Raw genomic sequence first — 57,671 nt, forward strand, 5'->3', positions numbered from 1 at the left:
CACAGCGGTCGTCGTCCCCGCCGATCACGGCCGCTACCGCGAGGTCTCCCGCGCGATCATGGACGTCTTCCGGAACGTGACGCCGCTGGTCGCGCCGATCTCCCTCGACGAGGCGTTCCTCGACGTGGGCGGCGGGCGGCGGCTGTTCGGCACCCCGGTCGACATCGCGCGGGCCATCCGCGGCCGGATCGCGACCGAACAGGGCCTGACCTGCTCGGTGGGGGTGGCGCCGTCGATGTTCGTCGCGAAGATCGCCTCAGCCCGGTGCAAGCCGGACGGCCTGCTGGTGGTGCCCCCCGACGAGGTCCTCGCCTTCCTGCACCCGCTGCCGACCGCGGCGCTGTGGGGGGTCGGGCCGCGGACGGAGCAGTCGCTGACCCGGTTGGGGATACGCACGATCGGTGACATCGCGCGCACGCCCGCCGACACGCTGCGGCGCGCCCTCGGAGCGGGCGCGGGCGGCCACCTGCACGCGCTCGCGCACGGGCGGGACGACCGCCGCGTCGAGCCCGACGGCGCCGACGTGTCCGTCGGCGCCGAGGAGACCTTTCCCGTGGACCTGGCCGACCCCGAGCGGCTCGCCCGGGAGCTGCTCCGCCTCAGCGGGCGCGTCGCGGCCCGCCTGCGGGCCCGGGGCCAGGCCGCCCGCAACATCTCGATCAAGGTCCGGCATGCCGACTTCAGCACCGTCACGCGGGCTCGTACCCTCGCCGAGCCGACCGACGTCACCTGGGTGATCTACCGCACCGCGGGCGAGCTGTTCGACGAGCTCAGGGCCACATCCCGCCCGCTGGTGCGCCTGCTCGGGGTGCGGGTGGCCCGGCTGTCCGCCGCCGGGCGGACGGGCCACCAACTGGCGTTCGACGAGCGGCCGTCAGGCTGGGCCGAGGTCGACCGGGCCACCGACGGCGCCCGCCGGCGGTTCGGGGAGGAGTCCGTCCGGCCCGCGTCGCTGCTGCCCGACCGCCCGCGGCGCCCGGCTCCTCCCCGTGAGTGGGGGCCCGGCCGAGTGTGAATCCGGTGTCCTGGAAGGCTCGAACGCCCCTGGAACGACCGCGGCCACGATCACCGAACGGCATGATCGTACGATGAGCATGGCATGAACCCCGCTGGCCCGGGCAGGAGCCCAGTACGCCGAATAGCTCTGGTCGGAGTGGGTTCGAACCGGCTTGGACACAGCATGACCTGTTGCCTACCGCCTCGGCCCCGCACATGCCTATTCTTGGGTGTCAGGTTCCGTCCGGCGGGCCTGAAGGTCGTGGGAGGAGCGTCGATGCCGCTCTCGGAGAACGAGCAGCGCCTACTGGAGCAGATCGAGCGCGCTCTCGTCGAGGACGATCCCAAGTTCGCGAGCACGGTCCGGTCGACGAACCCCAGGACCTACCTCCTGCGGCGCGTGCGGCGCAGCGGGGTCCTGTTCGCGCTCGGTCTCGTCGTCCTGGTCGTGGGCGTGGTCCTCAACCAGGTTCCCCTCACCGTGATCCTGGGGATCCTGGGGTTCCTGATGATGCTCTTCGCGGCACTGCGGGGGGCGGCCGACCTGCGTCGGATCAGCGGCCGGGGCAACGACGTCGGTCGTCGCCCGCACGGGTCGAAATCCAGGCCTGGTTCCGGCGGCCGGTCGCGCCCGGCGCGGCAGTCGTTCATGGAACGGGTGGAGGAGCGGTGGCGCCGCCGCTGGGAGGACCGTCCCTGATCGGGACCGCTCCCGGAGCCCGGCCAGGCTGAGCCCGGTGGTGAGCCGATCTCAGCCTGGTGGCTCAGACGAATTTTCGCCCGAGCCCGAGCCCAGGCTCGGGCTCGGGCTCGGGCTGACGCGATCTCAGGCGGGCGGCTGCGGCGGGTGTGTCCGCCCGCCGGCGGAGGCACCGACCCCGGCCTCTTGGCCGTCGTCGGCACCGTTGTCCGGCGGGTCGCCGGCCCGGTGCCGGATGCGCCCGAGAACATCGCGCACCGGGATCTCCCGCGCCCGCTGCATCATCGACGGCGGGGCCACCGTCGCCATCGCGCGGCGGCCCCGGGGCGCGACCGACCACAGCACCCGGCGGGCCAGAGCCAGGTCGGCCAGGACGTCCACGCCCGGATCGGGCGCGGCCATCCCGGCGGGGGCGTAACGGGCCCGCTCCTGGGCCATTGCCATCCGGATCAGGGCCTGCCGGGCGGCGTCGACCTCCGCCGACCCGGCTTCGGGGCCGGCCTCGAGGTAGGCGATGAGCCGCTGCGCGCCCGAGCGCGGTGAGTCGCTCGTCCGCAGGTGGATGCCGAGGTCGGCGGCCACGTCGACCAACTCGGCCCAGGCCGCGTGCACGCGCGCGACTGCCTCGGCGTCCTGGCGGTCGGGGCCGCCCGAGCCCATCCGGCGGCGCCGCAGCGCCACCCTGGACAGGGCCGGGATGCTGAGCAGGACCAGGATCCCGAGACCCAGCCCGACCCAGGGCAGCCAGGAGGGGGGGAAGGTGTCCTTGTGGGTGCCCGCGGCCTTGTCGTCGGCCTCGGCGGTCAGCTCCTCGGCCGCCCCGCCCTGGTCGTCGGGGACGGGCACCGCGCTCGGTGTCGGCTCGACGGCGACTTCCCCGTTCCCCTGGGGGACTTCGGCCGTGTCCGGGCCGGTGGTCGGCTCGGTCGTCGACGGGGCGTAGTCCGGGGCCGGGGTCGCGCCGTCCGAGCGGCGGGTCGGCTCGAACGGGAGCCAGCCCAGGGTCGGGAACCAGACCTCGGGCCAGGCGTGTGCCTGCTTGTTGGTGATCACCCAGGTGCCGTCGGCGGCGCGGGTGCCGTGCGTGAAACCGATGGCCACCCGGGCGGGCAGCCCCAGCATCCGCACCAGGACGGTCATTGCGGACGCGAACTGTTCGCAGTACCCGCGCCGGCTCTCGAAGAGGAACTCGCTGAGCGCGCCGTCCTGGACGGTGGGCGCGCCGTTGAGGTCGTAGGTGAACTCCGAGCCGCGCAGGAAGTTCTGGATGGCGAGGACCCGGGCGTAGCCGGTGCTCGCGCCGGTGGTGATCTGGGCGAGCAGTGTCCGCAGCCGTGGGTCGGCGTCCGGCGGCAGCTGAGTGACGACGTTCATCGACTCGGGCACCGGGCCGGTGGCGGCGGCGATCTGCTGCGCGGTGGGGTCGGGGACCGCCGCGCTGACGGTGTAGCGCAGCCCGGCGGTGGAGGTGCGGGTGGAGAAGACGGTGCCCGTCGGTTCGGCGAGGCGCCAGTCGCCGGCGAGCCCGTCGAAGTCGGTGGGAATGCCCGGCACGGGCAGGTAACGCTCGGCCATCTCACCGGAGACCGCCACCGATGCGGTGGTCGAGATCGTGCGGACGCCCCGCTCCGGTCCGGGCAGGCCCTCGCTCACCCGGGCTTCCTTCGTCGCGTTCAGGGCCCGCAGGGTGAAGCGCTGGCCGTCGAAGTTCTCCAGGGCGGTGAGCCGCAGATACTGCGGATTGTCCGTGGTGACGCGCAGGAGCGGGATCTCGCGGTCGTCGTGGAGCTGCTGGGAGAGCGAGACGATCGGCTGCACGACGCTCGCCGAGCTCGGGCCGTCGCCCGAGCGCCCGCCGCCGCCGTTGTCGATCACTCCGTGCCCGTCCAGGGAGGGCACCAGCAGTGGCACCGCCGCCGCGATCACCAGCGACCCGACGGCCACCCGGGCACCGAGTGATCCCAGGCCGTTGCGGATGACCCGGGGGGGCCGGTCACCGACCGGGCGGCCCCACCGGGTGACCATCCGGTTGCCGTCCAGCAGCATCAGCGCGACGAAGCCGACCGAGGCGAGGACGAAGGGAAGAGTGCCGACCCCGCCCGGCAGGACGGCGGCCGGCACGACGAACAGGCCGAGCAGCGGCAGGCCGGCCAGCGGGGGCCGGTCCACGACCACCACGATCAGGTCGACCGCCATGACGACCAGGTACACGGCGACGAAGACCAGGACCACCAGGCCGGGCCGTTCCGGCACCGGCACCGCGAGCTCGCCGATGTCGTGCTTGCCGGCCAGCGCCAGCTCGCGCAGCGCTGTCACGGTGGACGGCGTCGGGATCACGCCGAGCAGGGCGGTGTCCCGTGCGCTCACCCTGGTGAGGGTGGTGAGCAGGCCGATCAGGCTGAGGCAGATGCCGGTGGACGCCGGCAGCCGGAACAGGGCGCCGAGCAGCCGGCCCAGCACCGCGGTGCTCACGGCGACCGCCGTCGCGATCAGGACGGGGCCGAACCACCAGCCGAACCCGTCGAACAGCGGGGCCAGCGCGGCGCTGGCGAGTAGGCAGGCCATCCCGCCCAGCGCGGCGGAGAACGGCCGTGGGGTCACCATCCGCGACCATTCGGTGGGGGACCGCCTCCCGTGGTGGCGGGGGCCGCGGGCTCGTGGGGGGAGCCGGGCCGGTACAGCGGGCCGGTCGCGGTCGCGGTCGCGGGCGGGGGTGGCGTCGGGTCGGCGGGGGCCCGGTCCGCCCCGCCCCCGGCGGGCGCCGCGCCGCGGCGGGCGTCCCGACCACGCGAGCCGCTGCCGCCCGAGCCGCCGTTGGGGGAGCCGCCGTGGCCCGAACCGCCGTTGGCCGAACCACTGTTGGGTGAGCTGCCGTTGGGTGAGCTGCCGTTGGGGGAGTCGCCGTTGGGGGAGTCGCCGTGGAGCGAGCCGCCGTTCGGCGCCGCGCCGGCTCGGCGGGCGGAGGCGTCGTGGTCCGCGCGGGGGGCGGACCACGCGCGGGCGGCCGGACCGGTGCCCGACGCGGACCCGTACGACACCCGCGCCATGCCGCCGACGGCGTTCCCGACGGCGAACCGGCGCCCGGCCGACGCGCCCGGACGGAAGATCTGCGGCCAGGTGTCGGCGAGGCGGGCCCCGGCACCCGCGACCAGGACGGTCCATCCGTGCCTGGTCAGGGTGTGCCGGGTGACCTCCAGGTCGCCCCCGGCCGCCGGGGAGGCGCCCCAGCCGGCGAGATCCACCAGCACCGCGATGGCCGGGGCGTTGCGCGGCCGGGCACCCGCGATCATCGAGGCCGTCGCCTGGTCGGTGCGCCCGAGCACGACGACGACCATGCCGGAGTGCTCAGCCGAGCGCAGACTGGCCAGCGCCGGGCTGAGGGTGTCCGACGGGGTAGGCGCGATGATCGCCAGCTCGTCGAGCAGCGCGCCGACGGCGTTGCCGGGACCGGTCGCCGCGACACCGGTGTCGGCGATCAGCCGGACGCCGTAGCCGCTGCGGGCGAGGTTGACCGCGATCGAGCCGGCCGCGCCGACCGCCCAGGAGAAGGGGTCGTCCCGGTCCATCTCGGGCCAGGCCGTGTGCCGGGTGTCGAGCAGCACGGTGGCGGCGCCGGTCAGCGGCCGCTCGTCGCGGCGCACCATCAGCTCACCCAGTCGGGCCGTGGTCTTCCAGTGCACCTTGCGCAGATCGTCGCCGGAGCGGTACGGACGTGTGGTGGAATCGTCCTCACCCGCCCGTGCCGACGAGCGGCGTACCTCGTTGTTGAGCGAGGACGAACCGACCAGCGGCGTCAGCGGCAGGCGCTCCAGGGCGGGAGCGACGATCAGCTCGTCCCGCCCCCGGAAGCTGCGCTCCAGCTCGCACAGGCCGAACGGGTCGGTCAGTCGGATCGTGAGCGGGCCGACCTGGTACCGGCCACGGACCCCGGCGCACAGCGGGTAGGAGAGGTCACGGGAGCCGCCCGGCTCGATCTGGTCCACCACGAAGCGCGCGCGGTGGCCGAGGTTGGGGGTCGCGTCCTCGACGAGCAGCACCGAGGACGGCAGTCGGGAGACGTTGTCCAGCCGGATCCGTACCGAGACGGTGTCGCCCGCGGTGACCCGCGGCGGCTCCAACCGGCGGGTGCAGGCCAGCCGGTAGCGGGTCCGCGCGACGAACCCGGCCGCGAACAGCGGCAGCGCGGCAAGCAGGGCGCCGACCGCGAGGAGGTCCTGCTCGCCGATGACCGCTGCCGAGGCCACGCACGCCCCGCCCGCGGCGAGGAACGAGCGGCCGCGGACCGTCAGCCCGCGTACCGCGGCGAGGAAGTCGCGCACGTGTCTCTAACGGCCACGTCGCGAGGGACGTGCAGGGTCCTGCCGGGCGATCGGGATCCGGGCGATCAGGTCGCTCACGATCCGGGCCGCGATGTCGTTCGTCGGCTCACCCGACAGCATGATCTCAGGATGCAGCAGCAGGCGGTGCGCCAGCACCGGGCCGGCGACCGCCTGGACGTCGTCCGGGAGCACATAGCCGCGCCGGCTGACCGCGGCATGCGCCCGGGCCGTACGGATCAGGTGCAGCGTGGCCCGCGGGGACGCGCCCAACGTGATCTCCGGGTGCCGCCGGGTGGCCCCGACCAGGTCGACGATGTACTGGCGGACCTCGCCGGAGACGTGCACCGAGCGCACCGCGTTCGCCAGCTTGGCGACCTCGGCCGCGGTGGTGACCGGGACGACGTTGGCCAGCGGGTCGCTCTGGCCGTGGTTGTCGAGCATCGCCAGCTCGGCGCCGGGCGAGGGGTAGCCCATCGAGACCCGGGCGGTGAAGCGGTCGCGCTGGGCCTCGGGGAGCGCCCGGGTGCCGTCCATCTCGATCGGGTTCTGGGTGGCGACGACCATGAACGGGGCCTCGAGGCGGTAGGTGACACCGTCCACGGTCACCTGCTGCTCCTCCATGCATTCCAGGAGGGCCGACTGGGCCTTGGGTTCGGCCCGGTTGATCTCGTCGCCGACCACGATGTTCGCGAACACCGGCCCCGGCCGGAACTCGAAGTCGCGGGTGCCCTGGTTGTAGACGCTGACGCCGGTCACGTCGCTGGGGAGCAGGTCCGGAGTGAACTGGATCCGCCGCACCCGCGCGTCGATCGAGCGGGCGAGGGCCTTGGCGAGCATGGTCTTGCCGACGCCCGGCACGTCCTCGATGAGGAGGTGCCCCTCGGCGAACAGGACCACCAGAGCCGTGCGGACCACATCCGACTTGCCGTCGATGACGGTCTCCACCGAGCGGCCGATCCGGTCGGCGACCTCGGACAGATGATCGATCTCGCCCGCCGGGTCGCGCCAGCGCAGTACTCCCGGCTCCGTCACCACGGTGCGGGCCTCCTTCGGATCGCGTGTCCCGGTCGTCGCCCCCGGTGCGGGGATGTCGTGCGCGAGGGCACTGCCGCCGCCCTGGACGCCGCCCTCACCGCCGCCCCCGGAAGCAACCCCGGAACAGCCCGGACATCATCCTGACGCGGAGCACTCCCCCACGAGTGTGACATCCATAAGGGGGGGTCCGGGAGGACTGGTCGGTGATGGCCGCCGTTGCGGTCGTGGCCGTGGGCTGCGGCCTGGTCGTCCGCACCCGGGCGAGGGGTCATTTGTTCCCTTTTCCGCCGCCTGACTGTCGTGTATCAACCTGGTTTGCGGCGATTTATACCAGCCTCCCTACGGAGCGCTTACCGCCCCCGAGCCCGGAGTGGGAGCGGTGGGGTGGAGCGGGGTGTCTTGGGGGTGTCGGGTGGGGGGGAGTGGGGTAGAGTGGCGCGCAGTGGGGGTGGGGAGCTCGCGGGTAGCCGCCGGCTGGTGAACCAGTCGTCGTCTGATGGTCACGGCGCGTCTCTCCGGGCCTGGCGGGGAGGCTCCGGTGTTTCTCGGCAGCCACACGCCGCGGCTGGACGACAAGGGGCGGCTGACTCTGCCTGCGAAGTTCCGCGAAGAGCTGGAGGGGGGGCTAGTGATCACGAAGGGGCAGGAACGTTGTCTCTACGTGTTCCCCTTGGCGGAGTTCACCCGCATCAGTGAGTCCCTCCGTACCGCTCCGGTCACCGCGAAGGCGCTTCGCGACTACAGCCGCGTCTTCTTCTCGTCGGCCTCCGACGACGTCCCCGACCGCCAGGGGCGGATCACCATTCCGCCGCCGCTGCGGGCGTACGCGGGGCTGGTTCGCGAGTGCGTGGTCAACGGCGCCAACACCCGGGTCGAGATCTGGGACTCCCAGCGTTGGGACACCTACCTCGCCGACCAGGAGGAGACCTTCGCCGAGATGTCGGAGGAGGTTCTGCCCGGAGTCATCTGAGTCGTCGAAGGCGTCGCGTCACCATCCGGTCGTCTGTCGAGGTCTCCCCCCGCTCCCACCGGACACCACTTCCCCGGCGTCCGGCGGATTGAGCGGGGCGGGACCTGGGTGTACGACTCCTCCGGCCGTTCCCTTCCCGATGGCCGCCGGGGACGGCGTACCCGCCAGCGCACCGGCGTGCCCGCCCGCATATCCGAGACACCAGATCCGACGAGCGGCCGAGGGGTTGGCAGTGGACGTCACGCACACGCCGGTGCTGACCGAGCGCGTGATCCAACTGCTCGACCCCGCGCTGCGCCGTCCCGGCGCGGTCGTCGTCGACGCCACGGTCGGGCTGGGCGGTCACTCGCACGCGCTGCTCGAGGCCTTCCCGCAGGTCCGCCTCATCGGTCTCGACCGGGACACCACCGCCCTCGAGCACAGCCGGCGCCGCCTCACCGGCCTGGGTGACCGCGTCGACCTCGAGCACGCCGTCTACGACCAGCTGCCGGACGTCCTCGAGCGGCTCGGCGTGCCGGCGGTGGACGGTGTCCTGTTCGATCTCGGCGTCTCGTCCATGCAGCTCGACCTGGACGAGCGCGGCTTCGCCTACTCCCGGGACGCCCCGCTGGACATGCGGATGGACCAGGAGCGCGGCCCCACCGCGGCCGACGTCCTCAACAACTACGACGTCGACGCGCTGACCCGGGTGCTGCGGGAGTACGGCGAGGAGCGGTTCGCGCGCCGCATCGCCCGGGCGGTGGTGACCCAGCGCCAGGCCGCGCCGTTCACCACCTCCGCGCGGCTGGTGGACCTGGTCCGCGACTCCATCCCCGCGGCGGCGCGCCGCACCGGCGGCAACCCGGCCAAGCGCACCTTCCAGGCGCTGCGCATCGAGGTGAACTCCGAGCTCGAGGTGCTCGAGCGCGCGGTGCCCGCCGCCTTCGACGCGCTGGCCGTGGCGGGCCGCCTGGTCGTCCTCTCCTATCACTCCCTGGAGGACCGGCTGGTGAAGCGGGCACTGACGCCGCGCTCGGTGCCCTCCGTCCCGCCGGACATGCCGGTCATCCCACCGGACGCCCGGCCGACGCTGCGGTGGCTGACCCGCGGCGCGGAGCCGGCCTCCGACACCGAGATCGAACAGAACGCGCGCGCCGGGTCGGTCCGGCTGCGCGCGGCGGAACGCACGGCGGCCGAACCGGGCCGCGCGCACAACCAGACCGGAGGTGTCCGATGACCGCTCCCGCGAACCCGCTGCCCCGCAGCGGTCGCGCCCGTCCGGGTCATCACACGTCCGGCTCCGAGTACCACGCGACAGACCACGACGTGGCCGCCTACCCGGGCGCCGCGCACGACGGCACCGCGTACGCCTACGACGTGGCCGCGTTCGAGAGCACCGGCTACGACGACACGCCCTACGAGAACGCGCCCTACGACAGCGCTCCCCACGCGGACGCGCCCCACGAGGACGCGCCGTACGGCGCGTCCGGCTACGGCGACCCCGTTTATGACGACTCCGCATACGGCGGCGTCAATTACGGCGATACGGTCCCCGGCGAGCCGGCGGCCGGAGACCACACGCTCGGCGAGCCTGTGGCCGGCGAGCCCGCGTTCGGCGATTCCACGGCCGGCGACCTCGCGGACGGCGGGTCGCCCGTCGGGGAGCCCGCGTACGCCGACGAAGCCGGACGCCGCGCCGACCCGTTCGGCGAGGTGGCCGTGCCCGGCCGCGCCCGTCGCCGGCCGGTCGCCGCCGGCGTGGGCGCGGTAGGCGCCGGAGCGCCCGCCCGCTCGTCCAGCGCGGCCCGTTCGTCCAGCGCCGCGCGTACGACCGCCACACGCACGACCGGCGCGCGCACGACCGCGGGGCACACCGTCCCGGCCCGGCCCGGCAGCGCGCGCTCGGGCACGGGACGGACAGCCACCGGACGATCGGGAACGGGCCGGTCCGGTGCGGGACGTCGGCCGTCCGCGATGGCGGTCGGCACGACCACGGTTCCCCTGCTCGACTCGCCGCTGCGGCGGGGAGCGCGGCCGGGGCTGTCGGTGCTGCGGGTGCCGGCGCGGTCCACGGCGCCGCGCGGGCCGTTCGTGGTGCTGCTGCTCGTGCTGATGGGGGCGGGGCTGCTGTCGCTGCTCCTGCTCAACACGGCGCTGATGGAGAACTCCTTCCACGCCGACGAGCTCGAGCGGCAGTCCGCCGAGCTGACCCGGCAGGAGCAGCAGCTGGCGCTCAAGCTCGACGAGCAGTCCGACCCAGGGCAGCTCGCCGCCCGTGCGAACCAGCTCGGGATGGTGCCCGGCGGCGTTCCCGAGTACCTGCCGGCGAACGCGCCGCTGCCGCCCGGGGCACGCGTCCTGACCCGGGACGCGGGCAGCGGCATGCTGCTCGTCGTGGTCCCGGGCCCGTCGGCGGCTCCGGCCGGCGCCGCCGCGGCGACGGACTCCGCGGCCACCCAGCCTGGCACGGGCGGCGCGTCCACCCAGTCCGGCGGCCAGCCCGCGGCTGGCGGCGAGGCCACGGCCGGCGGCGGGGCGGCCGGAGCCGCCGACGATACGCAGGCCCGTACCGGGACCGACGGAGAGGCGGGAGCCGGTCAGTGAGCCAGACGACCCGCGGTCCGTCCTCCGGCCGCGGTCGGAACCGACTCCGTCTCGTCACGAACCCGCAGCCGGGGAGCCCGGACGCGCGGTCCGCGCGCCACGACGGTGACGACCTGCTCGATCCGTCCGTGCGCCGGTTCTCCGGCCGCGACCCGGACGGCGGCCGCGGCCGGGTGACCCCGCCCCCCCGCGGCGACGACCGGTATGGCGACGACCGGCGCGGCTACGACTCTGCCCGGCCTCGAGACGACCGGCGCCAGGACGCCCGCCGCCGCGACGACCGCGACGAGCTTGACGAACAGACCTGGGACGACCCCGCCGCCGAAGCCACGGAACGGGCGGCGCGCCGTCCCCGGCCCCGCCCCGCCGCGGCCGGACGGGAGCGCCGGGCGGCGACGGCCCGGGCGGGTCGGTCGTCCCCACGGGTGTCTCCGCTGCGCAGCGCGGCCGCCGGCTCGGCGACGCCACGTGAGCAGCTCCGCCGGGACCAGGCCGCCCGCGCCACGTCCGCCCGTACGACCGCCGCCCGCGGGGCGGCCGGCCGGCGTAACCCGACCCGGGGAGCGGCCAGCCGGACGACGTCCGGGCGGGTCCCCCCCGTCCGGCGCCCGCATCCCTCGAGCGGTGGGGCGGGCCGCAACCGGGCCACCTCGATCCGGCGCGGCCTCGGGGGCGCGCCGCCGCGGCCGCCGCGGCCGTTCGTCCTCGCCAGCCCCCGCCGCCGGGTCCGGGTGTCGGTGGTGCTGATGATCGCCGTTCTGGTCGTGATCGCCGGCCGGCTCGCGCAGCTGCAGGGCTTCGCCTCGTCCAACTACGCGGAGCAGGCCGAGCAGCAGCGGCTGCGCAAGTCCGTCCTGCTCGCCGACCGCGGCATGATCACCGACCGGCACGGCTACGCGCTGGCGCAGGACGTCGAGCGCCGGGCCGTGTACGCCGACCCGTTCCTGATGAGGAGCGAGGTCGAGGTCGTCGATGCGGCGCGCAAGCTGGCCCCCCTGCTCGGCAAGTCCGAGAACACGCTGCGCAAGGAGATGACCTCCAACGATCCCAAGGTGCGGTTCGTGTACCTGGGCCGTCGCCTCGACCAGGCGGTCGGGGACGAGGTCGACAAGCTGGGTCTGCGCGGGATCGGCGTCCTCCCCGAGCGGGGGCGCTGGTACCCCGCGCAGACCCTGGGCGCCAACTTCGTCGGCTTCACCAAACTCGGCGAGCACGACGCGATCGTGGGTGCCGGTGGCCTGGAGTTGGCCTACGACAGCGTGCTGCGCGGGACGGACGGGCGCCGCCAGATCGAGGCCGACCCGTCCGGGCGGGAGATCCCCTCGGCGCAGAGCGTGGAGAAGGACCCGGTCAGCGGCTCCACGATGCGCCTGACCATCGACAAGGACATCCAGTGGAACGCCCAGGGCGAGATCGCCGAGGCGGTGCGGACCTCGGAGGCCGACGGCGGCACGATCGTCGTGATGAACCCGAAGACGGGTGACCTGCTCGCGATGGCCGACGCGCCCCAGTTCGACCCGAACAACATCACCGACCGGGACATCGACGCGATCGGGAACCGCTCGACCGGCCAGGCCTTCGAGCCCGGCAGCGTCAACAAGGTCATCACCATGGCCGCGGCGCTCGACCGGAACCTGATCGAGACGACGACCCCGGTCACCGTGCCGCCGTCCATCGAGCGGGGCGGGGTGACGATCAACGACTCGGAGCCGCACGGCACCGAGCACCTCACCGCGGCCGGAGTGCTCGCCCGGTCCAGCAACATCGGGACGGTGCTCGTCGCCGAACGGGTCGGCAACGACAACCTCGAGCAGATGATGCGCGCGTTCGGGCTCGGCCGGACGACCGAGGTCGACTTCCCCGGTGAGGCCGCCGGCATCCTGCCGCCGGCCGCCGACTGGTCGGGCAGCCAGGCGGCGACCATCGCCTACGGCCAGGGCACCTCGGCCACGGCCCTGCAGATGGCGTCGGTCTACGCGACCGTGGCGAACGGCGGCATGCGGGTCGCGCCGCGGCTGGTGGACGCGATCACCGGCCCGGACGGCGTCACGCGGCCCACCACGCCGGCTCCCGAGCGCCGGGTGATCTCACCGGAGACCGCCTCCACGCTGACCCGCATGCTCGAGGCCGTCGCGTCGACGGAGGGCACCGCCCCCGCGGCCGAGGTCGCCGGGTACCGGGTCGCCGGCAAGACGGGCACGGCCAAGCGGTACGACCCGGTCAACGGCGGCTACGACGGCTACGTCTCGACGTTCATCGGCTTCGCCCCGGCCGACGACCCCCAGGTCGTCGTGGAGGTCGTGCTCGACCACCCGCGCAAGGGCTTCTACGGCGGCGAGGTCGCCGCGCCCGTGTTCAAGCGGGTGATGAGCTTCGCCCTCACCACGCTGGGCGTGCCGCCGCCGGGGACGAGACCCGAACCGCTGGTCCTCGACCTCGACCACTGAGAACGGGCGAGCGCGGGACGCCGCGCGCCCGTCCACGCCGGGGGCCGGGGGTCGGGAGCCGCCGTCGGTTTGGCCCAGGCTGTCCCGACACCTGTGCGTCAGCCCGGTGGACCACCGCCGTCCACGGCGCCCGTGCGGATCCCCCGCCTGCCCGCCCACTAAGGTCGTCCCCGTGACCACCCCGGCACTACGTCCGGCAGCGCCGTCACCGCGGTCGCTCACCGCTCTGCCCGACGTCCTCAGATCCCTCACCGTCGCGCCCGGTCCGTCGGGCGGGGCGGCCCTCGCCGGTGTCGTCGTCACCGGCGTCACCCACGACTCGCGCGCGGTGCTGCCGGGCGACCTCTACGCGGCGCTGCCCGGCGCGCACGCGCACGGCGCCGACTTCGCGGCGGGCGCCGTCGCCGCCGGCGCCGTCGCCGTCCTCACCGACCCGGGCGGCGCCGCGGCGCTGGCCGGCCGGCTCGCGGTGCCCGTGCTCGTCACCGACGACCCGCGCCGCGACCTGGCGCCGACGGCCGCCTGGATCTACGGCGACCCGTCGAGCGCGCTGACCCTGCTCGGGGTCACCGGCACGAACGGCAAGACCACCACGGCCTTCCTGCTGGACGCCGGTCTGCGCGCCGCCGGGTACACCACGGGCCTGCTCGGCACGGTGCAGACCCGGGTGGCCGGAACGGTGGTGCCCTCGGTGCGCACGACGCCCGAGTCCGGCGACCTGCAGGCGCTGCTCGCGACGATGGTGGAACGCGGGGTCGGGGCGGCGTCGATGGAGGTGTCGAGCCACGCGCTGGCCCAGCACCGGGTGGACGCGCTGCGCTTCGCCGGGGCCGCCTTCACCAACCTCAGCCAGGACCATCTCGACTTCCACCCGACGATGGAGGACTACTTCGCGGCGAAGGCGGCGCTGTTCGAGCCGGCCCGCAGCGCGGCCGCCGTGGTCTGCGTCGACGACGACTGGGGCCGCCGGCTCGCGGCGCTGCGCCCGGACGCGCGCACCTACTCGGTGACCGGGCGCCCGGCCGACTGGTGGCCGGAGGACGTCGTCGCCGGGCCGGGCGGCAGCGTGTTCCGCGCACTCGGCCCGGACGGCGCGAAGGCGGACCTCTCGCTCGCCCTGCCGGGCCGGTTCAACGTCGCCAACGCGCTGGGCGCCCTCGCGCTGCTGGCCGCTGTCGGTGTCCCGCTGGAGGCGGCGGCCGAGGGCATCTCGTCGCTGCCGGGGGTCCCGGGCCGGATGGAGCGGATCGACGCCGGCCAGCCGTTCCTCGCCCTCGTCGACTTCGCCCACACCCCCGACGCGGTCGAGACGCTGCTGGCCACGGTGCGCCCGATCGTCACCGGGCGGGTCGTCGTCGTCCTCGGCTGCGGCGGGGACCGCGACCGCGCCAAGCGGCCGCTGATGGGCGCGGCGGCGGCGCGGCTGGCGGACCTGGCCGTGTTCACCAGCGACAACCCCCGGTCCGAGGACCCGGCGCGCATCCTCGAGCAGATGCTGGCCGGTGCCCGCGGCGCGCCCGGCGCGGGCGAGATCGTCGTGGAGCCCGACCGGGCGAGCGCGATCGCGCTCGCGGTCGGCGCCGCCGGGCCCGACGACGCCGTGATCGTGGCCGGCAAGGGGCACGAGAGCGGGCAGGACGTCGCCGGTGTCGTCACGCCGTTCGACGACCGCGAGGTGCTGCGCTCCGCGCTGCTGGCGGCGGCGAGCCGATGATCGCGCTGACTCTCGCCGAGGTGGCCGCCGCCACCGGTGGCCGGCTCACCGCCGGCGCGGACCGGTTGGCCCCGGTCACGTCGGTGGTGATCGACTCCCGTCAGGTCGGCCCGGGCGCGCTGTTCGTCGCCCTGCCCGGTGAGCGGGTGGACGGGCACGACTTCGCCGCCGGCGCGGTCGCGGCCGGCGCGGTGGCCGTCCTCGGCGCCCGGGAGACGGGCGTGCCCACCGTCGTCGCCGCCGACCCGGCGGCGGCGCTGGCCGCGCTGGCCGCGCACCTGCGCGACCTCGCCCCGGCGACCGTGGTCGGGGTGACCGGCTCGGCCGGTAAGACGACCACCAAGGACCTGCTGGCCGACCTGCTCGGCCGGCTCGGCCCGACGGTCGCCGCGGTGGGCTCGTTCAACAACGAGATCGGCCTGCCGCTGACCCTGCTGCGCACCGAGCCCGACACCGCGTTCGTGGTGCTGGAGATGGGCGCCCGCGGCATCGGGCACATCGCGACGCTGTGCGCGGTGGCCCGCCCGCACGTCGGGCTGGTGCTCAACGTCGGGTCGGCGCACGTGGGGGAGTACGCCGACGGGCGGAACGGCATCGCCGCGGCGAAGGGCGAGCTCGCAGAGGCGGCCACCGGCCTGGTCGTGCTGAACGCCGACGATCCGCTGGTGGCGGCGATGGCCGGCCGCGCCGGCGCCCAGGTGGTCACCTTCGGCCGCGCCGCGGCGGCGGACGTCCGCGCCGAGCGCGTCGAGGTGGGCGGCGACGGCCGGGCCGCGTTCGACCTGCTGGCCGGCGGGGAGCGCCACCGGCTGCGCCTCGGCCTCGTCGGCGCGCACCAGGTGGCCAACGCGCTGGCCGCCGCGGCGGTGGCGACATCACTCGGCCTCGCGCCGGCCGAGGCCGCGGCGGCGCTCGAGGAAGCCCGCCCGCGCAGCCGCTGGCGGATGGAGGTGACGACCACCCCGGACGGCGTGGTCGTGCTCAACGACTCCTACAACGCGAACCCCGAGTCGATGCGCGCGGCCCTGACCGCGCTGATGGACATGCGGGGAGCGGGGCGGGCGTGGGCGGTGCTGGGCCCGATGGGCGAGCTCGGCGCCGACGCGGACGCCGCGCACGACACCCTGGGGCGGCTCGCCGCCGGGCTGGGCGTGTCACGGCTGGTGGCGGTCGGCGCCGGGGCGCGCCGGGTGCATCAGGCGGCGGAGCACGAGGGCGCCTGGGCCGGCGAGTCGACCTGGGTGCCCGGGGTGGACGAGGCGGTCGCGCTGCTGGCCGCGCAGGTCCGCCCGGGTGACGTGGTTCTGGTGAAGGCGAGCCGGTCGTTCGGGCTCGAGCGGGTGGCCACGGAGCTGACCGCGGATGGTGGGGCCGGCCCAGCGGGCCGGCGGGACGGCGCCGCCGGCGCCGCGATCGAGGGGATCGAGAACACGTGGAACACGGTGGGACACTCCGGCGAACCAGGCGTGCGCGGGTGACGCTCGCGTGAGAGGAGTTCTCTTCGCGGCACTGGTCGCGCTGGTCATCTCCCTGCTCGGCACCCCGTCGGTGATCCGCTTCTTCCGGCGGCAGGGCTACGGGCAGGAGATCCGTGAGGACGGGCCGTCGAGCCACCTGACCAAGCGCGGCACGCCCACCATGGGCGGCACCGTCATCATCCTCGCCACCCTCGCCGGGTACTTCGTCTCGCACCTGGTCACCGGCATCGGCTTCACCGCCTCGGGCCTGCTGGTCCTGATGGTGATGACGGGCCTGGGCCTGGTCGGCTTCCTGGACGACTACATCAAGATCCGCAAGCAGCGCAGCCTGGGGCTGACGGCCCGGACGAAGTTCGCCGGCCAGGCCGCGGTCGCGCTGGCGTTCGGGCTGCTGGCCGTCCGGTTCAAGAACGACAGCGGGCTGCTGCCGGGCTCGACGTTCATCTCGGTCGTGCGCGACACCGGGTTCTCGATCGGCCTGATCGGCTTCCCGCTGCTCGCCTGGATCATCATCGCCGCGACCTCGAACGCGGTGAACCTCACCGACGGCCTGGACGGCCTGGCCGCCGGCACGTCCGCGATGGTCTTCGGCGCCTACGTGGTGATCTCCTTCTGGCAGTTCGGCAACGTCTGCGAGTCCGGGGCGCTGACCGAGGGCTGCTACTACGTGCGCGACCCGCTCGACGTCGCGCTGGTCTCCGCCGCCGCGATGGGGGCCTGTTTCGGCTTCCTGTGGTGGAACGCCAGCCCGGCGAAGATCTTCATGGGGGACACCGGCTCGCTCGCGCTCGGCGGGGCGTTCGCCAGCATCGCGATCGTCAGCCGCACCGAGCTGCTGCTGTTCGTGCTGGGGGGTCTGTTCGTCATCGAGACGCTGTCGGTCATGATCCAGGTGGCGTTCTTCAAGGCGACGAAGAGACGGGTGTTCAACATGGCGCCCATCCACCATCACTTCGAACTCGCCGAATGGCCGGAGACGACGGTGATCATCCGGTTCTGGATCGTCTCCGGCCTGGCCGTCGCGTTCGGTCTGGGCCTGTTCTACGCCGAGTACCTTTCCCACGGGGGCGGTTGACCATGAGTACTTCCGCCACACCGGTGCTCGCCGGCGCTCAGGTCACGGTCGTCGGAGTGGGCGTCTCCGGCGCCGCGGCGGCCGGTGCGCTGGCGGCCCGCGGCGCCCGGGTGGTCGTGGTGGACGCGGCCGACGGCCCGGGCCAGCGCGCCGCCGCCGAGCGGCTGCGGGCGGAGGGAATCGAGGTCCGGCTCGGCGGCCTGCCGGCCGAGGCCGGGGCGGCGTCGCTCGTCGTGACCTCGCCGGGTGTCCCACCGGACACGCCGCTGCTGCGGGCGGCAGAAGCCGCCGGGGTACCGGTGTGGGGCGAGGTGGAGCTCGCCTGGCGGTGGCGCGGGCTGTCCCGGTGGCTCGCGGTCACCGGCACGAACGGCAAGACCACCACGACCGAGATGCTCGGCGCGATGCTCGTCGCCGGGGGGCGGCGCGCCACCACAGCCGGCAACATCGGCACGCCCATCGTGGCGGCCGTCGAGACCCGGCCGCCCTACGACGCGCTCGCCGTCGAGCTGTCCAGTTTCCAGCTGCACTACACCTCCACCGTCGCCCCGCGCGCGGCGGTGATCCTCAACGTCGCGCCGGACCATCTCGACTGGCACGGCGGAGCCGACGCCTACGCGGCGGCGAAGGCGCGGATCTGGGCGGCCCCGCACACCGTCGCCGTCGGCAACGTGGACGACCCCGTGAGCCTGGAGCTGCTGTCGCGGGCGCCGGGCCGGCGGGTCACCTTCGGGCTGGACCCGAACGCCACCCCACGGCCCGACCTGACCGTCGTGAACGGGTACCTGGTCGACCGGGCCTTCTCCGGCGGGCGGCTGATCGCCGTGGCCGATCTCGGCGCGGCCGGCCGCTCACCCGGGCGGCGCCCGCCCGCCACCGGCATCACCGGCGGCGGGCCGGCCGGCGGCAGGGTCGGCGGCGCCGTGGCGGGCGGCGCCCGGGCCGGCGCGGCCGGGACCGGCGGCGGGCCGGGCCCGTTCGGCGGCGGCCAGTTCCGGGACGACCGCTTCCCCGGCTTCGCCACCGGCGCTGAGCTGGGATCGCACAACATCGCCAACGCGCTGGCCGCCGCCGCGCTGGCCCGCGCCGACGGGGTGGACCCGGCGGCCATCGGCGCGGCGCTCGCGTCGTTCCGGCCCGGCGCGCACCGCAACGTCACCGTCGGCCGGCGCGGCGGCGTCCGCTATGTCGACGACAGCAAGGCCACCAACCCGCATGCCGCCGCGGCGTCGCTGCGCGCCTACCCGTCGGTGGTGTGGATCGCGGGCGGTCTGAACAAGGGCCTTGAGTTCGACGATCTCGTTGTCTCGGCCCGTCGCGGGCTGCGCGCGGTGGTCCTGATCGGCCAGTGCGCCGACGAGGTGGCCGCGGCTCTCGCCCGACACGCCCCCGATGTCCCCGTGGAACGGGCCGCGGGCATGGACGATGCGGTGGAGGCCGCCGCGAAGCTCGCGGCACCGGGCGACACCGTGCTGCTGGCGCCCGCGGCGGCGTCGATGGACATGTTCCGTGACTACGCGGAGCGCGGCGACCTGTTCGCCGCGGCCGTGCGAGCGCGGGGAGGCTGACCGCCGGCGCTCTCCCTCCCAGCGCGGCACCGGAGAGGGGGAGCGTGAGCGAGCGCATGACGGGTGCGCGAACCACCGGAACGGGGACGGCCGTAGCCGGGTCGAGGCCCGCGGGGAGCACTCCCGCGGGCCGCACGGGGGCGGGCACGACCAACGCGGGCGGGGCCGGCGCGGCGGGCTCCGAGACCGCCACCGACGCGGCCGGCGCCGGCGGCCCGAGCCCCGGCACCGGCGGGCCGGAGACCACCGGCGCCAGGCGGGGCTGGGTCGGCGACCCCCGCACGCCCATCCTCGACCGCCCGCTGGCCTCGTACTACCTGCTGCTCTCCTCCGCTGGCCTGCTGCTGCTGCTCGGCCTGGTCATGGTGCTCTCGGCGTCCGCCCCGCGGTCCTTCCAGGACTTCGGCTCGGCCTACACGCTGTTCCTGCGGCAGGCGACGTGGGCCGGCATCGGCATCCCGCTGCTGCTGGTCGCGAGCCGCCTGCCGATCCGGGTCTTCCGGGCCGCCGCCTACCCGTTGCTGGGCGTGACCGTCCTGCTGTTGATGGCGGTGCTCGTCCCGGGGATCGGGCACGTCGAGAACGGTTCGCGGCAGTGGATCCCGATCGGCCCGTACACCCTGCAGCCGAGCGAGTTCGCCAAGATCACCCTCGTGCTGTGGTGCTCGGACGTCCTGGTCCGCAAGCGTCGCCTGCTGGTCAACTGGAAGCACCTGCTCATCCCGGTGGTGCCCGGCTTCCTGTTCATCGACCTGCTGCTCATGCTCGAGCCCGATCTGGGCGGTTCGATCTGCGTCACCGTGGTGCCGCTGGCGGTGCTCTGGGTGATCGGCACCCCGCTGCGGATCTACGCCGGGCTGCTCGGCGGCATGGTCGCCGGCGCCAGCGTCCTGGCGATCAGCGCGCCGTACCGGCTGGAACGGCTGATGTCCTTCCGGGATCCCTTCGCCGACCCGAACAGAACCGGCTTCCAGGCCGTCCACGGCATCTACGCGCTGTCGTCCGGCGGCTGGTGGGGGGAGGGGCTGGGCGCCTCGAAGGAGAAATGGCCGGACCTGCTGCCCGCCGTGCACACCGACTTCATCCTCGCGATCATCGGCGAGGAGCTCGGCCTGCTCGGGAGCCTGGTGACCGTCACGCTGTTCGGCGTCCTGGGCTACGCGGGCCTGCGGATCGCGCACCGCAGCGACGACCTGTTCATCCGGCTGGCCGCCACGGCGGTCACCGCCTGGATCATCGCCCAGGCGGTGGTGAACATGGGCGCGGTCGTCGGACTGCTGCCGATCACCGGGGTGACCCTGCCGCTGGTGTCCTTCGGCGGATCGGCGCTGCTGCCGACGATGGGCGCGCTGGGCATGCTGCTGGCCTTCGCCCGCCGCGAGCCGGATGCCGTCGTCTACCTCGCGGCGCGCGCCGAGGCGCGCCGCGCGGCGCGTGCGGGGCGCGCTGGTCGGGGGTGGCTGCGCCGCCGCCGCGCCGCGCGGGCCGAGACTCCCGAGGCGGCGGTCTAGAACGGTCGAGCTCGGACCCCCGGAACGGCGGTCCGAGCGGCCGGGTCGAGGCGTCCGTGTGGTCGGCCGATCCGCCCGCGTGTTCGGCCGACCATGTTGCGTGCGCGCCGCCGAGATGTGGAATCGTCAGGGCCGATGTTGCGAAGTGTGCTGCTCGCCGGCGGCGGAACTGCCGGCCATGTGGAACCGGCCCTCGCGGTCGCCGACGCGTTGCGCGCGGACGACCCCAGGATCCGGGTGACCCTGCTCGGTACCGAGACCGGGCTGGAGGCGAAACTCGTCCCGGCCCGCGGCTACGAGTTGGCGACCGTGCCGAAGGTACCGATGCCCCGGCGCCCCTCGCCGGCGCTGCTCACGGTGCCGAAACGGCTGGCCGCCGCCGTCGGCGCGGCGCGCGCCACGCTGCGCGAGGTGCGGGCGGACGTCGTGGTGGGCTTCGGTGGCTACGTCGCCGTGCCCGCCTACGTGGCCGCGCGCCGCCTGGGGGTGCCGATCGTCGTGCACGAGGCCAACCCGCTGCCCGGCCTCGCGAACCGGCTGGGGGCGCGGCTCACGCCGTTCGTGGCCACCTCCTACCCCAGCACCCCGCTGCGCGGGTCCACCCTCACCGGGATTCCGCTGCGCGCGGAGATCCTCACCCTGGACCGCTCGGCGCCGGCGGCGCGCGCGGCGCGGGCCCGCTACGGCCTGGACGCCCACCGCCCGACCCTGCTCGTCTTCGGGGGGTCGCAGGGCGCCCGCTCGCTGAACACCGCGATGGTCGGCGCCGCGCGGGAGCTGACCGGCTCGGGCGTGCAGGTGTTGCACGCCACCGGGCCGAAGAACTACGAGGAGGTCGCCGCCGCGCTGCCCGCCGGGCTGGCCGCGCCCTACCGGGCGGTGCCCTACCTGGACCACATCCCCTCCGCCTACGCGGCCGCCGACATGAGCCTGTGCCGCTCCGGCGCGATGACGTGCGCCGAGCTCGCGGCGGTCGGCCTGCCGGCGGTGTACGTACCGCTGCCGCACGGCAACGGCGAGCAGCGCCGCAACGCGCTGCCGACGGTGGAGGCCGGCGGCGGCCTGCTGGTGGACGACGCAGAGCTGAGCCCCGGCTGGCTGGCGGCCAACCTGCTCCCGGTGCTGACCTCGGCCGAGCGGCTGGGGAAGATGTCCGCGGCCTGCGCCGGCACGGGCCACCCGGACGCCGCCCGCGCGATCGTCGCGATGATCCGGCTGGCCGAGCCGACCCGCAGGCGGGCCCGGCCGAGGCACGCGGCGAACTGAGCGACCGTGGCCAGCGCCTCCCCGCCCGTGCCGCACCTGAGTCCGGCGCACCTGAGCCCGGCGCGCGTGGGTCCGGCGCGTGTGGGTCCGGCGCACGCCCGTGCGCGGCACTGCGGCAGGATGGCGACGTGACGGCGCGAGATCTTCCGGAGGGCTGGCGGCGGGTCCACCTCGTCGGCATCGGCGGGATCGCCATGAGCGGTCTGGCGCGGCTGCTGGTCGCGCGGGGCGCGACAGTCACCGGCAGCGACGCGGTCGAATCCCGGCGGCTGGCGTCGCTGCGCGCGCTCGGCATCCCGATCACGGTGGGCAACGGCCCGGACAGTTTCGACGCGTCGCGGCTCGACGGGGTCGAGCTCGTCGTCGTCGCGCCCGCGGTGCCGACCGACGACCCGGAGCTCGCCGAGGCGCGCCGGCGCGAGCTGCGTGTGCTGACCCGCTCCGCCGCGCTCGCCGGGCTGATGGCCGGGCACCGGGGCGTCGCGGTCGCGGGCTCGCACGGCAAGACCACGGTGGCGATGATGCTCACCGCCGCCCTGCAGGCCTGCGGTGAGGACCCGACATTCGCGGTCGGCGGCGATCCGGGCGAGGCCGGTTCGCACACCCACGCGGGCAGCTCCGAGCTGATGGTCGTCGAGGCGGACGAGGACGTCGGCGCGTTCTGGCAGCTCCAGCCGTACGGCGCGGTGCTGACCGGGGTGGCCGCCGAACATCTCGACCACTACCGGACGATGCCCGCGCTCGCCGCCTCGTTCGCGACGTTCCTGCGCCGGGTCGACCCGGGCGGCTTCCTGGTCGCCTGCGTGGACGACACGGCCGGCTGGGCGCTCGCCACGGCGGCGGCCGATCACGCCGACCGGTGGCGCCGGGCCGGCGGCCCGGACGGGCGCCCGGCGGACGCCGCCGCGCACAGCACCACAGGCGGGCAGGGCACCGCGCGGGCGGGCCGGCCGTGGCTGACGGGGTACGGGTTCGGGCCGTCGGCGGACGTCCGGCTCGTCGCCGAGGAGATCTCGATCGCGGGCACCAGCGCGGAGGTCGTCGTCCATGGCGTCCGGCTGGGCCGGTTGTCGCTGCGGGTCCCCGGCCGGCACCACCTCCTGGACGCCGCGGCGGCCCTGGCCGCCGGGATCGCCCTGGGCGCCCCACCGGCCGGCCTGCTGGCCGGGCTGGCCGAGTTCGCCGGGGTCCGCCGCCGCTTCCAGCCGCTCGGGTCGGCGGGCGGGGTGCGGGTGGTCGACGACTACGCCAACCACCCGGACCGGGTGGCCGCCGCGGTCGAGGCGGCGCGGGCGGCTGCCGGCGGCGGCCGGGTCGTCGTCGCGTTCCAGCCGCATCTGTACAGCCGCACGGCCCTGCTCGCCGACCGGTTCGGTGCCGCGCTGGGCTCGGCTGACGCGGTCGTGGTGATGGACGTCTACGGCGCCGGGGAGCAGCCCGAGCCGGGCGCGGGTGGTGCCCGGGTCGCCGCGGCCACCCGGGCCGGGGCAGCGCGGGTCGTGTACGAGCCGTCGTGGTCGGCCGTCCCGGGCGTGCTGATGGATCTGGCACGGCCGGGCGACCTGGTCATGACACTCGGCGCCGGCGACGTGACGCAGGTCGGCCCGGAGCTGCTGCGCCTGCTGGCCGAACGGTCGGCCCTGCCGGGCTGACCCAGGCCCCCAGCCCCGGTCTGACGATCCATCGCAGAAGTGTGGCGGCCGGGTGAGTCCATGGACTCACCCAGCCGCCACACTTCGTTTCGAAGCGCTGCCGGCCGGGGGCGGTCAGCGCAGCGCGGCGAGGACGACGACCGGGATCTCGCGGGTCGTCTGCTCCTGATGGGTGCGCAGCCCCGGCATGCCGTCCACCAGCGCCGCGTACAGGCGCTCGCGCTCGGCCCCGACGGCGGTGGACGCCTCCGCGTCGAACCGGTCGGCGTCCAGCTCCACGGTGACCTTCGGGTGCGCCAGCAGGTTCCGGTACCACTGCGGGTGCGCCGCTGCGGCCATGTTCGAGGCGTAGACGACGAGGCGCCGGGCCGGGATGTCCCGATCCGGGCCGTCCGGCCTGGCGTTCAGGCTGTCCGGCGTGGCGTGCGGGCCGGCCGGCGTGGCGTGGGGGCCGTCCCGAGTGACGTCCAGAGCGTTCGGCGGGGCGTCAGGGGCGCCGGGCGCCGGGTGGCCGTCCACGACGTAGCCCAGCGGGGTGGTGTGCGGGCGTCCGGTGCGCTCGCCGACGGTTGTCAGCAGCAGGAGCCGGGAGCCGGACAGGGTCTTCTCCAGCCTGCCGCCGTTGGCCCGGTACTCGGCGATCACCGCCTGGTTGACCACCCTGAAGTCGAATCCGCGGCTGCGTGGGTCTCGAGTTTCGGTCATCGTCGGTCCTCACCCTTGCCGTCGGGGCACCCGCCGGGAGGGGGGAGTGTTCGTTCACCGGAGAATGTCACGCGGCGCAGTCAACCATCGACTCCGCGCACCGCCCCGCAGGGTCAGGTCGGCAGGCCCGTCGCGTCCTGGTCGCCCGCCCGGCTGCTCCCGGAAAGTGCGTCGGTGCCGCCGGCGGCGAGCAGGTCCAGCAGGCGCGGGCCGAGCGTGGTGATCGTTCCGGCGCCGAGGGTGAGCAGCATGACGCCGTGCGTGCCGCCGGCCGCCGCGTCGCCGAGATCCCCGCGGCCGCCGAGATCGGCGAGGTCGGCGACGAGCCGGCCCGGCAGGTCGGGCCAGGCCACGTAGCCGGCGGCGGCCGGCCGCCTGATCCGCCCGGCGAGGTCGGACGCGTGCAGGCCCAGGTTGTCGGTCTCGCGCGCGGCGTACACGTCGGTCACGTAGACGCGGTCGGCGTCGCCGAAGGCCGTCGCGAAGTCGTCGAGCAGCGCGGCGAGGCGACTGAACGTGTGCGGCTGCGCGACCGCCCAGACCTGCCGGCCGGCGGCGCGGTCGCGGGCCGCGCGCAGGGTGGCGCGGATCTCGGTCGGGTGGTGCGCGTAGTCGTCGACGATCTCCACGCGGGTGCCGCCGGGCGCGCTCGCCCGGCCCACGACGTCGAAGCGCCGGGCCGCGCCCGCGTACGTCCCCAGCGTCCTCAGGGCGTCCGTGGGCGGCACCCCCAGCTCGGCGGCCGTGGCGAGGGCGGCGAGGGCGTCCAGGGCGATGTGGGGGCCGGGCAGCGCCAGGGTGAGCTCGCCGACCCGGTTCCCGTCGCGCAGCACGGTCGAGGTGGAGCCGCCGCCGGGCAGTGGGACGTAGTCCACCGCCCGCCACGTCCGCCCGGGGGCGAAGCCGTAGTCGACCACCCGGGCCCGCGGCGCGTCGGCGCGCCGGTCGGGTTCGGTCCGCCGGTCGAGTTCGGCGAGCACCGCGGCGACGCCGGGATGGTCGCCGCAGACGACCAGCCGCCCGCCCGGGCGGACCCGGGCCGCGAAGTCGGCGAACACCGCGCGCACCGAGGCCTCGTCCGGGAAGAGGTCCGGATGCTCCCACTCGACGTTGGTGATCACCGCGAGCTCCGGGTCCAGCCCGGCGAACGCGCCGCCGTACTCGTCCGCCTCCAGGACGAACACGTCGCCCTGTCCGGTCACGGCGCTGCCGCCCAACTGGGCCACATCGGCACCGATGACCGCGGTCGGGTCGGCGCCGCCGGCCGCGAGCACCAGGGTCAGCATCGCCGCGGTGGTGGTCTTGCCGTGTGAGCCGGCGACCGCCACGAGCCGGTAGGGCGCGGTCAGCTCCGGCAGCCAGTCCGAGCGCCGCCGGACGGGGATGCCGAGCTCGCGGGCGGCGATGATCTCCGGGTGGTCGTCACGCAGCGCGCTGGAGGCCACGACGACGTCCGCCGCGGACAGCTCGGCGGCCAGCGCCGCCGCGTCGGTGGCGGGGCCGACCCGGACGGGGACCCCCAGCTCACGCAGCATGGCGACCCGCGGTGAGTACTCCTGGTCGCTGCCGGAGACCTGACCGCCGGCGGCCAGGTGGATCTGGGCGAGGGGTGACAGCCCGGCGCCGCCGATGCCGAGGAAGTGGACCCGCCGGACCCGCTCGGGGCGGTCACGGGGATCGGGGACGACGGGCGGCGGCGCGGCGGCCGGGCCTGCTGGGGCGGCCGGGGCGTCGTCGGAGTGCGGTCCGGTCACGCCACGCAGTACACACCACAGGGCAGGGGTTCGGCGGAGGTGCCCCGGGCGAGCCGGGACCGGTGTGACGAAGGGGACGCGAATCCCATCCGTGTGACGCGCCGCCAGCGTCCTTGACCACCGACGAAGCCGTGCCTACTGTCCGATCCACAGTCGGAAGTTGACATAACTGTAACCGTCTAGCTGACGGTGAAGGTTGAGGCTGCTCGGCTGCTTCCCCGCTCCAATCGGTCGTAAGACCGCGGGCTAACGGAGCCGGGGAGCCCCCCTGCTCGCCCACCGACGCCGCTGGAGGACCGACACCGCATGGCAGCCCCCCAGAACTATCTCGCGGTCATCAAGGTCGTCGGGATAGGCGGAGGCGGCGTAAACGCCGTCAACCGGATGATCGAAGTCGGGCTAAAGGGTGTCGAGTTCATCGCCATCAACACCGACGCCCAGGCGCTGTTGATGAGCGATGCCGACGTCAAGCTCGACGTCGGCCGTGAACTCACCCGTGGCCTGGGGGCCGGTGCCGACCCGGAGGTCGGCCGCCAGGCCGCCGAGGATCACCGCGAGGAGATCGAGGAGGTCCTCAAGGGGGCCGACATGGTCTTCGTGACCGCGGGTGAGGGCGGTGGCACCGGCACCGGTGGCGCTCCCGTCGTCGCCAACGTGGCCCGCTCGCTCGGCGCGCTGACGATCGGTGTGGTGACGCGCCCGTTCACCTTCGAGGGCCGCCGCCGCGCGACCCAGGCCGACACAGGCATCGACACCCTCCGCAATGAGGTTGACACCCTCATCGTCATCCCGAACGACCGCCTGCTCGCGATGACCGATCGCGACATCAGCGTCCTGGACGCCTTCCGCAGCGCAGACCAGGTGCTGCTCTCCGGTGTCCAGGGCATCACCGACCTCATCACCACCCCTGGTCTGATCAACCTCGACTTCGCCGACGTCAAGACGGTCATGTCGCACGCCGGCAGCGCCCTGATGGGCATCGGCCGGGCGCGGGGTGACGACCGGGCCACGGTCGCCGCCGAACAGGCCATCGCCTCTCCCCTGCTGGAGGCCAGCATGGACGGCGCACAGGGCGTCCTGCTGAACATCTCCGGTGGGTCCGACCTCGGTCTGTTCGAGATCAACGCCGCGGCCGAGCTGGTCGCCGACGCGGCCCATCCCGAGGCGAACATCATCTTCGGTGCGGTGATCGACGACGCCCTCGGCGACGAGGTACGGGTCACCGTGATCGCCGCCGGGTTCGACACCGTGCAGGACCGACGGACCCGCACGCTCGCCACCCAGCGCCGACCACCGGGGCCGGGTGGCGCGGCCGGCGGCCCGCCGCAGCCGGGTGCCCCCGGCCAGCCGGCGGCCCAGCCGGGCCCGGGCGGCGCGCCGAACACCACGGCGCTGCCGCCGATCCCGAACGTGCCGGCGCCGCCACGGCCCGCGCCGGCCCACTCGACCTACCTGCCGCCGACGAGCCAGCAGGTCGGGCACTACGTGCCGGACCCGCTGCCCGACGACCGCGCCCCGAGCCAGGCCGGCGCGCCGGCGGTCGGGTCCGCCGGCGACCAGCGGCCCATGGGCGGGCCGCCCCGCCGGGAGCACCCGGACACGGCCGGGGAGGGCGGTTACGCCCGCTCCGCGCCGGCTGCCGGCGTACCGGGCACCGGCCACCCGGCTCCCGGGCACGTTGCTCCGGCCCACGCCGCTCCGGCCCACGCCGCCGCGGCCCAGGGCATGCCCCGTGCCGGGCTCGGGCACGCCGGGGCCGCTCCCGGCGGGGCCCCGGGCGCGCCGGGAGCCGCTCCGGCCGGCGGGGCTCCGCCGCAGGCCGGCCGTGGCCCGGAGCCGGCCCGTCCCGGCCCGCGCCCGACCTACCCGCCGCGCCGCCCCGTCCGCCCGGTGGCCGACGACGACGAGCTGGACGTTCCGGATTTCCTCAAGTAGGCGGCGATGCCCGTCCTGGTGACCTCGCGTGACGGCGGCACGAGCATGCCGCCGTACGCGGGGCTCAACCTCGGTGACCACGTGGGTGATGATCCGGAGGCGGTCAGCGTGAACCGGCGGCTGCTCGCGTCCCGGGTCGGCCGCCCGGTCCAGTTCATGCGGCAGGTGCACGGGGCCCAGGTGAGCCTGGTGCGGGCACCCGGACCGCCGCCCGAGGCCGACGCCATGGTCACCGACGCCGCCGGCGTCGCGCTCGCGGTGCTGGTGGCCGACTGCGTGCCGGTGATGTTCGAGTCGCCGGCGGCGGTCGGCGTCGCGCACGCCGGCCGCCAGGGGATGGCGGCGGGCGTGCTGGCGGCCACCTTGAAGATCTTCGACGAGCTCGGCGTCGACCGCTCGTCGATCGACGTCACGCTGGGCCCGGCGATCTGCGGGCGGTGCTACGAGGTGCCCGCGGACATGCGCGCCGACGTCCAGCGGTGGGTTCCGGGCAGTGGGTCGGAGACCCGCGCGGGCACGCCCGCGCTGGATCTCCGGGCCGGGCTGCGTGCCCAGCTGGCGACGGCCGGCGTGGGCCGTGTTGTGGTATCCGATCGTTGCAGCGCCGAGTCGGGGGATCTCTACTCGTACCGCCGCGACGGGCGGACCGGGCGGTTCGCCGGCCTCGCCTGGCTGCCATGAGCGGCCTCGAGCGCGAGGTGGACCCGCGCCGGCTGGCCGAGTTGCGCGAGCGGCTGACAGTCGTCCGTGACCGGATCACCGTGGCGGCCCGGGACGCCGGCCGCGACCCGGCGGAGCTGACCCTGATCGCCGTCAGCAAGACCCGACCCGCCGAGGACGTCCTCGTGCTGGTCGCGCTGGGTGTCCGCCACTTCGCGGAGAACCGCGAGCAGGAGGCCGGGCCGAAGACCGAGGCCGTCCGGCTGGCGCTGGCCGCCGCCGCGGCGGGCGGCTCGGATGAGCACACGATGTGGTCCGATGATGACCGTTTCCGGGAATCGAGTCCGTTGGCCGACACGTCGGGGGCATGGCGTCCATCACGTGTGGATCAGGGTCCGACCCTCGGGCCGGCCGCCGGGCCCGATGTGCCGGTCTGGCATTTCGTCGGCCAGCTCCAGCGCAACAAGGCCCGGGCCGTGGCGGGCTGGGCGCACTGCGTGCAGTCGGTGGACCGAGCGCGACTGGTCGAAGCCCTTTCCCGGGCAGCAACGGCACGTGGTCGTCAGATTTCAGTGTGCATACAGGTCAATCTGGACATTACGGAGCCCGTCGGTGGACCGGGTGTGCCCGCGGCGCGAAATGCCCTGTCTACCAGGGAAAACGAGCCCACCGCCGGGGCCGTGGACGGCGCTCGCGGCGGGGCCCTGCCCGCGGACGTGCCGGCGCTCGCCGAGCTCGTCGCCGGCTCCGAAGGGCTTGTTCTGGCGGGTGTGATGGCTGTCGCGCCACGCGGAGCACCCGCCAGGCCGGCCTTCGCCCGACTCCGTGAGGTAGCTGACCGACTTCGTTCCGAACATCCCGCGGCGACGCTAGTCAGCGCAGGGATGTCCGGTGATCTCGAGGACGCGGTCGCGGAGGGCGCGACACACCTTCGGATCGGCACCGCTTTGTTCGGTGAACGGCACGGTGTCCCTTAGAGTCGCGCCCATGGGGCTCGGTCGCAGGGCGATGGTCTACCTCGGGCTCGCCGAGGAGGACGAGGACTATCTCGACGACGACTATGACGACGGCGGTCACGACGCCGTCCGAGGCGCCGTCCGGGACGATCGGCGGGCCACGCTCGACCCGGTGCCGATTGACCGGTCGGTCCGCCGGATCGATGCACGTGAGGAGCCTGTCGCCATGCCGCGACGCCCACCGGTGGAGCATCTGCGACCCCCCGTGCCGACGCCGATGCGCCGCGTAGCGCCCGTCGAGGAGCCCCGGCCATACCGGATCACGACGCTCCAGCCGCGTAGCTACAATGAGGCCCGTCAGATCGGTGAGGAGTTCCGGGACGGGACCCCCGTTATCATGAACCTCACCGAGATGGACGACGTCGACGCCAAGCGGCTGGTCGACTTCGCCGCAGGGCTGATCTTCGGGCTCCGCGGCGACATCGAGAAGGTGACCAACAAGGTCTTCCTGCTCTCGCCGCACAACGTCGAGGTCACCGAGACAGACAAGCGACGCATCCGCGAGGGTGGGTTCTACAACCAGTCGTAGTAACCAGTCGTAGCCAGGGTAAGATCATCCAGCAGGGTCGTCACCACTTCCCCTCGTCCTCCCGGGAGAGAGCACCATCAGCGCACTTGGAACTCTGCTCTTTTGGGTGCTGACGGCCTACCTGCTGCTCCTGATCGCCCGGTGGGTCATCGACCTGGTGCTCGCGCTGAGCGGCTCCTTCCGGCCGACCGGCCCCCTGGTCCTGCTCTTCGAGATCGTGTACACGGCGACTGACCCTCCGTTGCGATTGATTCGGCGGTTCATTCCGCCGTTGAGGGTAGGTAGCGTTGCGCTTGACCTCGGGTTCCTGCTTCTCTTCATAGTGATCGTCGTTTTGCAGAGCTATGCGCAGAGGCTGTGACTGAGGTCGTGTGCACACCGCGAGTGCGGGCAAGGCAGACTGCCCGCAGACCGCCCTCTCTTCGGGGAGCGGCGATGCCGCACGAGGAGGCAACGTGGCGCTGACACCGCAGGATGTTCAGAACAAGGTCTTCAGCCCGACGAGGTTTCGCACGGGCTACAACGAGGACGAGGTCGACACCTTCCTTGATGAGGTCGAGGCCGAGCTGACGCGACTGCTCGACGAGAGCAGCGACCTGCGCAGGCAGCTCGACGAGGCCCGCCGGTCCGGCGGTGGCGGTCCCGGTGTCCCGGCACAGATCCTCGACGAGAACCAGCAGCTGCGCCGCCAGCTCGAGGAGTCCCGCCGGCAGTTGGCGCAGGCGCAGGCCCAGGCCGCGCAGGCGGCCCAGGCCGCCCGCGAGCGGCCCCCGATGCCCGCCGGCCCGCCTGGCGCAGGTCCGGGCGGCCCCGGTCTCGGCGCCCCCGGCGGTCCTGGTGGTCCCGGCGCACCCGGTGGTCCGCCGGTGTCCGGTGGCCCGACGGCGGTCATGCCCGCGCTGGTGGGCGGGGGCGGTCAGGCCCCGGCCCGCACGGGCCCGGGAGCCGGCGGCCAGAACGACGCCGACATCGAGCAGCGCGTCGCGCGGACCCTCGTGCTCGCCCAGCGGACCGCCGACGAGGCGCTGCGGGAGGCCCGAGCCGAGTCGGAGCGGGCCCGCCGCGAGGCGCGCGCCGACGCCGACCGGATCCTCGGTGAGGCCCGGGCGCACGTCGCCGAGCAGCTCGGTGGGCTCGAGGACGACAAGCGCCGCCTCGAAGGCCAGGTCGAGCAGCTCCGCGCCTTCGAGCGCGAGTACCGCACGCGGCTGCGCGCCTACCTGGAGATGCAGCTGCGTGACCTCGACGGCATGCCCACACAGCCGGCCGTCGGGCCGGGCATGCCGGCGCGCCCCGGGCTCAACCCCGGCGCGCCGACGCCCACCCCGGCCCCCGCGAGCGTCGGCATGGCGCAGACCGGTGGCGGCCAGCCGCCCCAGCCCCAGCACGTGGGAGCGCAGGCGTTCCAGGGCGGCCCGCAGATGGGCGCCGCGACGCTGGCGCGGGAGAGCAACGGCCACGGCGGGCGCCCGGATCTCGACCCGGGCCGCCGCGACGCTCCGGGCATGCAGGAGTTCTAGGCCAGCATGGTGATGATCAGCGGCGCCCTGGTGGTGATCGCCGCGGTGCTGGCCGTGCTCGGCCTGTTCGGCGCGGCCACCTGGTCGTACACGTCACTGATCGTCGTCTGCCTCGCCGCGGTGCTGCTGCCCGTCGCGGCTGTGCGGCGCGCTGGGAAGAAGACGCCGGCCTAGGCCTCGCCGCGCTGCGTCCCGCGGAACCACGGCTGTTGCCGCCGCGCCCGCGCCGGCGGGGTCTCCACCGGCGCGGGCGAGAAGTCGGGTGGCCGTCAGCCAACCGTCGGCGGCGCGGGGGTCGTCCTGGTCAGCGCGAAGGTCAGGCCGAGCTCCGCGGCTGATCCCCGGTGCCAGGCCGGCTCCGCCGTCTGCTCGACCGGTGCCTCCTGGAACACTGTGGCCAGGATCTCGTCGGCGACGGTCGCCGCGTGCTCACGCAACGCTGCCGCCGTCTCCTCCTTGGCGGCGGCCCAGCGCAGCTCCACCCGGTCGGTGATCTCCAACCCCGCGGCCCGCCGCGCGTCCTGCAGGACGCGCACCACGTCGCGGGCGAGCCCGGTCCGGGCCAGCTCCGGGGTGACGGTCAGGTCGAGGGCGACCGACAGGCCCGACTCACTCGTCACCGACCAGCCCTCACGCGGCGTCTCGGTGACGATCAGATCCTCACCGCCGAGCTCGATGCGCTCGCCGTCCACGGTGACGGTCAGCCGGCCGTCCACCGGTGCCCCGGCGGTGGTGACGGCGGCGGCGACCGCCTTCGTGCGGTTGCCGAAGCGCCGTCCCAGCGCCCGGAAGTTCGGCTTCACGCTGATGTCGACGAGGTCCGAGGTCGCGGCCTCGACGGCGACGACGTTGAGCTCCTCGGCGATCTGCGCGCGCAGCTCCGCCGAGAGGTCGTCGAACGCTGAGGAGCCGACCACCGCGCGCGGCAGCGGCTGACGGGTGCGCAGCCCGCTGGCGGCCCGGGCCGCCCGGCCGAGCTCGACGATCCGGCGCACGAGGTCCATCCGCTCGGCCAGGCCCGGCTCGACGAGGTCCGCCGGCAGCTGCGGCCACGAGGCCAGGTGCACCGAGTCCGGGGCGCCGGGCAGGATGCCGGCGAACAGCCGGGACCACAGCCAGTCGGTCAGGAACGGGGTGAACGGCGACATCACCCGGGTCAGGCCGTCCAGGCAGGTGTAGAGGGTGGCCAGCGCGTTCGGGTCGCCCGCCCAGAAGCGGCGGCGGGAACGCCGGACGTACCAGTTCGACAGGTCGTCCACGAAGCGGGCGATGCGGCGCCCGGCGCGCAGCGCGTCGAAGCCCTCGAGGGCGGCGTCCACCTCGGCGACGGTGTCGGCGAGCTCGGAGAGCGCCCACCTGTCCAGCACCGGGCGTTCGGCCGGGGCCGCGGCGCCCTCGCCCGACCCGTCGGCGCCGGTCGGGCGCCAGTCCGCCGCACCCGCGTAGAGCGCGAAGAACGACGCGGTGTTCCAGTAGGTGAGCAGGATCTTGCGGACGATGTCCTCGATCGACTCGTGGCTGACCCGGCGGTCCGACCACGGTGAGCCGCCGGCCAGCATCAGCCACCGGACGGCGTCCGCCCCGTGCCGGTCGAACAGGTCGAACGGGTCCAGCACGTTGCCCACGTGCTTGCTCATCTTGCGGCCCTCGGCGTCGAGCAGCAGGCCCAGGCACAGCACGGTCTCGTAGGACGACCGGTCGAAGACCAGCGTGCCCACGGCCATGAGCGTGTAGAACCAGCCCCGGGTCTGGTCGATCGCCTCGCAGATGTACTGCGCCGGGTACTGCTTCGCGAACTCGTCGGCGTTGCGGTGCGGGGCGCCCCACTGGGCGAACGGCATCGCGCCGCTGTCGTACCAGACGTCGATGACCTCGGGCACCCGCCGGGCGGTCTCCCCACAGGTGGGGCACGGCAGGGTCACGTCGTCGACGAACGGGCGGTGCGGGTCGAGCGTCGAGTGGTCCGTGCCGGTCAACTCGGAGAGCTCCGCCAGCGAGCCGACGCAGGTCAGGTGGGACGGGTCGGCCTCACACCGCCAGACGGGCAGCGGGGTGCCCCAGTACCGGTTGCGGGACAGCGCCCAGTCGACGTTGTTGCGCAGCCACTCGCCGTAGCGGCCCTCGCGGATGCGCTCGGGGTGCCAGTCCGTCCGCGCGTTCTCGGCGAGCAGGCGCTCGCGGACGGCCGTCGTGCGGATGTACCAGGACGGCAGCGGGTAGTAGATCAGCGGCGTGTGGCAGCGCCAGCAGTGCGGGTAGCTGTGCGTGTAGGTCGCCGCCCGCCACATCAGGCCCCGCGCGGTGAGATCCGCGGACAGCGGAGCGTCGGCGTCCTTGAAGAACAGCCCGCCGACCAGTGGCACGTCGGGCAGGAAGCGCCCGTCCGGCCCGACCGGGTTGACGACGCCGAGGCCGTTGGCGCGGCAGACCGCGAGGTCCTCGGCGCCGAAGGCGGGCGCCTGGTGGACGAGCCCGGTGCCGTCCGTGGTCGTCACGTAGTCCGCCAGGACCACCGAGTGCGGGCGGGCGGACGTCCCGGTGCCCCGGCCGACGGCGGTCTTCGCCGCCGCCTCCTCGAACCGCTCCAGCGGGACCAGCTCGAACGGCCGGGCGTAGCGGGTGCCGGCGAGCTCGGTGCCGGTGAAACGCTCGACGACCTCGGCGCCCTCGCCCAGGGCCGCGGTCAGCAGCGGCTCGGCGACGACGAGCAGTTCACCGCCGGCGGCCCGGGCCAGCACGTAGCTGACCTCGGGATGGACGGCGACCGCGGTGTTGGAGACCAGCGTCCACGGGGTGGTCGTCCACACCAGCAGGTGCGCGCCGTGCTCGGCCAGCCCGCGCGGGCCCTCGACGACCGGGAACCGCACGTAGACCGACGGGTCGTCGGTGTCGCTGTAGCCCTGGGAGACCTCGTGGTCGGACAGCGGCGTCTCGTCCCGGGGGCAGTACGGGGTGACCCGGAAGTCCTCGACGAGCAGGCCCTTGTCGAAGATCTGCTTGAGGGACCACCAGACGCTCTCGATGTACGAGGTGTCCATCGTCCGGTAGGCGCCTTCGAGGTCGACCCAGTAGCCCATCCGCTCCGTCATCGCGGAGAAGTCGGCCACGTGGCGCAGGACGGACTCGCGGCACCTCTCGTTGAACTCGGCGATGCCGTAGTCCTCGATGTCGCTCTTGCTGGTGAAGCCGAGTTCCTTCTCGACGGCGAGCTCGACGGGCAGGCCGTGGCAGTCCCAGCCCGCCCGGCGGGGCACGTGGTAGCCCTTCATCGTCTTGTAACGGGGGAAGAGGTCCTTGAAGACCCGCGCCTCGACGTGGTGGGCGCCCGGCTTGCCGTTGGCGGTCGGCGGGCCCTCGTAGAACACCCACAGCGGCCGGTCTGCGCCGGCCTGCAGCGAGCGGTGGAAGACCTTGGAATCCTTCCAGCGCTCCAGCGTCTCGCGCTCGAAGGCAGGCAGGTCGACCCGCGAGGGCAGTGGGCGGAACGCGGGCGTCGGGGCGTCGGGGGTACTCATCGTGGCTGGTCTCCGTCGGCGGTGGGGCACTCCGGCGGAGGGACGACACCTCGCCGCACACCGGCGTGGGCCGGTGGCGGCGCGAGGTACCGCGGTACCACCCTCCTTGCGCGCCCGGGTGCGCTCCGCGATCTCTCGCGGACGGCGACCGGGCGGCCACTCTTGTCATGCGGCGGCGGCCGGATCTACTGGGGGCTCGCGGCCCTGTTCTCCCGGCGGCTCAGGGTGATCTTCACGGCGCGCTGGTCACCGGGCTCGCACCGCCCCCGGCTCGCTGCGACTGCGCCTGCCGCTACTCGTCCCGTCAAAGCCTTTCCGCGCTTCCAGCGTAGCCGACGGCCAACGGCGATCGCGGCCGCGGATCGCCGGCGGATCACCGGCACCCGTGCCCGGTACCGGGCGGGCACTCAGAACGGGTCTCGGGTCGCGTCTCGGGCCGGTGGTCGGCCGGCGGGCGGGTGACCCGTGAGATCGCACCCGTACAGTGGTGTGTGTGGTGGCCGAGCCGGGGATGGACAAGGGCGTCCCGTACAGGAACACCCAGTACGGGAGCACCGTGAACGCTGGTGCGGCGGGAGCGGGTGCCCCGGGTGCCTCCGGCGCGGGCGGCGGCGCCCCGAGCGGTGACGCCGCGGTCAGGCCCGGCCGTGACCGCCTGGTCACCTCGCACCGTGCGGTGCTCGTCGTCGCGCTGACCTCGCTGTGTCTGATCGTCCTGGACATCGGCACGAAGCTGCTGGCCGTCGCCCAGCTCACCGGGCGCGCCCCGATCGAGATCATCCCCGGCGTGCTCGACCTGCGCCTGACCCGGAACTCGGGGGCCGCGTTCAGCCTGGCCGGCGGGGCCACGGTCATCCTCAGCCTGATCGCGCTCGCGGTCGTCGCGGTGGTCGTGGTCACCGCCAGGCGGCTGGCCTCCATCGGGTGGGCGTTCGTCTTCGGCGCGATGGTCGGCGGCGCGCTGGGCAACCTGATCGACCGGCTGTTCCGCGCCCCCGGGCCGCTGCGCGGGCACGTCGTGGACTTCGTCCACATCCACCACTGGCCCATCTTCAACGTCGCCGACTCGGCGATCGTCTGCGGCGGAGCGCTCGCGGTCATCCTCTCCCTGCGCGGCGTCGGCCTCGACGGCACGCGCCTCTCCGGCGGCCCGCCACCCGACCCCGGGTCAGCGGAGCCGGCCGGACCATCCGGTCCGGCGGGGCCGAGCCACGCCGGCGGTCCCGGGCCCGGTGACGCGTGAGCACGGCCGACATCGACCGGCGCTCGCTGCCGGTCCCAGACGGCCTCGACGGCATCCGCCTGGACGCCGCCATCGCCCGCATGTTCGGCCTGAGCCGCACGGCCGCCGCCACGCTCGTTGACGACGGCCAGGTGAGCGTCGACGGCCAGGTCCGCGGCCGCTCCGACCGGGTCAGCGGCGGCGCCTGGCTGGACGTAGCCCTCCCCGCCCCGCCCCGCCCGCTCACGGTGGAGCCCACCCCGGTCGCGGGCCTGCGCATCCTGCACGACGACGACGACATCGTGGTCGTCGACAAGCCGGTCGGCGTGGCGGCCCACCCGGCCCCGGGGTTCACCGGCCCGACGGTCATCGGCGCGCTCGCCGCCGCCGGCTACCGGGTCTCCACCTCGGGCTCGGCCGAGCGCCAGGGCGTGGTGCACCGCCTGGACGTCGGCACGACCGGGGCGATGGCCGTCGCGAAGAGTGAACGCGCCTACACCCTTCTCAAGCGGGCCTTCCGGGAACGCGAGGTGGAGAAGGAATACCGGGCGGTCGTCCAGGGACACCCGGACCCGCTGCGCGGGACGGTAGACGCCCCCATCGACCGCCATCCCCGCCGGCCCGGCCTGTTCGCCGTCGTCGCGGACGGCAAGCCCAGCGTGACCCACTACGACACCGAGGAGGCGTTCCGCGCCGCCTCGCTGCTGTCGGTGCGGCTGGAGACGGGCCGCACCCACCAGATCCGGGTGCACATGGCGGCGCTGCGGCATCCCTGCGTGGGCGACCTCGCCTACGGGGCGGATCCGACGCTGGCCCAGCGCCTCGGGCTGACCAGGCAGTGGCTGCACGCCGCCCGGCTCGCCTTCGCCCACCCGGCGGACGGCACCTGGGTCGAGTTCACCAGCCCCGATCCCGACGACCTGGCCGAGGCGGTGAAGCGGCTGCGCGACCAGACGTGAGGACGCCGGTGCCGGCGGACCCCGGCCCGCCTTCCGCACAGTCCTCGAGCGAAGGCCCCGAGGCGGTCCGCGCGCCCGGGAAACCCGAGCCCGTCGAACCCGCGGACGACGCCGCGGCGGTGACCGCCTCCGGCCTGCCGCCGGTCAGCGGCCCCTCTGCCGGCGTCCCGCCTTCCGGTCACCAGCCTTCCGACGAGGCGCCTTCCGGCGACCCGCCCGCCGAGCACACGCCCGCGGGCGACCCGCCCGCCGCCGACACTCCCTCGGTCGACGGTCCCTCGGGAGAGGAGCCCCCGCGAGAGGGCATCCTGGACGAGGACCCCCTGGACGGCTCTCCTCCGGACGACGGTGCTGCCGCTGATCCCTCAGCCGCCGATCCCGCGGATCCCACAGCATCCACCGGGTCCGCGGATTCCACAGATTCCGCGGATCCCGCGGTTTCCGCCGGGCCCACGACGTTCGTCCGGCCTACATCGTCCGCCGGGCCCGCGCCGTCCGCGGGGCCCGCTGAGCCCGCGGGTGACGTGCCCGGCGACGGCTCCCCGCCGGGCGGGTTGGGACGCTCCGTGATCCGACTGCTCGACCGGGTCGACGCCGCCGCCCTGCCGCCGGTCGGCCGGGTGCTGGAGTCGGTCGCCGGCGGCCTCGCCGGCGCACGCGACCGCCCTCGGGCGCGCCTGCGCCGCGCGTGGGCGGCACGCGGAGGCCCGTACGTCGACGGCGACGGCCCCCCGCCATCGGGCCGGGCCAGCGTCATCACCGGGCGCGCCCTCGAGGCCATCGGCCGGCTGCTCGTGCTCGGGCTGGTCGTACTGATCGTCGTCGGTGCCGTGACCACGATGCTGCGCGGCGCCGATCCCTCTGGCAGCCATGTACCCGGCCCCGGCCCCGGCAACGCTCCGGCCGGGCCCGTCGAGCCCACGGTCACCGTCGGCCCGGCCGCGGGTGAGTCGCCCGCCGCGTACGCAGCCGAGGCCGAGGCGAAGCTGGACGGCCTGACCCGGGCGGCCCCGGACGCCGACCTCTACGCCGTCGTCAGCCTGGCCGGCTACCGCACGCCGGGCGAGATGCTGCAGATCTTCACCGCCTACCGCACGCTCGAGGTGTTCTTCGGTGTCCCGCCGGACGGGGCGGTGATGGCCGCCACCGTCCGCGACCCGGTCGCGGACCTCACAGCCGCCTTCGACAGCGAGGCCGACGCCGCCGACACCCGCGCGCACAGCGCCACGGACCCCGCCGAGGCCGAGCACGCGCGGCAGGAGGCCACGGCGCTGCGCGCGCGGTGCGGCTGCCTGTTCGGCGCGGTCGTGCGGGCGCCGGCGGCCCGGCTGGTCGACCTCGGACACCTCGAGGGGGTGCGGGTCGTCGACCCGGCCCCGCCCGGCATCTCCCCGGAGACCGTGCGCTTCCTCCCGCTGCAGCCCGACCAGCGCTGAGCGGGCGCCCGCGGTCCCGGGTGCCGTGGGCCACGGGTGCTCCCACCCCCCGAGGTGCCCACCCGGCACGTTGGGGGCGGGCACGGCCGGGCGGCGAGGCCCCCGCCACGCCGCGCGCGGGGAGCCGCCGACCGCCGCGATCGGCCCGGCACGGCGGCCGTCAGGAGGGTCGTCTTCCACCGCCCCACCGGGACAGGGCAGGATTGCACCAGGTCCATGGGACGTCCACCGGTACGGCCGGGCGGCGGGGACCTGACCGGCGGCCGTGCGACGGACGGCCCGCCTGATGACGAAGGGGGCACTCGGGTGAGGTTGGCCAGGGGCACCCGGGAGGTCTTCGACGCGGAAAGCCTGCTCGAGGAGTACCTGGGGCCACGCAAACGGGGACTGCGGTACGCGTACCCCTACTACGACGGGCTCGTCACCAACGGCGACCCGGACCTGCTGTGTACGGGTGACCTGCTGTCGCCCTGCCTGCTCGGTGTGAACGTGGACCTCGACCGGATGCACACGCTGACCGCGCTGACTCCGCTGCTGCAGCGGGCGCTGGACCGGCTCCCCCCGGGGATCGAGTTGATCGAGGCGGACGAGGTGACCCTCGACCTGGTCGCGGCCCTCTACGACCCGCTGGACGACCCCGACGTCGCGGACCGGGACGTCAAGGGCTCGCTGATCGCCAAGGTGCTGCACCGCAAGCGCCCGGCGCTGGTGCCCCTGTTCGACTCGAAGGTGCGGATCTTCTACCAGCACGAGGACTGCGTCCCCCCGTCGCCGCGCGACGGCCGGTCGTGGCGGGAGTACATGCAGCTGCTCGTCCGCGCCATGCAGTACGACCTGCGGGAGAACGCCGACGAGTTCCGCCGGCTCACCGGCCTCGTGCCGCCGGGCGGCCCGGCGGTGACCCCGTTGCGCATCCTCGACATCGTCGTCTGGATGAGCAGCGCGGTCTGATCCCGTCCGGTCCGATGGCATGGCGCGAGGCGGTGGGACGGGTGCTCCGGGTGCGTGACACCGCTGTCACGCGGGTGCTAGGTGTCGCCGGTGTGACGTCGGCGGCATCGGCCCGCGGCCTCCGCTCGGCGTGTCGGCTGCGAGAATGGCAGCCGTGCTGAGCTACGCCGTGCGTGGCCTCACCCGGCGGCACGGCGCCGGGGAGTGCGCCGTCCTCGCGAACGACCGGATCGACCTCGACGTCCGTCCGGCCGAGGTCTTCGGCGTGCTCGGCCCGAACGGCGCCGGCAAGACCACCCTCGTCCGCCAGCTCATGGGCCTGCTCCGCCCCGACACCGGCTCGATCACGATGTTCGGGCACGACGTCGTCAGCCGTCCCGGAACCGCCGCCCGGATGGCGGCCTACCTGGGCCAGGACGATCTCGCGCTGGCCGAGCTGCCGGTGGGCGTCGCGGTGGAGACGACCGCGCGGCTGCGTGGCCTGTCCCGGGCGGGTGCCCGCCGGGAGCGCGACGAGGTGATCGAGGAGCTCGCCCTGGGCGAGGTGGTGAACCGCCCGCTCGGCCGCCTCTCGGGCGGCCAGCGCCGACTCGCCTGCGTCGCGGCCACCCTGGTCGGTGAGCGCCCGGTGCTCGTGCTCGACGAGCCGACGACCGGCCTCGACCCGGTGGCCCGCCGTTCGGTGTGGACGGCGCTGGAGCGCCGCCGCTCCGCGCGCGGCACCACGGTCGTGCTGATCACACACAACGTGCTGGAGGCCGAGACCGTGCTGGACCGGGTGGCCGTGCTCGACGCGGGCCGGGTGATCGCCTGCGACTCGCCGGGCCGGCTCAAGGCGTCGGTCTCCGACGACGTCCGGCTGGACCTGGTCTGGCGGCACGACCCGCCGGTCGACGACCCGACCGTGGCCCGACTCGCCGCCACGGCGCGGGTGACCGGCCGCCGATGGACGACCCGGCTGGCCCATGCCGAGGCCAGGGACGCCCTCGGTCGCCTCACCACGGGGCCGGCGTTCGCCGCCCTGGACGACTTCAGTCTCGCGACTCCGTCGTTGGAGGACGTGTATCTCACTCTCGGCGGAACCTGCCGTGATCTGGAGCGGACATGACCCTGACGACGCCTCACCCCGCCACCCCCGCGGGTCCGGCCGGCCTGCCGCCCGCGACGGGTGTCGGGGTGGCCGCCGTGCCGCCTGAGGACCGCTCACCCGATCGTGCGGGCGGGAAGACGGGCAGGCGGAAGGCCGGCAGGAAGGGCCGGGCAGCCGCCGGATCCGGCGGGGCCGCGGCCGGGGCCGTCGCCGAGGAGGCGCCCGTGCCGCTGCCCCCGCCGACCGCCTTCCCGGCGGCGGTGTCGGCCGTCTACCGGGGCCAGCTGGCCCGCGCCCGGGTGGCCCGGGTGCCGCTGCTGTTCGTCGCCGCGTTCCAGTCCCTGGGGATCATGATCCTGCTGCGGGGCATCGTCGACGTCGGCGACAACTCCGCGGCGGCCTCCGTCGTAGCCGGCTCGACGGTGCTCGTCGTGGCCTTCGTGGCGCTCAACCTGCTCGCGCAGCGGTTCGGGGCCCTGCGCGCGGCCGGGGCGCTCGACTACTACCTGACGCTGCCCATCCCCGGCGCCGCGGTGGTGCTCGGCACGGCCGCGTCGTACGCGACGTTCGCGGTGCCGGGCACGGTCGTCACCGTGGTGGTCGGCTCGCTCCTTTACGGGCTGCCGATGGGCGGCCTGTGGCTGCTGATCCCGGTGACGGTGCTCGCCGGGGCCAGCCTGGCCGGGATAGGCGCGGCGATCGGCCTGCTGGCGCCGAAGCCGGAGCTGGCCACGGTCGCCGGGCAGCTCGGCATGAGTGTGGTGCTCTTCCTCGGGGTGATCCCCGCCGACCGGCTGCCCGGCATCGGCCGGCTGGCCCGTGATCTGCTGCCCAGCAGCTACGCGGTGGACGCGCTCGCCGAGGGCTTCGCCCCGGCGGTGGACTGGGCGCACGTGACGGTCGACCTCGCGGTCTGCGCGGCGGTCGCGGTGGTGGCGCTCGTCGTCGCCGTGCGGTCGCTGCGGCACGCCGGCCGGTCCTGAGCGGGCATCCGGGCATCGCGGCCGCTTCGGTGGCGCGGCGGGCGCGGCCGTGGAGAAGGCGGGTACGGTCGACCCCCGGGCTCGGTGCCGACGGCGGTCGACTCGCCCCCCGGGGATCCGGGTCGGTGGACCGGTACAGCAGGCGAGGAGACGGACGGGTCGTGGCAGAGTGGCCGGGCGACAGCCGGGGCGCGCGGGCGTGCTCCCGTCCCGAGACGGAGCCCGAGACCGGCGGCGTCGCCGAACCCCGCGGTATGACCGAAGCCGGGGAGCCGGCCGTGTACCCGGCGGCGGAGCCGCCCGCGGAGCCGGCGGTGGCGGAACCGATCACCAGCCGGGTGGGGCTGCTCGCCGGGCTCGTGTGCGCACTCGCGATGCTGCTGGTCGGCCCACTGCTGGGCCTGCTCTGGTCGGTCAGCGCACCCCGGCTCGACGTCCAGGCGGTGCTCTCCGGCGCGATGTCGGTGTTCGGGGTGCAGAGTACGATCGACGCCTACTTCGCCATGATCTGCGCGGTCGCGGGGCTCGTGGGCGGGCTGGTCGCCTACCTGCGCGCGGCGGACGCGGGCTGGCCGGTGCCGATCGGCCTCGCCGCCGGCGGGATCGGCGGCTCGCTGCTCGCCGGCTGGGTCGGGCACCTGCGCCGCTCGGGCCAGGTGCTGGACGCGCTGCCGCCCAACGCCACCCCGCTGCTGCGCGACCTGGTCGACTTCCAGGTGCGGGCCACCGGGCTCTACCTCATCCTGCCTGGTGCCGCGCTGCTCGTGCTGTCGGTGGCGCTGTGGGCGGGCGGCACCGCGCCCGGATGGCCCCGGCGGCGGCGCTGATCGCACGTCTTCAGTGACTGTGCGCCTTCAGTGACTGTGCGTGGTCAGTTGGAGCTCGGCTTGATGCGACTCAGCTCGTTCGAGCCCACGGTGGTGATCCGTTCCAGCAGGCCCAGCTCGCGGCGCAGCAGCGCCCGCTCGGCCCGGAGCCTGGTCGCGGCGTCGGGCGCGGCCAGCAGCCCCTGCCGCTCGGTGATGTCGGTAACCACGGCGGCAGCCACCAGGTAGGACAGCGCGGTCGGGTCCGTCGGCAGGTCGGGCAGCTTGATCTCGACGGTGCCGCTCGCGGCGAGCCGCTCGGTGTACTCGCGCAGCAGCCGGGCCACCATCGCGGTGTTGGTGGTCGCGTCGGCCTCGTCACCGACCGGGTCCGTCATGAAGTCGACGTCCCCGACGAGGTAGGGGCGGTCGCCCTCGTCGACGGAGCGCACGCGGAAGCGCGGGCCGCCGACGGTCACGATGGAGAAGCGCCCGTCCGGGTGCGCCTCGACGCGGCGCAGCAGCGCCGCGCAGCCGACCTCGTGGATCATGGGGACGGCCGGGCCGACCTCCCGGCCTCGGCGGATGGCGACGACCCCGAACTGGCGGGTCTCGGTGTCGGGGATCTCGAGCAGCTCGCGGATCAGTACGCGGTAGCGTTCCTCGAAGATCTCCAGCGGCATCAGCAGACCTGGAAGCAGGACGGTGCCGAGTGGAAACAGTGGCAGGCGCTCACCCATCCGTCTCCCTCACCCCCTTCGCCGGAGCGTCACCGACCCGTTGCGCGGGCCCGTATGCTCCCAGCCTGTCCTGTACCGGCCGCCGCGTCCATCCGCGTTGGTGGTGGCGGCTGTCATTACGGGGGCGGTGGCGATCACGGCGGGGGAGCGGTTGCGCGGGCGCGAGCCCGCAGGACGGAGGACGCGGGTGCCTGATCAGAACCGCGACGGTACGTGGGGGACCGAGCGCGAGCTGCTCCTCGTGCTGGGGCCCGATCCCGAGGCGGCCCGGGCCGTGCTCGACCTGGTCGCCGGCTGGGGTCAGGTGACGTCCCGGCTGCCACCGCGGCTCGCGCTCGTCGTGCTGCCCGCGGACCGGATCGGTGCGACCGGTGAGCTCGCCGGGGTCGTCGCCGTGCTCGAGGCGGACGTCCCGCCGGCGCTGCGCGAGACGCTCGCCCCCGAGGAGGGGCTGTTCGTCGACGGCTGGCTCGCCCGCGGCCGGAGCAAGCCGACCCGCCCGGGGGAGGGCCGGCGGTGGGACGATCCCGCCGCCCCGGGCGAGCCGCCCCGCTGACCGGAGTCCGACGGCCCGCCCCGCCGGTGGGTCAGAAGACGCGGCGCGGCGCCGACCACACGGCCGCGGCGCCCGAGCGGTACAGCAGGTACAGCCGGTTCGCGACCCGGGCCAGCACCTCGAGGTTCCCGTCGTAGTTGCTCTGGATCATCGAGACGGCGTCCACATGCCCGAGTTCCGCCGCGAACGGGCGGGGGCCGCTCCACACCGGGTCGGCGCGGTTGTTGTCGCGGAAGAAGTGGATCAGCCCGGTTCCGGCGGACGGCACCACGACCTCGAAGTTGCGCGCCCCCGGGAACACGCTCTGAATCAGCGCCGGGTTGCCGGACACCCCCTCGGCGAAGATCCCGCCGGTGCGCCAGACGGCTGTCTGGTCGCGTGTCAGGTGCACCAGTCGGGTGCCGACCAGGGCGACGGCCTCCAGCATCCCGGCCCCGCCGCCCAGCGTCCCGTGGATCAGGCTGACCGCGTCGACCCGTCCCAGGTTGGCCGCGAACAGCTTCGGCGCGCTCCACGGGTAGCCGTAGACGTCGTGGTTGCGCCACATGTGCATGATGCCGACATCGGCGGCCGGGGCCAGCAGCTCGAAGTTGCCCTTGCCGCCCAGCCGGCTCTGCACCAGCGACGGGACGCCGCCGACGCCCTGGGCGAGCTGGACGGGCGCGCGCCACTGGAACGCCCCGGTGCTGTCCCGCCACAGGAAGAACAGCCGCGAGCCCACGCGGACGGCCACCTCCAGCGGGCCCGGGTTCGCCAGGGTGCTCTGCACCATCGTCACCGCGTCGACGCGGCCGAGGGCCGGCGCGGTCTGCCATGGGTCCCGCCACGGTGCGCCGGCGGCGTCGTTGTCCCGCCAGACGTGGGTGAGGCCGGCGTAGGCCGACGGCGCGACGACGTCGAAGTTGCCCCGCACGCCCAGGCCCTTCGCCTGGAGGAGCACCGGGTTGCCGCTCACGCCGTGGCCCCAGCCGAGGTGCGCGGGCGTGTACCGGCACAGGGCGAACGTGTTGGCGCGCATCAGGCAGTCGACCGGCGCCGGCGCGCAGGAGTCGCAGTTGCCGTTGGGTACCCCGTACCGACCCCAGCTCCCGCCGCAGTCGCAGCCGGCGCCGCCGTACTCGTCCGGCGCTCCGAAGATGTGGCCGGTCTCGTGCGCGAACACGCGGTCGATGTTGTCCGGGCCCCAGCCGTCGGCGTCGGCGGCGAGGACCATCCGCGGGCCGCCGATCGACGCGTAGGCGAAGTGGCCGAGCGGGTATTTCGTGACGAACGCGCAGTAGGCCCACCGGGTGCGCAGCCGGGCGCGCAGCGCCTCGACGTAGTCGTAGACACCGTCGAAGTTCGCCGCGTAGCCGAGCCGGTTCATCGTGGGGTCGCGCCAGAGGGCCTCGAGGTCGTTCGCGGACGGGTTGGCGGGGGTGGGCAGCCGGACGATCTGGATGTCGTAGCTGAACGTCAGCTCGGCCGCCGGGTTCTGCGTCGCGTACCAGGACAGGCCGTTCTGCACCTCGGCCACGATCTTCGTGCGTTCCGCGGCGGAGAGCTGCAGGGCCGGCGTCGGCCCCTCGACGAGGATGAGCCCGACCGCGACGGAGCCCTCCAGGTAACTGCTGAGCGCTCCGGCGGACGGCGCTCCGGCCGTGCCCGTCCCGACCGCGCCCGAGGGCGACCCGGTCGCCTCCGGTCCCGAGGCTTCCGATCCGAGCCCGTTGAGCAGCGAGCGCACGGTGGGTGCGAGCGGGGTGGCGCCTGGGCCCGCAGAGCCGCGCGGCGGGGCGATGTCGGTGCACGGTCGGTTCATGTCCCAGGGCGCGGCGTCGCGCGGCCGCGAGCGCTTGCGCCGGCGGTAGTCGTCCCCCGCGCGCAGGCGGAACGCCTCGACCCCGAGTGCCTCGGTGCGGTCCAGCCCGCCGGGCAGGCTCAGCGTCGACACGACGGTCCCGTCCACCGGGGTGGTGCCGGCGGAGACTCCGCGAGCGGTGGCCACGGCCGCGGTCGCCAGCGGCCGGCCCACCACCCGGACGCGGCCGTAGCGGTGGATGGCGCGCTCGCGGTGGCGGGGGTCCTCGGTCACGTCCTGGGCACCGGGGTCACCCGGGCCGCTCGGGTCGGAGATCTCGGACGGGCCGGCGCCACCGACGTCGTCGGCGGAACCATCCGGGAACTCACCCTCGGCGCCACCGGCGGCGTTTCGCGACAGACCGACCAGGCCGCGCCGCGCGTCGGCCTCGGGGCCGGGGTCATCCAGCGTGATGAGGATCCGCTCGTCGGCCGGTACGTCCCCCGCCATGGCTAATCGGGTGTCCTTTCGTAGAGAATGCTCTGCGGAGTTGTATCGCGTTGCGTCGACGTTGTTGTCGGATTCCTGGTGATGGCAGTGACTACCCGCGGCGCGGGCCCGCGTGCTCGCGCCGTTGTCAGCTCTGTGTGCCGCCGAAGGCAACCGGATGTGTGCCGCCGGGGGCGGCCGGGTGCCGCGCCGAAGACGACCGGTGTCCCGCCGAGGACGCCCGCGTGCCGCCGAGGGCGTCTGGGCGTGGGGCGCTACTGAGGCAGTCGCTGCCCGGGGTTGAACGCCGGCGGCGCCGCCGGCGCCGGGGGGCCCTGCTGCCAGGATGTGCCGACTGCGAGCCGCTCCGGCGCCGCCATGGCGTCGGCGACCTTGCCCATCAGCGCCTCCACCAGCCGTACGGCCTGCGGGGTCGCCAGGTTCAGGACGATCTCCGAATCCCCGGCGATCTGGAACCGTACCGACACGTCAGCCATTACTCGAGCTCCTTCTCCACGGCGTGGTAACCCCGTGCGGACGTCCTACGCCAGGGGTGACGTTACGGGTCATGCCGGGATGAAGTGACGGCACCCGGTCCGGAGCCGGCGCGATGGTCACCGGTCGACCCGGCCGGCTGACCGTCCGCTGACCATCCGAGTAGGGTCGCGGGGATGACCTCCGTTGGTGCGACGGTCCGTGACTGCGTCTCCGTTCTCGAAGCATGCTTCCCGCCGGCCTGGGCGGAGTCGTGGGACGCGGTGGGCCTCTCGGTCGGTGACCTGGACACCCCCGTGACCGACGTCCTGTTCGCGGTCGATCCGACGCCCGCCGTGGCCGCCGAGGCGGCCAGCGGAGCCCAGCTGCTGGTCACGCACCATCCCCTGTTCCTGCGCGGCGCGCACACGGTCGCCGAGACGACCGCCGGCGGGCGCGTGGTGACGACCCTGGTCCGGGCCGGTGTCGCGCTGTTCACCGCGCACACCAACGCCGACGTGGCCGACCCGGGCGTCAGTGACGCGCTCGCCGCCGCGCTCGGCCTGCGCGAGGTCCACCCGCTGGCGGCGGGGTCGACCGGCGCGGGGGCCCGCGCCGACGCGCGGGCCCGCGGGCGGACCGACGCCGGCACCGAGTGCCGCGGCCTGGGCCGGGTCGGCGTCCTGCCGGCCCCCGAGCCGCTCGGCGCCTTCTGCGAGCGGGTGGCGCGGGCCCTGCCGGCGACCGCCGGCGGCGTGCGGGCGACCGGTCCGGCGGACCGGCGGGTCCACCGGGTGGCCGTGTGCGGGGGCGCGGGCGGCGAGCTCGCCGGCGCCGCCGCGGCGGCCGGGGCGGACGTCCTGGTGACCGCGGACGGCCGGCACCACCACACCCTCGACGCGGTCGGCGCCCACCCGCTCGACGTCGTCGACGTGGCGCACTGGGCCAGCGAGTGGCCCTGGCTCGCCGGCGCCGCCGACCGGCTGCGCGCCGGCCTCGCGGCCCGGGGACGTACGGTGAGCACCTCGGTGTCCACACTCGTCACCGATCCCTGGCAGCTGCATGTGAGCGCCGCGCCCACGTGGCGCGAGCCCGCCACCGGCCTGCCAGTCCCATCCCATGCGCCCGGCGCACGCCGGGAAGAAAGGCTCTAGGCGAGGAGTCCATGAAGGCCGATCCCGCAACCCAGCTTCGCCTCCTCGACCTCCAGGCGCTGGACACCGCGCTCGACCGGCTCGCCGTGCGCCGCCGCGGCCTGCCTGAGCTCGCCACCATCGCCGAGCGTTCCGAGGCCCTCGACCGGCTCGACTCGGACATTGTCCGGGTACGGACGGAAATCGCCGACATCGGCCGTGCCCAGCAGAAGCTCGAGAACGAGATCGAGCTCGTCCGCGGTCGCGCCGACCGCGACCGCGCCCGGCTCGAGTCCGGTCAGGTCGCCAACCCGCGCGAGCTGGAGAACCTGCAGGCCGAGCTCGCCTCGCTGGCCCGCCGGCAGGGCGTCCTCGAGGACGAGGCCCTCGAGCGCATGGAGGCCGTCGACGCGCTGGAGGGCCGGCTGGCCGGCCTGGTCGCCGAGCAGGAGCGGGTCGCCGCCGAGCGCCGGGCCGCCGAGGAGCGACGTGACGAGCAGTTCGGCGAGATCGACACCGAGGCGGCGAAGCGCCGCGCCGAGCGTGACGCCCTCGCGCCGGTCCTGCCCGAGCCGCTGGTCGTCCTGTACGAGCGGGTCCGCAGCTCCTCCGCCGGAGTGGGCGCCGCCGTGCTGATCCGCCGCCGTTGCCAGGGATGCCACCTGGAGCTCTCCGGCGGGGACCTGCGCGCCGTGGCCGCCGCCCCGGCCGACGAGGTCGTGCGGTGCGAGGAGTGTCGCCGCATCCTGGTCAGGACGGCCGAGTCCGGGCTGTGACCACCCGCTGACATCACGCGTCCGGCAGCCCGCTGTCCACATCGCCGAGCGGCCGGTAAAGTCTTCTATCCCCCCCGAGGGGTGACTCCCCTCCGAGGGGTGGACGAGCCCCTCGCGGGAGCCGGCCGAGCAGACTCGCGGGAGCCGGACGAGCAGAGGGGAGTGGCGGCATGAGCGCTGGGCGCAGACTGGTCGTCGAGGCCGACGGAGGATCCCGCGGCAATCCCGGGCCCGCCGGGTACGGCGCCCTCGTCCGGGACGCCGGCACCGGCCAGGTGCTGGCCGAGCGGGCCGCCTCGATCGGCACGGCCACCAACAACGTCGCCGAGTACGAGGGCCTGCTCGCCGGCCTGCGGGCCGCCGCGGAGCTCGACCCGGGCGCCGACATCGAGGTCCGGATGGACTCCAAGCTCGTCGTCGAGCAGATGAGCGGCCGTTGGAAGATCAAGCACCCGTCGATGCGCCCGCTGGCGGCCCAGGCCGCCGAGATCGCCGCTGGGCTCGGGCGGGTCCGGTTCGTCTGGGTGCCCCGGGCCCGCAACGGCGACGCCGACCGGCTGGCGAACGAGGCGATGGACGCCGCCGCCGCCGGCCGGTCCTGGGAACCCTCCGTCCCGCAGTCGCCGGACCCGCTGCCGCACCAGGCGCCCACCACGCACCGGCTCTCCGGCTGGATGGCCCCGCCCGCTCCGCCGATCACCATGGTCCTGCTCCGCCACGGCCAGACGCCGCTGTCGGTGGAGAAGCGGTTCAGCGGAACCGTGGAGGCCTCACTCACCGACCTCGGGCTGGAGCAGGCCGCCGCCGCCGCGGACCGGCTGCGCGGCGAGCCGTTCGACGCCGTGATCAGCTCGCCGCTCAAGCGCGCCCGCCAGACCGCGGACGCGCTGGGCCGCGACTACCTGATCGACGAGGACCTGCGGGAGACCGACTTCGGCGCGTGGGAGGGGATGACGTTCGCCGAGGTCCGCGAGCGCTTCCCGGACGAGCTGAACGCCTGGCTCGCCGATCCCTCGGTGCCGCCGCCGGGCGGGGAGAGCCTGCTGAGCACGGTCGCCCGTGTCGCGGCGGCCCGTGACCGAATCATGGCCCAGTATCCCGCCGGGCGCGTCCTCGTGGTCTCGCACGTGACCCCGATCAAGGGGCTCACCCAGCTCGCGCTCGCCGCCGAGCCGACCGTGCTCTACCGGCTGCACCTGGACCTGGTGTCGATCACCACCGTCGACTGGTACTCCGACGGACCCGCGGTGCTGCGGGGCTTCAACGACACCCACCACGTCGCCCATCTGGTCATTCCCGGCGAGTAGGGCCCCCGGGTGCGCCACCCGGGGCACCGCTGGGAGCGACCCCGGTGCCGAGCCCGGGCTGCGCCCCCGCCCCGCCGGCGCGGACCGGGGCGCACGGCGCGACCTGGCCTTCGACGACGGCCGAGGAGATCGTGCCCGGGCGGCTCGGGTCCGCCTCGTCGTAGCTGCCGACGATCACCAGTGACTGGCCGGGCTTGAGTGCATCCCGGGTGACCTCGAACGCGGTCGACTCCTCCGGCCCGGCGTCGACGGTCAGGACGGCGGGCTCTTCTCCGGCTTCGGCCGGGGCCCCCGCCTGGGTCTGTCCGCTCGGGTCGCCGCCGACCGCTCCCCGCTCGGCGGCGCCGGTCCCGGCCGGATCGGCGCCCTCGGCCACCGTGCCGGGCGCGGAACCCGGGGGTTGGCCGCCGTTCGAGACGCCACCCTCCGCCGGCGGCGCGACGTCACTGCCCGCCGGGGGTGCACCGCCGCCACGCAGCTGCTGGCAGGTCTGGCCGATGGGGACGAAGTCGACGACCGCGTTGATCCCGGCCGCCCGCAGGTCGGCCTCCAGCTGCTTGGCCTGGCGGAACTCGTTGATCTGGACCTTCACCGTCCCGTCCGGCTCCTCGCTCAGCGCGTAGGCGGGGGATGCCGATCCCGGCAGCACCAGCACGGCGGTCAGCGACACGGCGGCCGCGGCCGCCCCGACCACACCGAGGCGCAGCACCCGGCGCCGGCGTCGCGGCGGCGTTCCCGGGCCGTCGACCCGCTCCAGGACGTCCCGGCGCGAGGGACGCGCGCCGTCCGCTCCCATTACCGCGTTCGATTCAGGGTGCGTGGGCGCGTTCGCGGTCCCGGCCGCAGCGGCGAACAGCCGCGCGCGGACCCGGGCCCGGCCCTCCGCCGAAAGCGGCGGCACGTCTGCGCCGAGCCGCGTCAGCAGGTCGAGGTCGTCGATCATGATGGCTCACTCTCCAGAAAGGGACGGAAGTCGGAGCGGGTCGGGGCCGACCTGGCAGCCAGCGGATCGGCGGTCGGCGGGTCGTCGGCCAGCGCGGCGCGCAGCCGGTTGCGGGCCCGGTGGATGCGCGACCGGACGGTGCCGACGGGCACGGCGAGGGCGGTCGCGATCTCCTCGTACCGCAGGTCTCCCCAGGCCAGGAGCAGCAGCGCGTCCCGCTCGCCGTCGGGGAGCTCGGCGAGCGCGCGGACCAGGGACTGGACGGCGGCGTCCGCGTCGACGCGGTCCGCGACCCGGTCCGCCGCCGCGGGCTCTGGCCGGTCGGGCAGCGCCCGCTCCAACACCCGCCAGCGCCGGGCCTCGGCCCGCCGGTGGCCCTGCAAGATCCTGGTCGCGATGCCCAGCAGCCAGGGCAGCGCGCCGTCCGGCCCGCGCGCCGGGTCGAACCGGGAACGCTGCTCGAAGGCGGCGACGAAGGTGTCGGAGACCAGGTCCTCGGCGAGGTCCGCTCCGGCCCGGCGGGCCAGGTACCGGTGCACCCGGTCACCGTGGCGCTCGAAGAGGTCGGCGAAGACCTCGGGCTCACGCACGGACCGCACAAGCAGGTCGGCGTCGGTCGGGATCACCGTCATGCCTCACCAGCTCGGTCGTCGCTAATGCCGGAATTCGCAGCCGGGTTTCCGGGTGGGTGTCTGTTCACATTACGTATTGGTCCGCCGCACCGATCCGGTTCCCTCGAACCGTCCACGGCCGGGACCGAGCCTGCCGGGACCGAACGTTCCGGGTCGGGACCAGCAGGGACGGAGCGGTCGGACACGTGTGCGTACGGCTGCGAGGCCGATCTGTGTCCTTGCGTGGTACCTGAGGGTGACGGAATGCCTCCGGGCTCGCAGGATTCGGGACATGCGCCAAGCACGGGGGCCTTGGACCACCACACCTCGGACGGCACCACCTCGGACAGCACCACCTCGGATGACGCCGTCCCGGGTCACGCCACTTCGGACACATCAGACGCCCGCCACCGTGCCACTCGGTGGATCCGGCGGAGCCGGTGGAGGAAACAGCGGAGGACGCAATCGATGGACGCCACCTCACGGCGTCGACTCATCGCGGTCGGCGTCCTGTTCCCGCTGGACCTTCTCGTCCCGCGAGGCGGCGGCATGAGCCCGTCCAGCGATGTGCTCGACCACCTCGACGACAGGGTCGCCCAGCTCACCGCGGGTTACGAGCGGGCCCCGATCGGGGCGACCGCCGTCCACCTGCGCCGTCACCTCCCCGTCGTCCGCTCGCTGCTGCAGCGTGACGTCGTTCCGCAGGCGACGCGGCTGCGGCTGCACCGGGCCGCCGGCCGGCTCGTCGCCCTCTGGGCAGCCACCCGGCACGACCTCGGCGACCTGCCCGGCGCCGTCCTCGCCTTCGAGGAGGCATTCGTGCACGCGGCCGAGGCCCGCGACGAGGAGCTGATGTGCTGGGTGCGGCTGTGGCAGTCGTCGCTGGCGCGCAAGGCCGGCCGGCCGGCGGACGCGGTCGCGCTCGCGGCGTCGGGAGCTGCCCTGGTCGGCCGCGGGAGCCCGGCCGCGGCCCGCGCCGCCGCCATCGAGGCTCGAGCGCACGGCACTCTCGGTGACCGGTGGGCGGTGCACGAGGCGGTCGGCCGGGCCTGGAGCATCGCGGGAACGCTGAGCGCCGAACAGCTCGGCCGCCCCGGGTTCTCGATCGACACGCTGCACGTGCTGACGCTGTCAGAGTTGTCGGCGGCCGCGTACGTCGAGCTCGGTATGCCGGGCGCGGCGAGCGTCTACACCGACGCGGCGATCCACCACCTGGACGCCGTAGGCGCCACCGGGCTCCGCTCGATGACCCGGATCGCCGCGGCCACCGCAGCGGCCAAGCGGCGGGACCTCGACCACGCCGTCGAGCTGGTCGACGAGGCGCTGAACATCTCCCGCCACCGCCCGAGCATCGTCATCGGCGGGCGCGCCGAGCGGTTCGTCGGCGAGGCCCGCGGCTACCTCGGATGGCACTCCCTCCTCGACGACCTCGACGAACGTCTCCGGACCTGGCGGTCGCCCCGCCTTACTACCTGACCCTGCGTTCTGTACCCACAGCCTTCCTTTGCGTGTTTCCGGCTGTGCCTCCTTGCCGGTTGAATTAGATCATAATTTAGACGGAGTACAATTTCCGAGGAATGGACGGCGTGGTTCGCCGCGCCGTAGAACGCCATCCCCAGTTTGTCTTCCGTGGAGGAAAGTGTGGGTTTAGGTCGGGTCAGGACGCTGTCGGGGCTCACGGCTGTGGTCGTTGCCGCCGGGTTGACGAGCTGCTCCCCGGGTTCGAGCTCCGGGAGCCCACGAGCCGCCTGCGCCAGCCCCGGGGTGACGTCCGACCAGGTGAAGCTCGGTCTGGTGTACTCCGAGTCGGGCATGGGAAGCACCGCGATCGCCTCGGCCCGGTCCGGAGTGGACGCCAGAATCGGCCTGGTCAATGCCGAGGGCGGGATACACGGCCGCAAGGTTGTCTACGAGTGGCGTGACGACACGAACACGCTCGCCCAGAGCGCCACCGTCACCGAGGAACTTCTCCGGGACGAAGGGGTCTTCGGTCTCGTGACGGTCACCACCGCTCTCGGTAGCTCGCTGGAAAGCCTTGCGGCGCAAAAGGTTCCCGTCGTCGGCTTCGGTCTGCAGTCCTGGGCCGAATACCCGAACCTGTTCTCCGACATGTACGAGGCTTCCCCTGAGACCGTCGGCCGCTACGTTCAGGCCAACGGTGGCAGCAGGGTCGGCATCCTGACCACGGGAACTCCGGCGTCCACGGTGGGTGCCGTCACGTGGTACAGGACCGCGTTCCAGTCGATCGGGCTGACCTCGACCGATGCCATCTCCTACGCCCGCGGCAGCGACAGCCCGGGCAGGGTGGTTCGGGAGCTGGCCGCTGCCGGCGCCGACGCGCTGATCGGTTTCACGACCCCTGAGGACATGGCCGACGTCGTGCAGGCCGCCCGCGCGGCGAACCTGCGACTCGCCACCACCGTCTCGTTCACCGGCTACGACAGCGCGGTGCTACCCGTGCTGGGACAAGAGCTCGCGGGTGTCTCCTTCCCGGTGTACTCCCGTCCTTTCGAGGCCGGCGGCGCCGCCATCGACCGCTACCGCGCGGCGATGACCCGCTACGCACCGGAAACCGTCGAGCCCGACCAGCAGTTCGCCCTGCACGCGTACGTCTACAGCGACATGTTCCTGCGTGGGCTCGACCTGGCCGGCGACTGCCCCACCCGCGAGGGCTTCATCGGCGCGCTGCGGAAGGTCACCGGCTACGACGCGGGCGGCCTGATCGAACCCGTCAACCTGACCACCAACAGCACGCAGCCGCTCAACTGCTATGCCTTCGTCCAGATCAATCCCACCGGGACCGCGTTCCAGGTCACCCGCCCCCGCCTCTGCGCCGACGGCACCGCCGGCTGACCGCCTGGGGTCCGCGCGCCGGCCGGCCTGAGGACAGGGGCGTCACGATCGCTGGCGCCAGGGGTGGGCGTCGGCCCGAACCGCAGGCCGCGGGAGCGGATCCGCTCCCGCGCCGTGGCTCGGGTGACGACCCGCCAGACGATCGGCGCCAGGACCGCGCGCAGTGCGACCAGGTCGCAAGCTGTGATGGGGCGGACGAGTTGGCCTGTACGCCGGGTTCTGTTCCGGGTCGCCTCGCGGCTTGCCGGTGACGGTCATCTATCTAGGACCGCCGTTGCCGACGGCCTCCAGCGGCCTACCCGCAGGCTCGGGCGAGCAGCCCTCAGACGCCTGCGCAGCCCGCGACCGTGACCGGCCGGGGCCTCTTGGCCTTGCTCCGGGTGGGGTTTACCTAGCCGCCCGGGTCACCCCGGGCGCTGGTGCGCTCTTACCGCACCGTTTCACCCTTACCGGTGCCATGACGGCACCGGCGGTCTGTTCTCTGTGGCACTGTCCCGCGGGTCACCCCGGGTGGGCGTTACCCACCACCCCGCCCTGTGGAGCCCGGACGTTCCTCGGCGGCACCCGGGCTCGCGCCCCGGTACCGACGCGACCGTCCGGCCAACTCGTCCGCGCCGCTCAGCATATGGCACTGGCCGTCCTAGACTTCGGGCACGGGGTGAGGCGGCCGGGGGGAGCGACTCCCTACCGCGCGGCCCGACAGGTACCGATGGGTAGGGGGCGGGCGATGACGGCACCACAGCAGCCAGGTGGCGGGGGTGAGCAGCCGCGTCCGGTGGCCTCCGGGCCGGCCGCGGGCGTTCCGGTCGGAGGCCCGCCGACCTCCGTCCCGGGCTCGTACCCGCCGGCCGGCGCGGTCCCGCCGGCGCCGCCAGCGTCCGGTGCCGTTCCGCCGGCAGTTCCCGAAGCGGTTCCCGGCACGCCAGGCACCGGTACCGGGCCCACCGGCCGGGCCGCCCGCCGGGGCGTCGCCTACTCGACCTACGCGATCACCGTGCTGGTGCTGCTGATCGCCATCGCGGTCATCGTGTTCGTGGTGAAGAACGACCAGCGGGTGAGCATCTGGCTGTTCGGGTCGACCCAGGTGATGTCGGTGGCCGCCGCGCTGGCCGCCTCCGCCGCCGCGGGGCTGCTGGTCGGGCTTCTGATCGGCGTGATCCCACAGATCAGGCTGCGCTGGCAGCTGCGCCAGCTCCGCCGGGAGGACCGAGCCGCCTGAGCCGGCTGACCCTTCCGCGCCGCCACCCGGCCCGCCTTCACCCGACAGATCGAGCTCGACCGGGTGAACCGGGCCGGGTGCACGGATCAGCCGATCCGGTGTGTTCTGCCGGTGTGTTCTGCCGGCCGGTCGCGCCGGTCATCGTGAGCTGTCCGGGTTTCGCGGACTTCGCCTTCGCCTCGACCGGTGGTTCGTTACCGCCGATGCCCGGGCGAATACGAAGGCGATCAGCCCGGCGAATGCGGCGCACGAACGCTGATCTGATCCCGACTCTGACCGGCTCTGATCCCGCCTCGGATCTCGGCGGGAAATCCCGCGGGAACGGCCGGCCCCGCACACCGCGTACCGCACGACAGGCGCGCCGCCTTCACGTTCAAACGCGGGTTGTTTCGAACGCGCCGCCGACGGCTTCACGGTGATCGCCGCACCGGAATAGCTCAGTGGCCGCGGAGCACCCAGTCGTCGTAGTCCACGGCTTCCTCGCCGATGGTCGTGTCGTCGCCGTGGCCGGTGTGCACGACCGTCTCGGAGGGCAGGGTGAGCAGTTTCGCCCGGATGGAGCCCAGGATGGTCGGGAAGTCGGAGAACGACCGGCCGGTCGCCCCCGGGCCGCCGCGGAACAGGGTGTCCCCGCTGAACAGCACGGGGTCGCCGTTGATCTCCCCGAACAGGCTGACGCCGCCCGGGGAGTGGCCGGGGGTGTGCAGCACGCGCAGGGAACCGCCCGGGATCGGGATCACCTGGCCGTCGCGCAGCGCCTCGTCCGGCCCGCGCTCGGGGTAGACCTGTCGCCACAGCACCGCGTCGGCCGGGTGCAGCGCGATCGGGGCGCGCACCCGGTCGGCCAGCTCGGCGGCCGCGTTGATGTGGTCGTTGTGGCCGTGCGTCGCGATGATCAGGGACACCCGCCGGCCGTCCACCGCGGCCTCGATGACGGACGGGTCGTGGGCCGCGTCGACGACGACCACCGACTGCTCGTCGCCGACGAGCCACACGTTGTTGTCGACGGTGAACGACTGGCCGTCGAGGGTGAAGTCACCGCGGGTGATCACCCGATCGATCCGCTGACCGCCGCTGACCGCCACAGGAAACTCCTCTCCGCGCCGGCTCGTGCACCGGCCGACCCGGCACGACCGTACCCGTCCGGCCTGCCCCTGAGGCACTTCGTCGGCCCGCTGTACCCGTCCGGATTCACCGGAACGGGAGGGCGCTCAGATCAGGACGACTCAGATCAGGACGACGCTGCGCAGCACGTCACCGCGCCGCATCCGCTCGAAGGCCCGCTCGACGTCGCCGATGCCGACCGTCTCGGTGACGAACGCGGCCAGGTCGAGCCGGCCACCGCGGTGCAGGTCGATGATGATCGGGAAATCCCTGGTCGGGAGGCAGTCGCCGTACCAGGACGACGCCAGCGAGCCGCCGCGGCTGAACACCTCGATGAGCGGCAGCTCGACGGTCATCGACGGGTCGGGCACGCCGACGAGCACCAGCCGTCCGGCCAGGTCGCGGGAGAAGAAGGCCTGCCGGTAGGTCTCGGGGCGGCCGACCGCCTCGATCACGACGTCCGCCCCGTTGCCGTCGGTCAGCGCCCGCACGGCCTCCACCGGGTCCTCGTTCCGGGAGTTCACGACATGGGTCGCGCCGAACCCGCGGGCCCACTCGAGCTTGCGGTCGTCCACGTCGACGGCGATGATCCGGCGCGCGCCGGCGACCGACGCGCCGGCGATGGCCGCGTCGCCGACCCCGCCGCAGCCGAAGACGGCGACCGTCTCGCCGCGGGTTATCCGTCCGGTGTTCACCGCGGCGCCGAAGCCGGCCATGACCCCACAGCCGATCAGGCCCGCCGCCTGCGGCGGAACGGCCGGGTCGACCTTGACGCACTGCCCGGCGGCCACGAGTGTCAGCGGCGTGAAGGCGCCGATGCCCAGCGCGGGGGAGAGCGGGGTGCCGTCCTGCAGCGTCATCGGGTTGACGGCGTTGCGGGAGTCGAAGCAGTACCAGGGCGCCCCGCGCAGGCACGACCGGCACGTCCCGCACGGCGCCCGCCAGGCCAGCACCACGTAGTCACCTGGGGCGACCGAGGTGACCCCCTCGCCGACGGACTCGACCGTCCCGGCCGCCTCGTGGCCGAGCAGGAACGGGTAGTCGTCGTTGATCGCGCCCTCGCGGTAGTGCAGGTCGGTGTGGCACACCCCGCACGCCTGCACCCGGACCCGGGCCTCCCCGGGGCCCGGCGGCGGCACGATGATCCGCGTCAGCGCCACCGGCGCGCCCTTCTCGACCGCGACGACCGCCTCCACCGTCACTGCCTGCGGGCCATCCGTCATGGCACTCCCTTTCACCATCGCCGTGTCATCACCGACTCACCTGGACGTCAGCCAACACCCGACCGTCA

47 protein-coding genes and 1 other RNA gene (1 of these 48 only partly in view) are annotated in these 57,671 nt (G+C 74.4%); 34 read left to right on the top strand and 14 right to left on the bottom strand.

Annotated features, from left to right (window positions below; genetic code table 11):
* Positions 1–1,015, top strand: the 3' portion of a protein-coding gene (gene dinB / locus MXD62_RS15360) for a DNA polymerase IV (protein WP_248829936.1). The gene continues 230 nt to the left of window position 1, outside the view; only the last 1,015 of its 1,245 coding nucleotides appear in the window; the start codon falls outside the window, past its left edge; the stop codon is at positions 1,013–1,015.
* A 258-nt stretch (positions 1,016–1,273) separates the two neighbouring features.
* Entirely contained in the window at positions 1,274–1,696 is a 423-nt protein-coding gene (locus MXD62_RS15365; RefSeq protein WP_020462585.1) for a DUF3040 domain-containing protein, read from the top strand.
* A 126-nt stretch (positions 1,697–1,822) separates the two neighbouring features.
* On the opposite strand, the gene MXD62_RS15370 is transcribed toward MXD62_RS15365, so the two are convergent.
* From MXD62_RS15370 to MXD62_RS15380, 3 genes are read right to left on the bottom strand one after another with little or no spacing between them, the layout of a single operon-like run.
* Positions 1,823–4,300 carry a transglutaminaseTgpA domain-containing protein gene (locus tag MXD62_RS15370; protein ID WP_248829937.1) on the bottom strand — a complete coding sequence of 826 codons (2,478 nt, stop codon included), beginning with the start codon at positions 4,298–4,300 and terminating at the stop codon, positions 1,823–1,825.
* Positions 4,294–6,015, bottom strand: coding sequence for a DUF58 domain-containing protein (locus MXD62_RS15375; protein ID WP_248829938.1), 1,722 nt, complete (start codon positions 6,013–6,015; stop codon positions 4,294–4,296). Before MXD62_RS15375 ends, MXD62_RS15370 begins: the two co-directional genes overlap by 7 nt.
* A 6-nt stretch (positions 6,016–6,021) precedes the next feature.
* Positions 6,022–7,050, bottom strand: coding sequence for a MoxR family ATPase (locus MXD62_RS15380; protein WP_248829939.1), 1,029 nt, complete (start codon positions 7,048–7,050; stop codon positions 6,022–6,024).
* A gap of 538 nt (positions 7,051–7,588) precedes the next feature.
* Here MXD62_RS15380 and mraZ point away from each other — a divergent pair.
* From mraZ to murC (MXD62_RS15435), 11 genes are all read left to right on the top strand, one after another.
* Positions 7,589–8,020 carry a division/cell wall cluster transcriptional repressor MraZ gene (gene mraZ, locus MXD62_RS15385; protein WP_020462581.1) on the top strand — a complete coding sequence of 144 codons (432 nt, stop codon included), beginning with the start codon at positions 7,589–7,591 and terminating at the stop codon, positions 8,018–8,020.
* A gap of 232 nt (positions 8,021–8,252) precedes the next feature.
* Positions 8,253–9,236 carry a 16S rRNA (cytosine(1402)-N(4))-methyltransferase RsmH gene (gene rsmH, locus MXD62_RS15390; protein WP_248829940.1) on the top strand — a complete coding sequence of 328 codons (984 nt, stop codon included), beginning with the start codon at positions 8,253–8,255 and terminating at the stop codon, positions 9,234–9,236.
* Positions 9,233–10,603 carry a hypothetical protein gene (locus tag MXD62_RS15395; RefSeq protein ID WP_248829941.1) on the top strand — a complete coding sequence of 457 codons (1,371 nt, stop codon included), beginning with the start codon at positions 9,233–9,235 and terminating at the stop codon, positions 10,601–10,603. The genes rsmH and MXD62_RS15395 overlap by 4 nt, the downstream gene beginning before the upstream one ends.
* A complete protein-coding gene (locus MXD62_RS15400) occupies positions 10,600–13,050 on the top strand; it encodes a penicillin-binding protein 2 (protein ID WP_248829942.1) in 2,451 nt (816 codons plus the stop codon). The genes MXD62_RS15395 and MXD62_RS15400 overlap by 4 nt, the downstream gene beginning before the upstream one ends.
* 172 nt (positions 13,051–13,222) lie before the next feature.
* The gene (locus tag MXD62_RS15405; RefSeq protein ID WP_248829943.1) at positions 13,223–14,764 is read left to right on the top strand and encodes a UDP-N-acetylmuramoyl-L-alanyl-D-glutamate--2,6-diaminopimelate ligase; all 1,542 of its coding nucleotides are present in this window, start codon (positions 13,223–13,225) and stop codon (positions 14,762–14,764) included.
* Positions 14,761–16,242, top strand: coding sequence for a UDP-N-acetylmuramoyl-tripeptide--D-alanyl-D-alanine ligase (gene murF, locus MXD62_RS15410; RefSeq protein ID WP_248829944.1), 1,482 nt, complete (start codon positions 14,761–14,763; stop codon positions 16,240–16,242). The genes MXD62_RS15405 and murF overlap by 4 nt, the downstream gene beginning before the upstream one ends.
* Before the next feature lie 7 nt (positions 16,243–16,249).
* Positions 16,250–17,317 (top strand): phospho-N-acetylmuramoyl-pentapeptide-transferase, encoded by a 1,068-nt coding sequence (gene mraY, locus MXD62_RS15415; protein WP_248829945.1) that lies wholly within the window; start codon positions 16,250–16,252, stop codon positions 17,315–17,317.
* Between the two features lie 2 nt (positions 17,318–17,319).
* A complete protein-coding gene (gene murD, locus MXD62_RS15420) occupies positions 17,320–18,885 on the top strand; it encodes a UDP-N-acetylmuramoyl-L-alanine--D-glutamate ligase (RefSeq protein ID WP_248829946.1) in 1,566 nt (521 codons plus the stop codon).
* A 56-nt stretch (positions 18,886–18,941) separates the two neighbouring features.
* The gene (ftsW, locus tag MXD62_RS15425) at positions 18,942–20,396 is read left to right on the top strand and encodes a putative lipid II flippase FtsW (protein WP_248829983.1); all 1,455 of its coding nucleotides are present in this window, start codon (positions 18,942–18,944) and stop codon (positions 20,394–20,396) included.
* Between the two features lie 135 nt (positions 20,397–20,531).
* Entirely contained in the window at positions 20,532–21,662 is a 1,131-nt protein-coding gene (murG, locus tag MXD62_RS15430) for an undecaprenyldiphospho-muramoylpentapeptide beta-N-acetylglucosaminyltransferase (RefSeq protein WP_112106092.1), read from the top strand.
* 128 nt (positions 21,663–21,790) lie between these two features.
* Positions 21,791–23,314 carry a UDP-N-acetylmuramate--L-alanine ligase gene (murC, locus tag MXD62_RS15435; RefSeq protein ID WP_248829947.1) on the top strand — a complete coding sequence of 508 codons (1,524 nt, stop codon included), beginning with the start codon at positions 21,791–21,793 and terminating at the stop codon, positions 23,312–23,314.
* Between the two features lie 114 nt (positions 23,315–23,428).
* Here the strand turns inward: murC (MXD62_RS15435) and MXD62_RS15440 are convergent, their stop codons facing one another.
* Both MXD62_RS15440 and murC (MXD62_RS15445) read right to left on the bottom strand, forming a co-directional pair.
* Positions 23,429–24,019, bottom strand: a complete 591-nt coding sequence (locus MXD62_RS15440) for a nitroreductase/quinone reductase family protein (protein WP_248829948.1) — start codon at positions 24,017–24,019, stop codon at positions 23,429–23,431.
* 113 nt (positions 24,020–24,132) lie between these two features.
* Positions 24,133–25,773 carry a UDP-N-acetylmuramate--L-alanine ligase gene (gene murC, locus MXD62_RS15445; protein WP_248829949.1) on the bottom strand — a complete coding sequence of 547 codons (1,641 nt, stop codon included), beginning with the start codon at positions 25,771–25,773 and terminating at the stop codon, positions 24,133–24,135.
* A 306-nt stretch (positions 25,774–26,079) separates the two neighbouring features.
* On the opposite strand from murC (MXD62_RS15445), the gene ftsZ reads away from it, so the two are divergent.
* From ftsZ to MXD62_RS15480, 7 genes are all read left to right on the top strand, one after another.
* Complete coding sequence (ftsZ, locus tag MXD62_RS15450; protein WP_248829950.1) at positions 26,080–27,708, top strand: cell division protein FtsZ; 1,629 nt, start codon at positions 26,080–26,082, stop codon at positions 27,706–27,708.
* Positions 27,709–27,714: 6 nt separating this feature from the next.
* A complete protein-coding gene (pgeF, locus tag MXD62_RS15455; RefSeq protein WP_248829951.1) occupies positions 27,715–28,389 on the top strand; it encodes a peptidoglycan editing factor PgeF in 675 nt (224 codons plus the stop codon).
* Positions 28,386–29,345 carry a YggS family pyridoxal phosphate enzyme gene (locus MXD62_RS15460; protein WP_248829952.1) on the top strand — a complete coding sequence of 320 codons (960 nt, stop codon included), beginning with the start codon at positions 28,386–28,388 and terminating at the stop codon, positions 29,343–29,345. Before pgeF ends, MXD62_RS15460 begins: the two co-directional genes overlap by 4 nt.
* Positions 29,346–29,355: 10 nt before the next feature.
* Positions 29,356–29,913 (top strand): cell division protein SepF, encoded by a 558-nt coding sequence (locus tag MXD62_RS15465; protein ID WP_071063794.1) that lies wholly within the window; start codon positions 29,356–29,358, stop codon positions 29,911–29,913.
* A gap of 106 nt (positions 29,914–30,019) precedes the next feature.
* On the top strand, positions 30,020–30,274 hold the full coding sequence (locus MXD62_RS15470) for a YggT family protein (RefSeq protein ID WP_020462564.1): 255 nt from the start codon (positions 30,020–30,022) through the stop codon (positions 30,272–30,274).
* A gap of 94 nt (positions 30,275–30,368) precedes the next feature.
* On the top strand, positions 30,369–31,433 hold the full coding sequence (locus MXD62_RS15475; RefSeq protein WP_248829953.1) for a DivIVA domain-containing protein: 1,065 nt from the start codon (positions 30,369–30,371) through the stop codon (positions 31,431–31,433).
* Positions 31,434–31,439: 6 nt separating this feature from the next.
* Positions 31,440–31,607, top strand: coding sequence for a hypothetical protein (locus MXD62_RS15480; protein WP_165938600.1), 168 nt, complete (start codon positions 31,440–31,442; stop codon positions 31,605–31,607).
* A 95-nt stretch (positions 31,608–31,702) separates the two neighbouring features.
* Here MXD62_RS15480 and ileS read toward each other — a convergent pair whose 3' ends face one another.
* Positions 31,703–34,948, bottom strand: a complete 3,246-nt coding sequence (ileS, locus tag MXD62_RS15485) for an isoleucine--tRNA ligase (protein WP_248829954.1) — start codon at positions 34,946–34,948, stop codon at positions 31,703–31,705.
* 493 nt (positions 34,949–35,441) lie between these two features.
* Between ileS and lspA the strand changes: the two genes are divergently transcribed.
* From lspA to MXD62_RS15520, 7 genes are all read left to right on the top strand, one after another.
* The gene (gene lspA, locus MXD62_RS15490; RefSeq protein ID WP_248829955.1) at positions 35,442–36,191 is read left to right on the top strand and encodes a signal peptidase II; all 750 of its coding nucleotides are present in this window, start codon (positions 35,442–35,444) and stop codon (positions 36,189–36,191) included.
* On the top strand, positions 36,188–37,129 hold the full coding sequence (locus MXD62_RS15495) for an RluA family pseudouridine synthase (RefSeq protein WP_248829956.1): 942 nt from the start codon (positions 36,188–36,190) through the stop codon (positions 37,127–37,129). Before lspA ends, MXD62_RS15495 begins: the two co-directional genes overlap by 4 nt.
* An 8-nt stretch (positions 37,130–37,137) precedes the next feature.
* The gene (locus MXD62_RS15500; protein WP_248829957.1) at positions 37,138–38,565 is read left to right on the top strand and encodes a hypothetical protein; all 1,428 of its coding nucleotides are present in this window, start codon (positions 37,138–37,140) and stop codon (positions 38,563–38,565) included.
* 306 nt (positions 38,566–38,871) lie between these two features.
* Positions 38,872–39,516 (top strand): DUF6308 family protein, encoded by a 645-nt coding sequence (locus tag MXD62_RS15505; RefSeq protein ID WP_020462558.1) that lies wholly within the window; start codon positions 38,872–38,874, stop codon positions 39,514–39,516.
* 145 nt (positions 39,517–39,661) lie between these two features.
* Complete coding sequence (locus MXD62_RS15510) at positions 39,662–40,624, top strand: ABC transporter ATP-binding protein (protein ID WP_020462557.1); 963 nt, start codon at positions 39,662–39,664, stop codon at positions 40,622–40,624.
* Positions 40,621–41,589 carry an ABC transporter permease gene (locus MXD62_RS15515; protein ID WP_248829958.1) on the top strand — a complete coding sequence of 323 codons (969 nt, stop codon included), beginning with the start codon at positions 40,621–40,623 and terminating at the stop codon, positions 41,587–41,589. The genes MXD62_RS15510 and MXD62_RS15515 overlap by 4 nt, the downstream gene beginning before the upstream one ends.
* Before the next feature lie 161 nt (positions 41,590–41,750).
* Positions 41,751–42,416, top strand: coding sequence for a hypothetical protein (locus MXD62_RS15520; RefSeq protein WP_248829959.1), 666 nt, complete (start codon positions 41,751–41,753; stop codon positions 42,414–42,416).
* A 44-nt stretch (positions 42,417–42,460) separates the two neighbouring features.
* Here MXD62_RS15520 and MXD62_RS15525 read toward each other — a convergent pair whose 3' ends face one another.
* Positions 42,461–43,135 (bottom strand): LON peptidase substrate-binding domain-containing protein, encoded by a 675-nt coding sequence (locus MXD62_RS15525; protein WP_248829960.1) that lies wholly within the window; start codon positions 43,133–43,135, stop codon positions 42,461–42,463.
* Positions 43,136–43,322: 187 nt separating this feature from the next.
* Here MXD62_RS15525 and MXD62_RS15530 point away from each other — a divergent pair, with 187 nt between their 5' ends.
* On the top strand, positions 43,323–43,691 hold the full coding sequence (locus tag MXD62_RS15530; RefSeq protein ID WP_020462553.1) for a hypothetical protein: 369 nt from the start codon (positions 43,323–43,325) through the stop codon (positions 43,689–43,691).
* A 31-nt stretch (positions 43,692–43,722) separates the two neighbouring features.
* Here MXD62_RS15530 and MXD62_RS15535 read toward each other — a convergent pair whose 3' ends face one another.
* Together MXD62_RS15535 and MXD62_RS15540 are read right to left on the bottom strand one after the other, a co-directional pair.
* Positions 43,723–45,981, bottom strand: coding sequence for a hypothetical protein (locus tag MXD62_RS15535; protein ID WP_248829961.1), 2,259 nt, complete (start codon positions 45,979–45,981; stop codon positions 43,723–43,725).
* Between the two features lie 254 nt (positions 45,982–46,235).
* Entirely contained in the window at positions 46,236–46,457 is a 222-nt protein-coding gene (locus tag MXD62_RS15540) for a hypothetical protein (protein ID WP_248829962.1), read from the bottom strand.
* A 174-nt stretch (positions 46,458–46,631) separates the two neighbouring features.
* Here MXD62_RS15540 and MXD62_RS15545 point away from each other — a divergent pair, with 174 nt between their 5' ends.
* The 3 genes from MXD62_RS15545 to MXD62_RS15555 all read left to right on the top strand — a co-directional run bounded on the left by MXD62_RS15545 (position 46,632) and on the right by MXD62_RS15555 (position 49,650).
* Entirely contained in the window at positions 46,632–47,588 is a 957-nt protein-coding gene (locus MXD62_RS15545; RefSeq protein ID WP_248829963.1) for a Nif3-like dinuclear metal center hexameric protein, read from the top strand.
* Between the two features lie 11 nt (positions 47,589–47,599).
* Complete coding sequence (locus MXD62_RS15550; RefSeq protein ID WP_248829964.1) at positions 47,600–48,343, top strand: zinc ribbon domain-containing protein; 744 nt, start codon at positions 47,600–47,602, stop codon at positions 48,341–48,343.
* A gap of 170 nt (positions 48,344–48,513) precedes the next feature.
* Positions 48,514–49,650 (top strand): bifunctional RNase H/acid phosphatase, encoded by a 1,137-nt coding sequence (locus tag MXD62_RS15555; protein WP_248829965.1) that lies wholly within the window; start codon positions 48,514–48,516, stop codon positions 49,648–49,650.
* On the opposite strand, the gene MXD62_RS15560 is transcribed toward MXD62_RS15555, so the two are convergent.
* Positions 49,634–50,593, bottom strand: coding sequence for a hypothetical protein (locus MXD62_RS15560; protein ID WP_248829966.1), 960 nt, complete (start codon positions 50,591–50,593; stop codon positions 49,634–49,636). The genes MXD62_RS15555 and MXD62_RS15560 overlap by 17 nt on opposite strands.
* On the bottom strand, positions 50,590–51,225 hold the full coding sequence (locus tag MXD62_RS15565; RefSeq protein ID WP_248829967.1) for an RNA polymerase sigma factor: 636 nt from the start codon (positions 51,223–51,225) through the stop codon (positions 50,590–50,592). The genes MXD62_RS15560 and MXD62_RS15565 overlap by 4 nt, the downstream gene beginning before the upstream one ends.
* A gap of 447 nt (positions 51,226–51,672) precedes the next feature.
* On the opposite strand from MXD62_RS15565, the gene MXD62_RS15570 reads away from it, so the two are divergent.
* Together MXD62_RS15570 and MXD62_RS15575 are read left to right on the top strand one after the other, a co-directional pair.
* Positions 51,673–52,680 carry a hypothetical protein gene (locus MXD62_RS15570; RefSeq protein ID WP_248829968.1) on the top strand — a complete coding sequence of 336 codons (1,008 nt, stop codon included), beginning with the start codon at positions 51,673–51,675 and terminating at the stop codon, positions 52,678–52,680.
* Positions 52,681–52,887: 207 nt separating this feature from the next.
* Positions 52,888–54,057 carry an ABC transporter substrate-binding protein gene (locus MXD62_RS15575; RefSeq protein WP_248829984.1) on the top strand — a complete coding sequence of 390 codons (1,170 nt, stop codon included), beginning with the start codon at positions 52,888–52,890 and terminating at the stop codon, positions 54,055–54,057.
* A 192-nt stretch (positions 54,058–54,249) separates the two neighbouring features.
* Here the strand turns inward: MXD62_RS15575 and rnpB are convergent.
* Positions 54,250–54,665, bottom strand: an RNA gene (gene rnpB / locus MXD62_RS15580) — RNase P RNA component class A.
* Between the two features lie 119 nt (positions 54,666–54,784).
* Here rnpB and MXD62_RS15585 point away from each other — a divergent pair.
* A complete protein-coding gene (locus MXD62_RS15585) occupies positions 54,785–55,276 on the top strand; it encodes a lipopolysaccharide assembly protein LapA domain-containing protein (RefSeq protein WP_248829969.1) in 492 nt (163 codons plus the stop codon).
* A gap of 437 nt (positions 55,277–55,713) precedes the next feature.
* On the opposite strand, the gene MXD62_RS15590 is transcribed toward MXD62_RS15585, so the two are convergent.
* Together MXD62_RS15590 and MXD62_RS15595 are read right to left on the bottom strand one after the other, a co-directional pair.
* Complete coding sequence (locus tag MXD62_RS15590; protein ID WP_248829970.1) at positions 55,714–56,361, bottom strand: MBL fold metallo-hydrolase; 648 nt, start codon at positions 56,359–56,361, stop codon at positions 55,714–55,716.
* Between the two features lie 141 nt (positions 56,362–56,502).
* The gene (locus MXD62_RS15595; protein ID WP_112107810.1) at positions 56,503–57,603 is read right to left on the bottom strand and encodes an S-(hydroxymethyl)mycothiol dehydrogenase; all 1,101 of its coding nucleotides are present in this window, start codon (positions 57,601–57,603) and stop codon (positions 56,503–56,505) included.
* Positions 57,604–57,671: the final 68 nt, after the last annotated feature.

Source organism: Frankia sp. Mgl5 (genome assembly GCF_023242985.1).
Taxonomy (GTDB): Bacteria; Actinomycetota; Actinomycetes; order Frankiales; family Frankiaceae; genus Parafrankia; species Parafrankia soli.

What these genes read in the sequence shown, in the direction of transcription:
- MXD62_RS15365 (WP_020462585.1), top strand. Translation starts at nt 1,274, where the DNA reads ATGCCGCTCTCGGAGAACGAGCAGCGCCTACTGGAGCAGATCGAGCGC.
- MXD62_RS15370 (WP_248829937.1), bottom strand. Translation starts at nt 4,300, where the DNA reads ATGGTGACCCCACGGCCGTTCTCCGCCGCGCTGGGCGGGATGGCCTGC.
- MXD62_RS15395 (WP_248829941.1), top strand. Translation starts at nt 9,233, where the DNA reads ATGACCGCTCCCGCGAACCCGCTGCCCCGCAGCGGTCGCGCCCGTCCG.
- murF (WP_248829944.1), top strand. Translation starts at nt 14,761, where the DNA reads ATGATCGCGCTGACTCTCGCCGAGGTGGCCGCCGCCACCGGTGGCCGG.
- murD (WP_248829946.1), top strand. Translation starts at nt 17,320, where the DNA reads ATGAGTACTTCCGCCACACCGGTGCTCGCCGGCGCTCAGGTCACGGTC.
- ftsW (WP_248829983.1), top strand. Translation starts at nt 18,942, where the DNA reads ATGACGGGTGCGCGAACCACCGGAACGGGGACGGCCGTAGCCGGGTCG.
- murG (WP_112106092.1), top strand. Translation starts at nt 20,532, where the DNA reads ATGTTGCGAAGTGTGCTGCTCGCCGGCGGCGGAACTGCCGGCCATGTG.
- MXD62_RS15440 (WP_248829948.1), bottom strand. Translation starts at nt 24,019, where the DNA reads ATGACCGAAACTCGAGACCCACGCAGCCGCGGATTCGACTTCAGGGTG.
- ftsZ (WP_248829950.1), top strand. Translation starts at nt 26,080, where the DNA reads ATGGCAGCCCCCCAGAACTATCTCGCGGTCATCAAGGTCGTCGGGATA.
- pgeF (WP_248829951.1), top strand. Translation starts at nt 27,715, where the DNA reads ATGCCCGTCCTGGTGACCTCGCGTGACGGCGGCACGAGCATGCCGCCG.
- MXD62_RS15460 (WP_248829952.1), top strand. Translation starts at nt 28,386, where the DNA reads ATGAGCGGCCTCGAGCGCGAGGTGGACCCGCGCCGGCTGGCCGAGTTG.
- MXD62_RS15465 (WP_071063794.1), top strand. Translation starts at nt 29,356, where the DNA reads ATGGGGCTCGGTCGCAGGGCGATGGTCTACCTCGGGCTCGCCGAGGAG.
- MXD62_RS15480 (WP_165938600.1), top strand. Translation starts at nt 31,440, where the DNA reads ATGGTGATGATCAGCGGCGCCCTGGTGGTGATCGCCGCGGTGCTGGCC.
- ileS (WP_248829954.1), bottom strand. Translation starts at nt 34,948, where the DNA reads ATGAGTACCCCCGACGCCCCGACGCCCGCGTTCCGCCCACTGCCCTCG.
- MXD62_RS15510 (WP_020462557.1), top strand. Translation starts at nt 39,662, where the DNA reads ATGGCAGCCGTGCTGAGCTACGCCGTGCGTGGCCTCACCCGGCGGCAC.
- MXD62_RS15515 (WP_248829958.1), top strand. Translation starts at nt 40,621, where the DNA reads ATGACCCTGACGACGCCTCACCCCGCCACCCCCGCGGGTCCGGCCGGC.
- MXD62_RS15525 (WP_248829960.1), bottom strand. Translation starts at nt 43,135, where the DNA reads ATGGGTGAGCGCCTGCCACTGTTTCCACTCGGCACCGTCCTGCTTCCA.
- MXD62_RS15535 (WP_248829961.1), bottom strand. Translation starts at nt 45,981, where the DNA reads ATGGCGGGGGACGTACCGGCCGACGAGCGGATCCTCATCACGCTGGAT.
- MXD62_RS15540 (WP_248829962.1), bottom strand. Translation starts at nt 46,457, where the DNA reads ATGGCTGACGTGTCGGTACGGTTCCAGATCGCCGGGGATTCGGAGATC.
- MXD62_RS15545 (WP_248829963.1), top strand. Translation starts at nt 46,632, where the DNA reads ATGACCTCCGTTGGTGCGACGGTCCGTGACTGCGTCTCCGTTCTCGAA.
- MXD62_RS15550 (WP_248829964.1), top strand. Translation starts at nt 47,600, where the DNA reads ATGAAGGCCGATCCCGCAACCCAGCTTCGCCTCCTCGACCTCCAGGCG.
- MXD62_RS15555 (WP_248829965.1), top strand. Translation starts at nt 48,514, where the DNA reads ATGAGCGCTGGGCGCAGACTGGTCGTCGAGGCCGACGGAGGATCCCGC.
- MXD62_RS15560 (WP_248829966.1), bottom strand. Translation starts at nt 50,593, where the DNA reads ATGATCGACGACCTCGACCTGCTGACGCGGCTCGGCGCAGACGTGCCG.
- MXD62_RS15565 (WP_248829967.1), bottom strand. Translation starts at nt 51,225, where the DNA reads ATGACGGTGATCCCGACCGACGCCGACCTGCTTGTGCGGTCCGTGCGT.
- MXD62_RS15570 (WP_248829968.1), top strand. Translation starts at nt 51,673, where the DNA reads ATGGACGCCACCTCACGGCGTCGACTCATCGCGGTCGGCGTCCTGTTC.
- MXD62_RS15585 (WP_248829969.1), top strand. Translation starts at nt 54,785, where the DNA reads ATGACGGCACCACAGCAGCCAGGTGGCGGGGGTGAGCAGCCGCGTCCG.
- MXD62_RS15595 (WP_112107810.1), bottom strand. Translation starts at nt 57,603, where the DNA reads ATGACGGATGGCCCGCAGGCAGTGACGGTGGAGGCGGTCGTCGCGGTC.